Genomic DNA, 56498 nt, shown 5'->3' on the forward strand with positions numbered 1-56498 from the left:
GACCGGCCAACCCGGAACAGACAAGAGGGACTAAGAGGTCAATTCACCTCCCTCTCTGTCGATTTGAGCAAATCGCCTAAATGGAAAGTCAGTTGTCCACAGTGAGGTCAAAATACCTGTGGATAACTTGACTTCACTGTGGAACAAACCCAACTACCCTTGTCCGAACGGGTGATTGACGTCACTCTTTAGCGATCCGCGAGCCAGTTGCCGTGGAACCCGAAGGGCACGCGCTGGGGAAGGTGGACCGTCGCGACCGGCGGAGCGGCAAGGTTGTCCGCATCGATGACGACGAGATCGCTCGCGTCCCTGGCGGCGTCGTACACATAGGTGAGCAGCCAGCCCGGCCCACCCGGCCGGTCGTCCGCCGGGGCGAACGCCGCCTCGGCCGGGGTCCGCCCCGCTCCGAAGTCGTGCCGCGCCACCGATCCCGTCCGCAGGTCGTACCGGAGCAGCGCCCCCGGTATGGGCCCCGAGGACGGCGACTGCGCCACCGCGACGTGCCCGAACCGGGCTTCAAGGCCGGCGAGCCGGTCGTCGATACGGGGAAACTCGCAGGCCTGGTCGTCGATCTGCTCCTCGTGGGCCACGCGGGTCTCCAGCTCCAGCGTCCACTTCCACAGCGAAGGCCGCTCGACCCCCAGTCGCTCGTACCGGACCACGTGCAGCACGATCCGGTCCCCGCGCCCGGCGCCGTCGCCCGGCTCGTCGTACGCGTTCAGCGCGTGGAAGACGTAGCAGGGGTCGATCGTCAGCCACCGCACCTCACCGTGGGGATCGTCTCTGCGCAGCACGCCCAGCCGTGCCCCGTGCTCCGCGTCCCACCGATAGGGCATGCCGCCGCCGGGTCGCATCGCCGTCCCCAGATCGAAGACCGCGGGGAGATCCATGAACACCACGTGGGAGGCCGTGAGGTGGAAGTCGTGCATCATCGTCGCCGCCGGCACCTCCACCGGGCGGCTCACCACCAACTCGCCCTTCGCGTCGGCACGGTGGTACGTGAGATATGGCTCGCGGACCGTGCCGTACCCGAAGAAATGCAGCTCCCCCGTGACGGGGCAGGTCTTGGGGTGAGCGGTCATGGCAGTGGTGAGGCGCCCGCCGAAGTCGTACGGCCCCAGCGTCTCCAGTTCGTACCCGGGCCGGCAGTCCAGCTCGTACGGGAAGGACGACTCGACCAGGGCCAGGGTGCGGCCCGCGTGGCGCACCACGTGGGTGTTGGCGACTCCGGCGGTGTAGTCGGTGTTGCCCTCACGATCGTGGGTCCGCGCCCCGTCGGTGAACGTGGAGGTGCGCACCCAGCGATTGCGGTAGGACCGGGCCCTGCCACCTTCGAGCCGGACTCCGTGCACCATCCCGTCCCCGAAGAACCAGTGCGGGGACGCGGCGTCCTGCGGGTTGGGGCCGTTGCGGACGTACCAGCCGGACAGCTCCGACGGTATGGCGCCGGTGACCGGCAGCTCGTATGTGGTCAGCTCTTGCGGGACCGGTGCGAAATTGCCCGCGAGGTGTGCGGCCGGCAGCGCGGCGGCGCCGCGTGTCGCTGTCATGGTCAGGCCCCCTTGTGGACGGCGGCGCGGCGGGCGCGCTCCGGGTACTGGGCGGTGATGACGGCCGGGATGGCGAAGCCCGCGACCTGGGCGACGATCGAGGCGGTGCTGCCCAGGGACTGAGCGTCGATGACCGCGAGCGCCAGGGCGGTCAGCGTGAAGGCGAGCGCCCAGACGGAGGTCAGCACCACGTTGATCCGGAGGAACACCGGGTTGGTCCACACCTCGCGCGGCGCCTGCCGCTTGGCGATGCCCGTGGTGAAGGGCTTGCGGACGGCGAGCGTGGCCCAGGCGGTCAGCGCCAGCCATCCGGTGGCCAGCGCGCCACCGTACTCACGCAGCCCGCTGTCCGTGGCGGCGAAGGCTATGACGCTCAGGACGGCGAAGAAGGCGATCGTGGACTGCTCCAGGATCAGGGAGTCGGCGCTCACGCCTCGCCTGCGGTCCATGGCGAAGAGGTAGGCGCCCGTGACGAGGGCGGCGAGCGCGCCCCACTGCCAGTGCGCGCTGCCGACGGCGGCGAACACGATCCACGGGATGAAACCGCGCAGGTAGTTCATGGATCCCCCTTTGTCCCGGGCGTCTCCACCCGGCTCCACATTCCAACTTCGACATGTCGAATGTAGAGGTTCCTCAATTGACGTGTCAAGAGTGGAATGTAGAGTGAGTGCATGAGTCTCCGTCATGCAGTCCTGGGCCTGCTGTCCGACCGTCCGGCCAGCGGCTACGACCTGATGAAGCTGTTCGAGACCTCACTCGCCCACGTCTGGTCGGCGACGCAGAGCCAGGTCTACGGAGAGCTGGGCAAACTCGCCGATGCCGCGCTCGTCGAGGTCTCGGCCGAGGGCCCCCGCGGGCGCAAGGAGTACGCGATCACCGCCGCGGGCCGAGCCGAGCTGCGCCACTGGCTCACCGAGGTCGAGCCGGTCCGCACCCGCCGGAGCGACTCCTTGCTCCGGGTCTTCTTCCTCGGCGAACTCACCCGCATCGAGGCGCAGACCTATCTGCTCAACGAAGCCGAACGCTCGGCCCGCCAACTCACCGGCCTCCAGCACGCGGAGGCATCCATCGACTGGGGAGACGACCGGATTTCGGTGCACGGCCGCCTCGCCCTCGAATACGGCAAACGCCTGAGCGCCATGCACGAGGAATGGGCACGGTGGGCGGCACAGGAGCTCGCGCCCTGACCGAGCACGAGCTTCCGGGCCGCCCAAGGAAATTGGGATGCCGGGCCCCTGTGCCGCCCGGCACCCTGGCGCCATGACATTCCCCCCTCAGGAGCCCGCGCGTGACGGCGCGCGACCGCTCCCGGACGACAGACGCACCGTCAAGGTGTCCAAGTACCTGTCGAAACACCTGCGCCACCAGCCCGAACGGATCGGTGTCGCACTCGACCCGAACGGCTGGGTGGAGATCGACGTGCTGCTGCGGGCCGCGGCCGCGCACCACTTCCCCATCACCCGCACCGAGTTCGACCATGTGGTGGCCACCAACGACAAGCGGCGTTTCGCCGTGGAGGGCGACCGGATCAGGGCCAGCCAGGGCCACACCGTCGCCGTCGACCTGGACCTGCCGGCCGCCGAACCACCCGCGTACCTCTACCACGGCACCGTGGCCCGCACCCTCGACGCGATCCGAGCCGAAGGCCTGCGCCCGATGGACCGCCACCACGTCCACCTCTCACCCGACCGGGAGACCGCCGGCCGGGTCGGAGCCCGCCGTGGCCGTCCCGTCGTGCTGAGCGTGGACGCCGGCGCCATGCACCGGGCCGGCCATGTCTTCCACGTCAGCGCCAACGGGGTCTGGCTCACCGACGCGGTGCCGCCGGAGTACGTGCGGCTACCGGGCTGAGTGCGCGCTTGGCATGATCGACGGCATGGTTCATCCGCATCTGCCCACCACCGAGTCCGTCGTCGGCGCGATCCGCGTGGTCGCCGACGAGCACCGGCTCGACGTCGAGGTCACCGACGACATCGGCGCCGACCGCACCTCACGCCGCACCTCCGCCGGCGCGTTCACGGTCCTCGACCCCGACGGATCGCTGCCCCACGAGGCATTCGTCGAACTGGGCGGCTCCCCGTCCGTGACCGTACGGGTGTATCCGGAGGACGACGCCCAGATCACCGTCGACGGCGTGCAGTTCGACGACGTTCCGCGCGACCACGTGCCGGCCTTCCTGCGCTCCCTCTACGGCGGTCTCGCCCACATCAAGGGCCGCGTCTTCCCACCGGGCTGGTGGCTGGTCGTGCCCCTTCCCGGCGACGAGACCTACAGGGAGCTGGTCCTGCTCGGCGCACTCACCCCCTGGATGAGCGCACACGTGCGGGGCAGGAAGGGCTGAACACCCCCCTGCCGTTCGGACCGGTCCGAACGGCAGGGGCTAGGACCGGCCCTGACCGCCCAGCTGCGCGAGCCCCTCGGTCGCGATCCTCTCGAAGACCCGCGGATCGGCGGCGAAGTCGGAGTCCGGGATCGGTGTGTGCAGAACGATCTCGGTGATGCCGAGCTCGAAGTGCCGACCCGCGAAGTCCACGAACGCGTCGAGGGATTCCAACACCCGCCCGGCCTCAGGAGTGAAGCCGGTGAGCAGGACCTTGTCCAGCTCGTCCACGTCCCGCCCGATCTCCTCGCAGGCCGCGCCCAGCTTCTTGAGCTGGCCGCCGATCGCGTCGAGGGACTGCTCGGGCGTGCCGGTCTCGAACAGCTTCGGATCGCCCGTGGTCACCCACGCCTGCCCGTGGCGCGCGGCCAGCCTCAGCCCGCGCGGGCCGGTCGCGGCCACCGCGAAGGGGATCCTGGGCCGCTGTACGCATCCGGGGATGTTGCGCGCCTCGACGGCCGAGTAGAAGGTGCCGTCGTACGTCACCGACTCCTCGGTGAGCAGCCGGTCGAGCAGCGGCACGAACTCGCCGAAGCGGTCCGCACGTTCCCGTGGCGTCCACGCCTCCTGCCCCAGCACGGTGGCGTCGAAGCCGTTGCCGCCCGCGCCGATCCCGAGGGTGAGCCGGCCCTCGGACACGTCGTCGAGAGTGAGCAGATCCTTGGCGAGCGTCACCGGGTGCCGGAAGTTGGGCGAGGTGACGAGCGTGCCCAGCCTCATCCGGGTGGTGGCGGCAGCGGCGGCGGTGAGCGTGGGGACCGCGCCGAACCACGGTCCGTCCCGGAAGGTCCGCCACGACAGATGGTCATAGGTGTACGCGGTGTGGAAGCCGAGTTCCTCGGCGCGCAGCCAGGTGTCGCGACCGCCGTCGTGCCAGCGGTCGATCGGCAGAATCACAGTGCTCAGTCGCATGGGTCGACCCTACGAGAGCCGAGCAGGTCCCGCATCGACCGGGCGGCCCGCACGGCGGCGTCCCCACAACAGTTGTTGAACAGGACGTGCACCTCCCGGGCCCGCTCGGCCATCGCGTGGACGCGCGGAACCCATTCGGCGAGCTCCTCGGGCGCGTATCCGTGGCGGAACCGCTCTTCCTTGGTGCCGGTTCCCCATGCGGTGCTGCGGCCGTGGAAGCGCACCAGGGCGAGTTCCGGCGAGGTGACGCGTACGACCGGTGGGACGGAGGCGGGGAGTGTCTGAACCATGTCCACGGCCACGGCGGCCGTGCCCAGCTCCGTCAGCAGGGCGCTCGTCGCATCGATGTGCTCGGCGCGCCACCAGTCGGGGTGCCGGAACTCCACGGCCATCGGCCACCCCGCGGCCCGCTCACGGCACCGGCGAAGGAACGCGACGGCGGCCTTCCCCGGTGCGAGCTGCGGCGGAAACTGGAAGAGGACCGTGCCCAGGCGGCCGGACGCGCGAAGCGGTCCGAGGGCTGCGCCGAACCGGTTCCACACCTCGTCGAGCAGTCCCTCATCACGGGCCGCCCGTTGCCGCGCTAGGGCCGGACGCAGGTCGGCGGGCAACGCTTCAGGCCGAGTCGGGTGCCCGGTGAGCAGGGAGAACGCCTTCACATCGAATCGGAAGCCCTCCGGGGTGCGGTCGGCCCACAGCAGACTGTTGCGGATGCTGGGCAGCCCGTAATACGTGGAGTCCACCTCGGCCACGGGGAACTGCTCGGCGTAGTGCCGCAATCTGCCCTCCGCGTCACGACGGCCCTTGGGATACCAGCCGCTGGACACCAGCGCCTTGTCCGTCCACGAGCAGGTTCCGACCCGGATCCGTCCCATCGCGCGAGCCTTCCCCGGACCACGTGACGGATTCGTCCCGAGCCAGCTGGGTGGCCGCCGCGTCCGGCCGGCCCGGAGCACCACCACCGTCGCGTACGCCCCCCTGTGCCCCGGGCGCACCGGTCAGCGCTCTCATCTGTGCGCCCACTCGCACGCACGTGCACTCACATACGGGACAATGAGCCGGTGACCTCTGCTACGGATCCCGCCCCGGCCATTCGCCCCGTCCCCACCGCGCCGCGGCTCATCGCGACGGACCTGGACGGCACCCTGCTGCGTGACGACAAGTCCGTGTCGGACCGTACGGTCGCGGCCCTGGCCGCCGCAGAGGAGGCGGGCATCGAGGTCTTCTTCGTTACGGGCCGCCCGGCCCGGTGGATGGGTGTCGTCAGCGCCCATGTCCACGGCCACGGTCTGGCCATCTGCGGCAACGGCGCGGCCGTCGTCGATCTGCACGGCGACGGCGACGGACCCCGGTTCGTGAAGGTACGGCCCCTGGAGGGGCCCGCCGCCCGCGATGTCGTCGCGCTGCTGCGTGCGGCCGTGCCCGGCACGTCCTTCGCGGTCGAGCGCACCACTGGCTTCCACCACGAACTCGCCTACCCGCCGCTGCACATGGACCCGGCGGCAAGCATCGCTCCCGCCGAGAAGTTGCTGGCCGAGGACGCCGACACGGGCGGCCATCCGGTGCTCAAGGTGCTCGCCTTCCACCCCGAGCTGGCCCCCGACGACTTCCTCGCCCTGGCCCGCACCGCGGTCGGAGCACGCGCCGAGGTCACCCGGTCCAGCCCGACCGCGCTCCTGGAGATCAGCGGCGCGGGCGTCTCCAAGGCTTCCACCCTGGCTCTGTGCTGCACCGAGCGGGGCATCTCTCCCACCGAGGTGGTGGCCTTCGGCGACATGCCGAACGACATGGAGATGCTGAGCTGGGCGGGCATGTCCTACGCGATGGGCAACGCCCATCCCGATGTCCTCGCCGCCGCTTCCGGGCGCACCACCGCCAACAACGAGGACGGCGTCGCGGTCGTGATCGAGCAGATCCTCAAGGCTCTCTGACCCCTGGATCGGCGCGCGGACGGCCGGTGTTTCACGTGAAACGGGCCGACGCTTGTTTCACGTGAAACAGGCATCGGACGCCCGTCACGGCGGGCGCCCCGGCGGGCGTCAGAGCGGTGCCTCCCACAGGACCGTCGTGCCACCCCCGCCATCCCCGATGCCGGGGCCGTAGGAACTCGATCCGCCGAGCGCCTCGGCCCGCCGCTGAAGGTTGCGCAGTCCGCTGCGGCGGCCGCCGGGCGGGATCCCGACCCCGTTGTCCGCGACCGTGAGCCGCACACCGGGGGTGCCGTCCGGCAGCTGGGCCGTGGCGTCGACGGCGACCTCGATCCGGGACGCCTCTGCGTGCCGGAAGGCGTTCGAGAGTGCTTCCCGCAGCGCGGCGATCAGGTTCTTGCCGGTCAGTTCGCCGACCAGGGTGTCGACGGCGCCGAGGAAGCGGTGGGCCGGCTTGAAGCCGAGCGGAACGGCCGCCATGTTGATCTCCCGCAGCACGCGGGTGCGCAGCCCGGAGGGCGCCTCCGCCGGGCCCTGTTGGAGCGCGAAGATCGCGGTGCGGATCTCCTGGATGGTGACGTCGAGTTCGTCGACCGCCTTGCCGATGCCGCCCTGCACCTCGGGCACGATGGACTTGCGCTGCGCACCCTCCAGCATCATTCCGGTGGCGAACAGGCGTTGGATGACCAGGTCGTGCAGGTCACGGGCGATGCGGTCACGGTCCTCGTACACCGCGAGCCGCTCGCGGTCCCGCTGAGCCTCCGCCATCATCAGGGCGAGTGCGGCCTGTGAGGCGAATTGGCTGGCGAGCGTCCGCTCGGCCTCGGTGAAGGGGCGCGCGCCCAGCACGCGGGGCGTGGCGAGAGCGCCCAGGACCCTGCCGCCGCTCTGCAACGGCAGCAGCATGCTCGGTCCGTAGCGCTCCGACAGCTTGGTGATCATGCGAGGGTCGGATGCCGCCTCATCGACGAAGACCGCCTCGCCGTCGAGCAGCGTGGACACGACCGGACTTTCCGGCGGCACCACCATGCCGAGCGAGACACGCGGATTGTCGGCGGAGACCGCGACGATCTCCAGACCGCCCTCCTCGGCCGGCAGCAGCACGATGCCGGCGTCGGAATCGGCCAGATGGCGGGCCTGTTCGGCGACGACCTCCAGGGCGTCGTCCGCGTCACCGCCCGAGAGCAGGGCCGTGGTGACGGCGACCGACCCGTCGATCCACCGCTCGCGCTGGCGTGCCGCCTCGTAGAGCCGGGCGTTGCCGATGGCGATCCCGGCCTCGGTGGCGAGGACCCGCACCATGTGCAGGTCGTAGTCGTTGAATTCGCCTCCGCTGTGCTTCTCGGTCAGATAGAGATTGCCGAAGATCTCGCCCTGCACGCGGATCGGGACACCGAGAAAGGTGCGCATCGGCGGATGATGCGGAGGGAGCCCCGCCGAGCGGGGATCGGCGGAGATCTCGGCAAGTCGCAGGGGTTCGGGGTGATGGATCAACCAGCCGAGCAGCCCGCGGTGCCCGTCGGGCCGGTGTCCGATCGCCCGTGCCTCGGCGTCGTTGACGCCGTACGTCACGAAGTCCGAGAGCCCCCTGCCCTCCTCGTCGACGACCCCGATCGCCGCGTACCGCGCGCCGGCGAGTTCGGCCGCCGTCTCGCAGATCCGGTCGAGGGTGGAGTGCAGCTCAAGGCCCGTCCCCACCGAGCGCATCGCCTCAAGGAGCTGGGGCACCCGCGCGGTGAGCTCGGTGGACAGCCCCTGCAGGCTGCGGGTGGCCCGGGTCGCCGCTTCGAGCGGATCCTGCTCCCCGCCGGCCAGGCCCTGGACGTCCTGGTGGCCCGGCGGTCTCTTCGGGTCTCGCGGCACTGACATGCCTTGAGAGTAGTTAGTCCTATTTGGCGAGGAAAGTCGGGTCCTGTCGTGCCTCGGTCTCGCGCTCTCGTTCCAGCATGTGCCGCAGCGGCCCGTCGACCAGTGCGAGGTCCTCGTACGCGCCGCGCTGCACGGTCCTTCCCTCGTCGAGTACGAGCACTTCGTCTACGGCTTCCAGTCCGCGCAGCCGGTGCGTGATCAGCACGGACGTGCGGCCTTCGGTGATGTCGAGCAGGTCCCGGGTGAGGGCGTCCGCGGTCGCGAGGTCCAGGTGTTCCGCGGGCTCGTCCAGGACGAGCACGGGGAAGTCGGCGAGGAGGGCACGGGCCAGGGCGAGCCGCTGGCGCTGCCCGCCGGACAGCCGGGCGCCGTGTTCGCCGACGAGGGTGTCGAGACCGTCGGGCAGGGCGTCGACCCAGTCGAGGAGCCGGGCCCGGTCCAGGGCACCCCGCAGCTCGTCGTCGGTGGCGTCGGTGCGGGCGAGCCGGAGGTTCTCCCGCACCGAGCTGTCGAACAGGTGCGCGTCCTGGGCGCAGAGCCCGACGAGCCGCCGCACGTCATCGCCGTCCAGGCGCGTCGCGTCGCTCCGGCCGACCGCGTAGGTGCCCTGCGTGGGGTCGAGGAAGCGCAGCAGCACTTGGGCGAGGGTGGTCTTGCCGGATCCCGAGGTACCGACGACCGCCACCCGCTTGCCCCGGGTGAGGCGCAGCCCGAAATCGTGCAGTGCGTCCCGCTCCTGCCCGACGTACCGCGCGTGAATGCCGCGCAGCTCCAGCGGAAACGGTGTGGCGGGCGCGGCGGAAGGCGCTTCCGGGTCCCGTACGGGGGCGGGCGCGTCGAGCACCTCGTAGACGCGCTCGGCGCTGCGGCGGACCCGCTGGCGCGACTGCACGGCGGCGGGCAGCCCCGTCACGCCCTCGAAGGCGGCGAGCGGAACCAGCACCACCACGGCGAGCAGCACCCCGTCGAGCCGTCCGGCCGCGACCGCCTGCACCCCGGCCAGCGCGGCAACGGCCACGGTGACGCCGCAGACCAGCGCGGAGAGCCCGGCGCCGAACGCGGTGGCGGCAGAACCCCGTGAGGCGATCCGGGTCAGCGTCGCGTCGGCGTCCTTCACCTCGCGGGCGCGCCGGTCGATGGCCCCCGCCACCGTCAGCTCGCCGGTTCCGGTGAGCAGATCGGCCACTCGGGTGGCGAGCAGTCCGCGTGCCGGTGCCAGGTGCCGCTCGGCCCGCCGGGCCAGAGCCCCGCTGACGCACGGCACCACGACCCCCGCCAGGAGCAGGCCCGCGGCCAGCACGGCACCGGCCTCGGGCAGCAGCCACGCGGTGAAGCCGGCACTCACGACCGACACGATGACGGCGACCCCGGCCGGAAGCGCCCAGCGCAGCCAGTAGTCCTGGAGTTCGTCCACGTCGGCGACCAGCCGCGCGAGCAGGTCCCCTCGGCGGGTCTCGCGCAGTCCCGCGGGTGCGATGCGCTCAAGGCGCCGGTACACCGCGACCCGCAGCTCGGCGAGCATCCGCAGAACGGCGTCGTGCGAGACGAGACGCTCGGCGTAGCGGAACGCGGCGCGCCCGATCCCGAAGGCTCGGGTCGCGGTGACGGCCACCATCAGATAGAGCACCGGTGGCTGTTGTGCGGCGCGCGAGATGAGCCAGCCGGACGTGGCCATGAGGCCGACGGCCGAGCCCAGCGCCAACGCACCGAGGATCAGCGCGAGCGTGATGCGGCCGCGTACTCCGCGCGATGCGGCACGCACCCGGGCCAACGGGTTGTGGCCGGCCACCGGCTCCGACGTGACGGCGTCCGGTCCGGGGATGGGCTCAACCGGAGTCTTACGAAGGGGAGTTGATGCCGGTCGGGATGTCCCCTGCACCGGGGCGCACGACGGTGCCTCGGTGGCCCGCAGCTCGACCACGCGGTCCGCGACGGCGAGCAGGGCCGGGCGGTGCACGACGAGCAGGACCGTACGGCCCACCGCGAGCCTGCGTACCGCGTCGACGATGCCGGCCTCGGTCTCGCCGTCCAGCGCGGCCGTCGGCTCGTCGAGCAGCAGAACCGGCCGGTCGGCGAGGAAGGCGCGGGCGAGGGCGAGGCGTTGACGCTGCCCCGCCGAAAGCCCCGCGCCGCCCTCACCCAGGACCGTGGCCACGCCATCCGGCAACGCGGCCACGAAGTCATGCGCGCCCGCGTCGCGCAGCGCGTCTCGCACGGCCGCGTCGTCGGCGTCGGGCCGGGCCAGACGCACGTTCTCGGCGATCGTCCCCGCGAACAGGTGCGGCCGCTGCGGCACCCAGGCGATCCGCTCGCGCCACCGCGCGAGGGAGAGCGTCGCGAGATCGGTGCCGGACACGAGGATCCGTCCACCGTCCTGCGGCGTCACGAAGCCGAGCAGCGCGTTGAGGAGCGTGGACTTGCCGACACCGCTCGGGCCGGTCAGGGCAACCGTCTCGCCCGGCGCGACGACCAAGGAGGCATCCGCCAGGGAGGGTTGCGTACGCCCGGCATGCCGCACAGTGACGGCGTCCACCTCGATGCGGACCGGTCCCGCCGGCACCTGCGCGCTCCCGCCCTGGGGCAGCGGGGTCTCCAGGACTTCGAAGATCTCCTCCGCGGCCGAGAGTCCCTCGGCCGCGGCGTGGTACTGCGCCCCGACCTGACGCAGCGGCAGGTAGGCCTCCGGGGCCAGGATCAGGATCACCAGGCCGGTGGAGAGATCGAGGTCGCCGTGGACCAGACGCATACCGATGCCCACCGCGACCAGCGCCACCGAGATCGTCGCGAGGAGTTCGAGGGCGAAGGAGGAAATGAAGGCGATCCGCAGCGTCTTCAGGGTCGCCCTGCGGTAGTCGGAGGTGATCGTCCTGATCGACTCGGCCTGCGCCTTGGCCCGGCCGAACACCTTGAGCGTCGGCAGCCCGGCCACCACGTCCAGGAAGTGCCCCGACAGGCGGGACAGCAGCCGCCACTGCCGGTCCATCTGCGACTGCGTGGCCCACCCGATGAGCATCATGAACAACGGGATGAGCGGCAAGGTGACGACGATGGTGGCCGCGGACACCCAGTCCTCGGTGACGATCCGCGCCAGTACCGCCACCGGCACCACGACCGCGAGGCCCAACTGCGGGAGATAGCGCGCGAAGTAGTCGTCGAGCGCGTCGACACCGCGTGTGGCGAGCGCCACCAGGGAGCCCGTGCGCTGACCGCTCAGCCACTCCGGTCCGAGCCCCGCCGCCCGTTCCAGGAGGCGGCCCCGCAGCTCCGACTTGACCGCGGCGCTCGCCCGGTGGGCGGCGAGCTCCGTGAGCCAGGAGACCACCCCGCGCCCGGCCGCGACGGCCACGAGGAGCAGCAGCGGCGTCCTCAGTGCGGCGACATCATCACCGTGCTGGAACGCCCCCACGACGATGTCCGCGATGAGCATGGCCTGGGAGACGATCAGCCCGGCCCCGACCAGCCCGAGGCCCACCACCGCGGCGAGGAAGAAGCGCGTGGCTCGGGCGTAGCGCAGCAGGCGCGGGTCGATCGGTTTCACGTGAAACATCCCCCAACGGAAAGGGTCGGAGCGGGGTGGGCCCGGGAGGGGTGTGTTTCACGTGAAACACACCCGTGGACCGTGAGAGCCTCCGGCGAACCGTGCGGCCCCGGGGTCAGTGCGCTTCGGCGATGTTCTTCGTGCCGATCCGCTTGCGGAACACCCAGTACGTCCAGCCCTGGTAGAGCAGTACGACCGGGGTCGCGACCCCCGCACACCACGTCATGATCTTGAGGGTGTACGGGCTGGACGAGGCGTTGGAGACCGTGAGGTTCCAGGCGTCGTTCAGCGAGGACGGCATGACGTTCGGGAAGAGCGTCAGGAAGAGCATCGCCACCGCGGCGGCGATCGTGATGCCCGACAGCGCGAACGACCAGCCCTCTCGCCCCGCCTTGATGGCCGCGATCGCCCCGATCAGTGCGAGGACAGCGACGACCATCGCAACGAGGCTCTTCGTGCCCCCGTCCGAGACCTGGGTCCAGATCAGGAATCCGAGGGCGAGTACGGCCGCCACCAGGCCCAGCTTGAGCGCCAGCGCGCGGGCCCGCCCGCGGATGTCGCCGAGCGTCTTGAGCGAGGCGAAGACCGCACCGTGGAAGGTGAAGAGGGACAGCGTGACGAGCCCGCCCAGGATCGCGTACGGGTTGAGCAGGTCCCAGAAGCCGCCCACGTACTCCATGTGCGCGTCGATCTTCACGCCGTGCACGATGTTGGCGAACGCGACGCCCCAGAGGAACGCCGGGATGAGCGAGGTCCAGAAGATGGCCTGCTCCCAGTTGCGCTGCCACTTCTCCTCGGGCCGCTTGGCCCGGTATTCGAAGGCGACACCTCGGACGATCAGGCAGACGAGGATGATCAGCAGCGGCAGATAGAAGCCGGAGAAGAGCGTCGCGTACCACTCGGGGAAGGCGGCGAAGGTCGCGCCGCCGGCCGTGAGCAGCCACACCTCGTTGCCGTCCCACACGGGGCCGATGGTGTTGATCAGGACGCGCTTCTCGGTCCGGTCCCTGGCCAGCAGCTTCGTCAGGATGCCGATCCCGAAGTCGAATCCCTCCAGGAAGAAGTAGCCGATCCACAGGACGGCGATGAGTACGAACCAGACGTCGTGGAGTTCCATGCCTCGATCTCCTCAGCCTCAGTACGAGAAGGCCATCGGCCGGTCGGGGTCGCGGTCGTCCCCGCCGATCTTGGTGGGCGGATTGAGGTCGGCCTCGGTGAGCTCGGGCGGGCCGGCCTTCACGTACTTCACGAGCAGCCTGACCTCGACCACCGCGAGCACGGCGTAGAGCAGCGTGAAGACGATCATCGACGTGAGGACCTCGCCCTGCGAGACGCTGGGGGAGACCGCGTCCCGGGTGCGCAGTACGCCGTAGACGACCCAGGGCTGGCGGCCCATCTCGGTGAAGATCCAGCCCCACGAGTTGGCGATCAGCGGGAAGCCGAGCGTCCAGACCGCGAAGAACCAGTACCACTTGGTCAGGCGAGTCCCGAGCGCCGTGTTCTTGAAGAGCACCAGGTTGGGCACTTCGTCCTCACCGGTCCTCAGCCCCGGAGCCAGCATGAACTTCTTACGGGTGAGCCAGAGCCCGGCCAGGCCGATGACGAAGGACGTCATGCCGAAGCCGATCATCCAGCGGAAGCCCCAGAAGGTGACCGGAATGTTGGGCCGGTAGTCGCCGGGCCCGAACTTCTGCTGCTCGGCCTTGTTGACGTCGTTGATGCCGGGGACGTACGAGGAGAAGTTGTTGTCGGCGAGGAAGGACAGGACGCCGGGCACCGAGATCTCGACGTCGTTGTGGCCCTTGGCCACGTCACCCACGGCGAAGATCGAGAACGGCGCGGGCTTCTCGCCGTCCCACAGGGCCTCGGCGGCGGCCATCTTCATCGGCTGCTGCTTGAACATGACCTTGCCGAGCGAGTCGCCGCTGACGGCCGTGAGCAGCCCTCCGATCACCAGGGTGACCAGGCCCAGCCGCAGCGACATGCGCATCACGGGGATGTGCTTCTTGCGGCGCAGGTGGAGGGCGGCGACGCCGACCATGAACGCGCCACCGGTGAGGAAGGCCGCGGTCAGGGTGTGGAAGACGACGACCAGGGTGGTGTCCTGGGTCAGGACCTTCCAGAAGTCGGTGAGTTCCGCGCGTCCGGTGACCTTGTTGAGCTTGAAGCCGACCGGGTGCTGCATCCAGGAGTTGGCCGCCAGGATGAAGTAGGCGGACAGGATGGTCCCGATGGAGACCATCCAGATGCAGGCGCAGTGGATCTTCTTCGGCAGCTTGTCCCAGCCGAAGATCCACAGCCCGATGAAGGTCGACTCGAAGAAGAAGGCGATGAGCGCCTCGAAGGCGAGCGGGGCACCGAAGATGTCGCCGACGAAGCGCGAGTAGTCGGACCAGTTCATGCCGAACTGGAATTCCTGGACAATGCCCGTGACCACACCCATCGCGATGTTGATCAGAAAGAGCTTGCCCCAGAACTTGGTCGCCTTGAGGTACTTGTCCTTGCCGGTTCGCACCCAGGCGGTCTCCAGGCCGGCGACGAGCGCGGCGAGCGAGATCGTCAAGGGGACGAAGAGGAAGTGGTAGACGGTGGTGATGCCGAACTGCCATCGCGCCAGGGTCTCCGGCGCCAGAGCCAGGTCCACGTCGGCACTCTCCTTACATCGCCGTGGTCACAGCCGCAGGCTTGCCCCTTTAATCCGCCCGATCACGGGAGGAAGCGGGACACGCTTGTGAACGCGTTCACATTCACAAGCATTATGTCGTACGCACTGTCGAGCCCCCCAGGGGGGTCCCCTAGGGCGTGCGCCACATCTGCGCCACCGGGCGGAGACGGGAAAGAACGGGCGCGGGGGCGGGAAAGATGCGGGCACAGAGAAGGGGAAAGCGCGGGCGCAGGAGCGGGAGAGGTGTGGGCACAGGGGGCGGGAAGGCGCAGACGCAGGGGCGGGCGTGGACACCCTCTTCCCATCGCTTTCAACATCTTGTTGAATGCGGCGCCATGGAGAACCAGCTACGGATACGCATCTCATGGCCCGCGGGCAGCCTCACCGCGACCCTTGAGGAAACCCCCACGAGCACGGCGCTCGCGGGGGCACTCCCGATCACGTCCACCGCCCACACCTGGGGCGAGGAGGTCTACTTCGACACCCCGGTCTCCCTGGCCCAGGAACCGGACGCGCGCCAAGTGGTGGAGCCGGGCACGGTGGCGTTCTGGACCGACGGCGACGCGCTCGCGCTGCCGTACGGCCCCACCCCGATCTCGCGCGGTGACGAATGCCGGCTCGCCAGCCCCTGCAACATCCTCGGCCGGATCGACGGCGACCCCCGGCAGCTCGCCACGGTCCGCTCCGGCGACCCGATCCGGGTCGACGCCATCTGACCGAGCGGGCGCCGCGTACGTCAGACCTGCTTGCGGAAGCCCTCCGCGACCTTGAGGAACAGGTCGTTGGCCTCGCTCTCACCGATCGTGACGCGCACGCCCTCACCGGCGAACGGCCGGACCACGACACCAGCGGCCTCGCACGCCGCGGCGAAGTCGACCGTCCGCTCCCCGAGGCGCAGCCAGACGAAGTTCGCCTGCGTCTCGGGCACGGTCCAGCCCTGCTGCACCAGACCCTCGTACACCCGGTCCCGCTCGCACACCAACGAGCCGACGCGGCCCATCAGTTCGTCCTCGGCACGCAGCGAGGCGACCGCCGCGTCCTGGGCGAGCTGGCTGACCCCGAAGGGCACGGCCGTCTTGCGCAGCGCCGCGGCGACCGGCTCGTGAGCCACCGCGAACCCGACCCGCAGCCCCGCGAGCCCGTACGCCTTGGAGAAGGTGCGCAGGACGGCCACGTTCGGACGGTCCCGGTAGATCTCGATGCCGTCCGGCACCTCGGCGTCGCGGATGAACTCCCGGTACGCCTCGTCGAGGACCACCAGGACATCGGAGGGCACCCGGTCGAGGAACCGTTCCAGCTCGGCCCTGCGCACCACGGTGCCCGTCGGGTTGTTCGGGTTGCAGACGAAGATCAGCCGGGTCCGGTCGGTGATCGCGTCCGCCATCGCGTCCAGGTCGTGCACATCGCCCGGGGTCAGCGGCACCCGGACCGACTTCGCTCCACTGATCTGGGTGATGATCGGGTACGCCTCGAAGGAGCGCCAGGCGTAGATGACCTCGTCGCCGGGGCCCGACGTGGACTGCACCAGCGACTGCGCCACCCCCACCGAGCCGGTGCCCGTGGCCAGGTGCGCGTGCGGCACCCCGAAGCGCTCGGCCAGCTCGTTCATGAGCCCGGTGCACGCCATGTCCGGGTAGCGGTTGAAGGCGCCCGCGGCCGCGACGGCGCTCTCCATCACGCCGGGGAGCGGCGGGTAGGGGTTCTCGTTCGAGGACAGCTTGTAGGCGACCGGCCCCTCGGACGCGGCCGCGGGCTTACCGGGCTTGTAGGTGGGGATGCCGTCCAGCTCGGCGCGCAGCTTGGGGCTCGTCTCGCTCACCGCAGGTCCTCCTCGACCGTCGCGTACAGATGCTGTGCACGCCGCCGCGGACAGCTCCGTACACATCCAATACTCCTCACCTTATGAGGATTCGGCTTCCCTGCGAATAGCGGACGGGACGCCGGTTCCGGCGGGCCGACGAGCAGGGGGGGAGCGCTCGCCGCCCTGGCGCGCGCCGGTGGCCCGCGCCCTGGCGCGCATCACCCGTGAAGGTGAGTTGAGACCTCTTCGAGACCTCGGACAGGTGGCAGCCGCCCAGGGATCGACAAGCGCCACCACAACGTCCGACCCATGAACTCCCTTGCAAGGCAAGGTCATTGACTGTTTTTGATCATGCAGAAACGTGCCTGTCAACGCGTGCATATGCACCCGGGCCAACCGCGCGTCATCGCCCTACTATCGGCACGCCATGACAGCAGCAGGGAAGCACCAGGTGAGCCGGTCGACCGGTCGCCGGCTGGGGCGGGCGGGCATTCGGGACGTGGCCGCCGCCGCCGGTGTCTCCATCACGACCGTCTCAGACGCGCTCAACGGCAAGGGCCGGCTCCCCGACGCCACCCGCCGCCACGTCCGCGAGGTCGCAGACCGGCTGGGCTACCGCCCATCCGCAGCGGCCCGCACGCTCCGTACCGGCAAGTCCGGCCTCATCGGCCTGACCGTGACGACCTACGGGGATGAACCTTTCACCTTCACCGAATTCGCCTACTTCGCCGAGATGGCGAGAGCCGCGACCTCCGCGGCGCTGGCCCGCGGCTACGCCCTCGTCATCCTTCCCGCCACCTCACGCCGCAGCCCGGCGGACGTCTGGTCGAACGTCGCCCTCGACGGCACCGTCGTCATCGACCCCTCCGACCAGGACCCCGTCGTCACCGAACTCGTACGCCAGGGCCTTCCCGTCGTCTCCGACGGCCGCCCGGCGGGCAGCCTGCCCGTCACGGCGTGGGTGGACAACGACCACGAGGCCGCCGTGCTCGACCTGCTCGACCATCTCGCCGCAGCCGGCGCCCGCCGGATCGGACTGCTCACCGGAACCACCACCGACACCTACACCCGCCTGTCCACCGAGGCCTATCTGACCTGGTGCGGACGGGTCGGCCAGGACCCGGTGTACGAGTCCTACCCGGCCCACGACCCCTGTGCGGGCGCCGTCGCAGCCGACCGGCTGCTCGCCCGCCCGGACCGGCCGGACGCCGTCTACGGACTCTTCGACCCCAACGGCACCGACCTGCTCGCGGCCGCCCGGCGCTACGGGCTGCGCGTACCGGAGGACCTGCTCCTGGTGTGCTGCAGCGAATCCACCGTGTACGCCACGACCGAACCGCCCATCACCACCCTCTCGCTGAAACCACGGCGCATCGGCACGGCCGTCGTCCAGCTGCTCATCGACGCGATCGAAGGGATCGACAACGGCCACCCCATCGAGCAGGTGATACCGACGGAACTGATCGTGCGGACGTCGTCCCAACGCCGTCCGCCGCGCACCACGGTCAGCCCGCCGCGCTCACCGGCGCAGGGCCAGTCCGGTCCGTCCGGCCAACCGGGTCAGCCCGGACAGAACTGAGGGGGCGTCCGGCCGGGTGACACCACCCGGCCGGACGATGGGGGCCCCGGGCCGTCAGAACGGCGAAGATCAGCCGGGATCGGACCGCCACATTGAGGACATAACCACCCGCTAACCCTGCTCGCACCCGGATTGACCACCCCTGGTGCGTCACACAGCATGAGGCGCATTCCTATGATGGGCGCACGACACCACGGATCGCTGCCCGACCTGGCGGATCCCACGGTGTACGGCTGCGCGACGGTGGTGGAGGGGTCGATGACTCAGGGGGCCGGTCAGGGACCCGTGCGGACGGAGACGTTGCGTGACTTCCGGGTGCCGCCGTACGCGCAACAGACCCCCGTGCCACCACCCGGGGAACAGGGCTCGTGGCCGCCGCCGCCCGCTCCGGAACTCCACCAGGAGCCGGCGGCCCCGGGGTTCCACCCGGCGCCCGGGTCCGTGGAACCTCGCCCGATGACGGCGACTCCGGAATTCCGTCAAGAGCAGCCGGCCCCGGAGTTCCGTCCGGAGCCCCCGGCCGCCCCGCCCGGGGCGCCCGCGCCCCAGGAGCCCGCGGCGGTACCCGGCGCAAGCGCCTATCCAGGTGACGAGCCGCCCGAGGGGTACACCCCGACCGCCCGCGACCTCCCGATCATCAACCGGGGGGACACCGTCCAGGTGCCCGTGGTCGAGCCCGCCCCCGTGCAGACGCCCGACGGCCCCGGCCCGCTGTACGTCGTCGGAGATGTCCACGGCTACCTCGACGAACTCCTGGCCGCCCTGCGCCGGCAGGGACTCATCGACGAATCCGGCAACTGGGCCGCCGGCACCGCCCGCCTGTGGTTCCTCGGCGACTTCACCGACCGCGGCCCCGACGGCATCGGCGTCATCGACCTGGTCATGCGTCTCTCCGCCGAGGCCGCGGCCGCCGGCGGCTACTGCAAGGCCCTCATGGGCAACCACGAACTGCTGCTCATCGGCGCCAAGCGGTTCGCCGACACCCCGGTCAACTCCGGCGCGGGCACGGCCACTTTCCAGGCTGCCTGGCTGCTCAACGGCGGCCAGAAGTCCGACATGGACCGGCTCCAGGACGTACACCTGCAGTGGATGTCCCGTCTCGACGCGATCGAGCAGGAGGACGACCACCTGCTGATGCACTCCGACACGACCGCCTATCTGGACTACGGCGACTCCATCGAGGCGGTCAACGACACCGTCCACGCGATCCTCAACCGCAACGACGCCGACGAGTGCTGGGACCTGTTCCGCAAACTCACCAAGCGGTTCGCGTTCCGCGACGGCCCCGACGCCGCCCGCGAGCTGCTCGCGGCGTACGGCGGGCGGCGCGTGGTGCACGGCCACAGCCCGATCCCGTATCTGCTCGGCGAGGTCGGCACCGAGGACGGCGAGGAGGACTCGCGCCCCGTGGTCGAGGGGCCGCACCTGTATGCCGACGGTCTTGCCATCGCCATGGACGGCGGCGTGACCATGGCCGGAAAGCTGCTGGTCCAGCAACTCCCGCTGCATGACTGACGGGTGACCGGGAAGGCGTTCAGCAAAGCGCCGGGTATGCCATTTCCGGAAACACCCTGTCTCCCGGTGCCGTAGCGGCTCTACCATCGGGTTATCCGTAGCAGGCTCTCCTCCGTTTCCGCCCAACTGCCCGTTCACCAGGCGGGCTTCCCGGCCCTACGGAGCATCGGGGGATGCACATGAACAGCGCTCCGCACCTGCTTCCCGAGGACCGCCAGGAGTTCGAGCGGATCCTCGACGAGGCGCTGCGCACCGCGCACGAACGGCCCGGTCTTTCCGGTATCGGCGAACGCCTCAACGCCGTGCAGCTGCGCACCATGGTGCTGGCCGCCGGCACGTTCATCACCGAGCGGGCGGGGCCCGAGTACGACAACTACGTCAAGGCGCGCCAGGCGTTGAGGGCATCCGGCGACGCCACCACCCACGACTCGGCCCTGCTGCTCACCGACGGCACACCGCTGGAGCCCTCGGGCGCGGGCGTCGGCGCCGTCGTCACCGTGCTGGCCCCCGTGCTGGCAGGCACCGCTGCCGCGATCTTCCTGCTGGTCGGCTACATCCTGAAGATGCTCAACCCGGTGCCCACGTTCGCCGGCACCATGGTGACGGCCGGCTGGTTCTTCGGCGCGCTGACCGCCGCCGCGATCCTCGCCGCCGCCGTCGGGCTGCTGATCACGGCGGTGCGCAACGGCGCGACGCAGGTGGTGGCCGTCGACGAGGCCCACGAGGCGGACGCGCCGGACGAACACGTCCAGGAACTCTCCCGCGCCCGCGAGGCATGGCGCCACGCCCTCCTGGAGCGCGGCATCTACCCCTTCCTGCGCGACGCGCTCGCCGACCCGAGCGTCGACCCCGCCGCCCCGGCACGCCGCCGCCCGACCGGCCGGATCCCCTCCCTCGGCTACGACCGCCCGGGTTTCGACAGCCCCGACCAGGGCGACTCCCCCTCCGGCCACCCCAGCTTCACCAGCCCGGACTTCACAAGCCCCGACTTCGGGGGCCCGGAACGCCAGCCGGACTGATCCGCCCGCGCTCGGCGGCCGCTCCCGGAAGCCATCGGCTCCCGGGGCAGCGCGCCGCTCTTCGCCTCAGTCGGCGATCGGCAGATAGACCCGGTTGCCCGCGTCCGCGAACTCCTTGGACTTCTCCGCCATCCCGGCCTCGATCTCGTCCGACTTCAGGTCGCCGCCGTGCTCGCGCCGGATGTCCTGGGAGATCTTCATCGAGCAGAACTTCGGGCCGCACATCGAGCAGAAATGCGCGGTCTTGGCCGGCTCCGCGGGCAGCGTCTCGTCGTGGAACTCCCGGGCGGTGTCCGGGTCGAGGGCCAGGTTGAACTGGTCCTCCCAGCGGAACTCGAACCGGGCGTCCGAGAGCGCGTCGTCCCACTCCTGTGCGCCCGGGTGCCCCTTGGCCAGGTCCGCGGCGTGGGCGGCGATCTTGTACGTGATGACGCCGGTCTTCACGTCGTCACGGTTGGGCAGGCCGAGGTGCTCCTTGGGCGTGACGTAGCAGAGCATCGCGGTGCCCCACCAGGCGATCATCGCCGCACCGATGCCGGAGGTGATGTGGTCGTAGGCGGGCGCCACATCGGTGGTCAGCGGCCCCAGGGTGTAGAACGGGGCCTCTTCGCAGATCTCCTGCTGGAGGTCGATGTTCTCCTTGATCTTGTGCATCGGGACGTGTCCCGGGCCCTCGATCATCGTCTGTACGTTGTGACGCTTGGCGATCGTGTTGAGTTCCCCGAGCGTGCGGAGCTCCGCGAACTGCGCCTCGTCGTTGGCGTCCGCGATGGATCCGGGACGCAGGCCGTCGCCCAGCGAGTACGTCACGTCGTAGGCCGCGAGGATCTCGCAGAGCTCCTCGAAGTTCTCGTACAGGAACGACTCCTTGTGGTGCGCCAGGCACCAGGCCGCCATGATCGACCCGCCGCGCGAGACGATGCCGGTCTTGCGGCGGGCGGTCAGCGGCACGTAGCGCAGCAGGACACCGGCGTGGACCGTCATGTAGTCGACGCCCTGCTCGGCCTGCTCGATGACGGTGTCCTTGTAGATGTCCCAGGTCAGGTCCTCGGCGCGGCCGTCGACCTTCTCCAGGGCCTGGTACAGCGGCACCGTGCCGATCGGGACGGGCGAGTTGCGCAGCACCCACTCGCGGGTGGTGTGAATGTTGCGCCCCGTGGAGAGGTCCATGACCGTGTCGGCGCCCCACTTGGTGGCCCAGGTCATCTTGTCGACCTCCTCCTCAATGGAGGAGGTGACCGCGGAGTTCCCGATGTTGGCGTTGACCTTCACCAGGAACCGCTTGCCGATGATCATCGGCTCGATCTCGGGGTGGTTGATGTTGGCCGGCAGCACGGCCCGGCCCGCCGCGATCTCCTCGCGGACGACCTCGGGGGAGACGTTCTCGCGGATCGCGACGTACTCCATCTCCGGGGTGATCTCGCCGCGCCGGGCGTACGCGAGCTGGCTGACGGCCTGGCCGCCTCGGCCGCGGCGGGGCTGGCGCGGGCGGCCGGGGAAGACCGCGTCGAGGTTCTTCAGGCCCCCACGCGGCGAGGTGTGCTTGATGCCGTCGTCCTCGGGCCGGACCGGACGCCCGGCGTACTCCTCGGTGTCGCCGCGCCCGATGATCCAGTTCTCCCGGAGCGGGGCGAGACCGCGGCGCACATCGGTGTCGACGGCGGGATCGGTGTACGGCCCCGACGTGTCGTACAGCGTCACGGCCTTGCCGTTGGTGAGGTGCACCTGGCGGACCGGCACCTTGAGGTCGGGGCGCGATCCCTCGACGTACCCCTTGTGCCAGCCGATGGACTTCCCGCTCTCCTCAGTGCTGGAGGCAGGCGTGCGTGTGTCCTGAACGGTCATGAGACCTACTCCCTACGCCGGCATTACCCGGTAACAGGTTCGGCGGTCGGCGCAGCCTCTTCCGTACGGTTCGTACGGTATTCAGCGCCCTCTCAGCCCGGTGCTCCGAGCTCCCGCGTGTGCAAAGGTGCCACCACGCTAGCGCCCTCACTGGCGCGCTGAACAGAGGGCCCCCTCTGTTCTTGCGATGATCGGGCGGTGACCTCACCAGAACCGCACCCTCCGCACCCTCCCGGCGGATCCGGCCACGGACACGGCCACTCGCACAGCCACGGGCCCGCCGCACCCGTGTCGAAGCACCTGCGCAAAGTCATCGCCGCGGTGCTGATTCCCTTCTCCACGGCGGTACTTGTGGGGCTCGTGGTGCTCTGGCCCGGTGGCGCTCCACCGCATCAGCGGACCGGGGTCGGCTTCGACCGCCAGACCCAGCAGGCCAAGGTCATTAAAGTGGACAAAGTGGACTGCGCATCGGTCAACGCCGGTCAAGCTCCATCGAACGGCGACACCTCCACCGCCGAGAGCCGGCAGGCAAGGGAGGAGGCTCCGAGGAAGTGGTGCGGGAAGGCCACCGTCGAGGTCACCTCGGGCAAGGAGAAGGGCCGCACCTTCACCGAGATCGTCCAGCCCGACTCGCCCCGCCAACTGCGCGCCAGCCAGGGCGTGATCGTCTCGTACGCGCCCGACGCGCCGCATGACCTGCAGTATTCGGTGACCGATGTGAACCGGCGGTTCCCGATGGCCCTGCTCGCGGGGATCTTCGCCCTCGCGGTCGTGCTCGTCGGCCGGCTGCGCGGGGTGATGGCGCTGGTGGCACTGGTGGTCTCGTTCGCCGTCCTGACCCTGTTCATCCTTCCGGCGGTGTTGCAGGGTTCCAATCCGCTGCTTGTGGCGGTGGTCGGCGCAAGCGCCATCATGCTGATCGCGCTCTACATGTGCCACGGCCTGTCCGCACGCACCTCCGTCGCCGTCCTCGGCACCCTCGTCTCACTGATGCTGATCGGCGTGCTCGGCTCGCTCTTCATCGGCTGGGCCGCGCTCACCGGCAACACCGACGACAACACCGGCCTCATCCACGGCCTCTACCCGAACATCGACATGTCCGGCCTGCTGCTCGCCGGCGTCATCATCGGCTCCCTCGGCGTGCTCGACGATGTGACGGTCACCCAGACCTCCGCCGTCTGGGAACTGCACGAGGCGAATCCGACGATGGGCCCGCGGGGGCTGTACCGGGCGGGCATCCGGATCGGCCGGGACCACATCGCGTCGGTGGTCAACACGCTGGTACTCGCCTATGCGGGCGCCGCGCTGCCCCTTTTGCTGCTGTTCTCGATCGCGCAGAGCAGTGTGGGCACCGTGGCCAACAGCGAGCTCGTGGCGGAGGAGGTCGTGCGCACCCTCGTCGGATCGATCGGGCTTGTCGCCTCGGTGCCGCTGACCACGGCGCTGGCCGCCCTGGTGGTCTCCGCAGACCGTGCGGCCCCCGACGGCCGCACGGCGCCGCGGCTGGTCGCGAAGCGCGGCGCGGGCGGCCACCGCCGCAGGAAGTAGCGGGTCAGCCCGCCAAGTAGCGGGTCAGCCCGCGTTCTCCTCCGCCAGAATGCGTCCGAGCGCGTCCTCCAGGTGCTCGTCGAACTCCCCGAGCGTCCACTCCTGCCCCAGGGGGACGAGCTTGTCGGTGCGGTCGAGGAAGGCGACGAGCGGTGCCGCGCCGGCCCGGAACAGGGCCCGGTCGGCGCCCACTTGCAGCCGGATGTGCACGTCGGAGAGCTCGTCGGGCTCGCTGGGCTCGATGCGCACATCGCCGTCGCCGGTCGGCCCGTTGATGCCGTCGAGCAGCAGCTCCCGCCCGAAGGCCCAGGTGACGGGCGCGTCGCCGGGAAGGTGGAAGGTCATGCGCACCGCGTAGGGGTCCGTCGCCTCGTACGTCAGCTCCACCGGGATCCGGAAGGAAAGCTCCTCGGAGACGAGGAAGCTCATCATCACTTCTGCCTGAACCGACTCACGCATTCGTCACGTACCCCGCTTTAGCTGAAACCGGCCAGGAATGATCCCTCGGAGACTTCTTCACGCCATCGTGCTGTAAGTGCCAACAGATCACAAGGAGTGATATTTCAGATACTGATAGAGAGCACCAGGGAGCTGAGGAGGACGCCCACTTCGCCGCGGAGCTGCTCGATGGCCGGAAGCAGACGTTCCTCCTGGTGAAGGGGTACGGAAATGGCCATCGTCGCGGCGCTGGAACCGGCCGTGATCGGGATCGCGGCGCAGACGGTACCCAGGGCGTACTCCTGCCGCTCGACCACCGGTTGCATACGCTCCGTAGCCGCCAACCGCTCCGACAGGGCCCAACGGTCCCGCACGGTATAGGGCGTGATCGCCTCTACCGGGTGCCGGTCCAGGTAGTCCTCGCGGGCCCGGTCGTCGAGCTGGCTGAGCAGGCACTGGCCGATCGCGTGGGCGTGCCCGGTCTCGCGGAAGTCGGCCCACTCCTCGACGGCGGGCGCGGCGGGGGTGTCGGCAACCCCGGCGATCTCGATCTCACCCTCGCGGTAGACCGCGAAGTAGACGGGCACCCCGATGGAGTCCCGCCAGCGCGCCAGCGACCCGGCGATCTTGCTGCGACGATTCTGCAGTGCCCCGCCATGGGCCAGACGCTCGGCCGCGGGGCCGAAGACGAACACCCCGCTCTCGCGCCGCAGATAGCCCTCGTGCGTCAGGGTCCGCAGCAGGTGGTACGCGGTGGGGAGCGGCAGACCCGCCTCTCGCGCCAACTGCTTGGCGGGAGCGCCGTCGGTGTGCGACCCGACTGCTTCAAGCAGCCGCAGGGCTCGCTGGACCGAGCCGATCAGGGTAGGGACGGCGGCGTTCGAAGCCGTGGCCACAGGTCACCCCCAGGCGTACCGACGGGCGTCGCGCCCGCCCGCGGGGGCCGCCCCCGCGCGGCCGCCGCGCCTCGGGGTGCGGCGGCACGGGGTGCGTCGGCACGGGCCGGTTCGGGCCGGTGGTCTGGCGCGGCTGGAACCCGTGGTTCCCAGGGGGCGGCGGAGACTCGCCACTCTAATGGCCGACGCCGCGACGGAAGGAGGTTTGTCCAGGTCAATCCCCCGCTCGGGCTAATCCGCCGCACGCACTGACGGGGTTCGCCGCGCGGGCGGGCGCGGAAGGCGGCCGTGCGACCCGTGCACGACCCGCCCGGATTCCGCTACCAGCCGCCGCGCGAGGAGGACGAGGACGACATGAACCTCCGCACCACGTAGATCAGACCGCCGACCAGGGCCACGAAGACCAGGAGCTTGAACAGCACTTCGAACAGGAAGCCGACCACGCTCACGATCAGACCGCCGAACACGACCAGGGCGATGACGGGCACGGCGACCCACTTCACCCACCAGGGCATCCCCGCGAATATCTCCCGTGCGGCCATCGTCCCTACCTCTTTCTGTCAGTTTTCTGTCCGTGCACGCATTCCGTGCTTTCGACACTCTCGATGCTAGGGGCGACCCGGTGCCGCACGGGGAGCCCGCAGCCCTTGAAGTCCCCTGACCGAACCCTTAGGGAGAGTCAGGGACGGCCCTCAGCTCTCAGGCGGAGAGAAGACGACCAGAACCCTCAGGTCCTCGGTGATGTGGTGGAACTTGTGGGCCACCCCGGCCGGCACGTAGACCACGCTGCCGCGCGAGACCTGCGTCGTCTCCAGGCCCACGGTGATCGAGGCCCGCCCGCTCGCCACGAAGTAGATCTCGTCCTGGGCATGCGGGGACTGCGGATCGTGCGCGCCGGCATCGAGGGCGTACAGCCCCGCCGACATGTTCCGCTCCCGCAGGAACTGCAGATACGCCCCGTCGTTGGCGGCGCGCTCCGCCTCCAACTCGTCGAGCCGGAAATCTTTCATCGCCATCCGCCCCTGCCCTTGTGCCGATCACGTCTGCCACGATCGGACCCATGAAGAATTTTGTACTCAAGACGATCGCCAACGCGGCTGCCCTGGCGGTGGCCATCTGGTTGGTGAAGAACATCACGCTGACCGGCGACAACACCGGCAAGAAGGCCTTGACGCTGATTCTGGTGGCGCTGGTCTTCGGCGTGGTGAATTTCGTCGTGAAACCGGTCGTGAAGCTGCTGTCCTTCCCCCTGTTCATCCTCACGCTCGGCCTGATCACACTGGTGATCAACGCATTGATGCTGTTGTTGACCTCCTGGCTCGCCGACAAGCTGAACCTCAGCTTCCACGTCGAGGGGTTCTGGACCGCCGTGCTCGGCGCCCTGATCATCTCCATCGTGTCCTGGGCGATGCACATCGTCCTCCCCGACGACAAGGACTGAGCGGTTGGCCACCCCCTGTGGGGCAGGCACCGGAAGCCGGCACAAGGGCGGGCCCGCAGGCCCCCCTGCCGTGCCGGTGCCCGACGAACACAGCTGTGGAACGCCCCGCGCGGCCCGGCAGTTCCACGGATCCCGGTTCTCCCGGCCCGCCTCCGTCCCCCCGGAACTTTGGACGTCGGTCCTGGTGAACTCGGCGTCTTCCCCAGCGAAATGGAGTGTGCGACATGACAGGTGACGGCACGCGGTCCGTACGCGCCGGCCTTCCCGAGCCGGTCGCCTACGAACCCACCCTTCCCGGGCCGGTGTTCGCCGCTCACTTCCATCTGCCCGGCGAGGCGACCGGGCCCTACACCTACGGCCGCGACACCAACCCGACGTGGACCCACCTGGAACGGGCCATCGCCGACCTCGAATCGCCCGACGAAAGCTCCGAGGCGATCGTCTTCGCCTCCGGAATGGCGGCCGTCTCGGCCGTGCTGCTCTCCCAGGCGCGCTCGGGCGACACCGTGGTCCTGCCGGACGACGGCTACCAGGCCCTGCCCCTGGTCCGTGAGCAGTTGGAGGCGTACGGCATCGAGGTGCGCACCGCGCCGACCGCCGGGGACGCCCAACTGGCCCACCTGAGCGGCGCGAAGCTGCTGTGGATCGAAACGCCCTCCAATCCGGGTCTCGACGTGTGCGACGTACGCCGGCTCGCGCGGGCCGCTCACGAGGCCGGCGCCCTGGTGGCGGTGGACAACACCCTGGCCACGCCGCTGGGCCAGCGCCCTCTCGACCTCGGCGCGGACTTCGCGGTCGCCAGCGGCACCAAGGGCCTGACCGGGCACGGCGATGTCCTGCTCGGCTATGTGGTGTGCCGCGATCCACACCTGGCCGCGCGCGTACGCAAGTGGCGCAAGGTCGTCGGTGCGATCCCGGGGCCGATGGAGGCGTGGCTTGCCCACCGCTCCCTCGCGACGCTGCACCTGCGCGCCGACCGGCAGGCCGCGAACGCCCTGCTCCTCGCCGAGGCGCTGGCCGAACGCGCCGAGGTGACGGGCCTGCGCTACCCGGGCCTGCCCTCGGATCCTTCGTACCGTCTGGCCGCCGCGCAGATGCGCCGCTTCGGCTGCGTGGTCTCCTTCGACCTGCCCGACCGCGGCTTCGCCGAGCGTTTCCTCGAAGCGCTGCGCCTGGTCGACGACGCCACCAGCTTCGGCAGCGTGCGCTCCACGGCGGAACGGCGCGGCCGCTGGGGCGGCGACGCGGTGGGGGAGGGCTTCATCCGCTTCTCGGTCGGCGCCGAGGACGCCCCGGACTTGATCGCGGACGTCGAGCGCGCCCTGGACGAGGCGGGCAAGCGGCGTCCGTAGGGGCCGGGGCGCGGCGCCGCGCCCGCGACGGAAGGCGGACGGTCCGAGCCTCCCCCCTCGTGGCTCGGACCGTCCCGGTTCTCGCGCGCTGAGAACCACCTGGACAAGGCTAGTTGACTCTGCGTCAGTGTCCAATCACCCTAGCGACAGGGGCCTATCGACATATTTATAGTGGTGCCCGGCCGGGGGCGTCGTGAGGCAGTGCGGGACGGGAGGCGCGGCATGGACCTTGCCCTGCTGCGTACGTTCGTCACCGTGCACCGGGCCGGCTCGTTCACCCGGGCCGCGGCCCTGCTCGGGCTCTCGCAGCCCGCGGTGACCGGTCAGATCCGCACACTGGAGCGGCAGTTGGGGCGCCCCCTCTTCCTGCGCCAGGCGCGTGGTGTGACCCCGACGACGATCGGTGACGAGCTGGCCCAGCGGGCGGCACCGCACTTGGACGCCCTGGTCGAGCTCACCGAGCCGGCCCTCGGTGAGGAGTCGGGCTCGCGGACCGTGCATCTGGCCGGCCCACCCGAGTTCACCGCCCTGCGCGCGCTGCCCGCCCTCACCCCGCTCATCCCCCAGGGCCTGGCGCTGCGTGCTTCCTTCGGCAGCGCCGAGGAGACCCTGGAAGGGCTGGCCGCCGGCCACCACGACCTGGCCATCTCCACGGCCCGGCCCCGCGGCGGACTGCTGACCGCGACCCCACTGTGCGACGAGGAGCACGTCCTCGTCGCCGGGGTGCGCTGGGCGGCGCGGCTCGGGCCGGGCGCGGTGCGCCATGGTGGGCCGTGCGTACTGGAGCCCATCCCGGTGGTGGAGGTTCATGAATCTCTGCCGCTGGTGACGCGGTACTGGGCGTCCGTCTTCGACGCCAAGCCCGCCGCCGCCGGCACCGTGGTCGCTCCGGACCTGCGGGCGGTCCTCGCCGCGGTGACGGCCGGAGCGGGGCTCGCCGTGCTGCCGCGCTACCTGTGCGAAACGGCTCTGGAACAAGGTGAAGTGGTGGCGCTCCACGACCCTCCGGTGCCACCGCTGCGCACCTATTTCCTCGCGGCGCGCACCGGCACACTCGGCCTCGCGCACATCGCGCGGGCGCAGGACTGGCTACTGCGTGCCGCGGTGGACTGGGGCTGAGCGGCGGCGGTACGGGCCCGAAGAGTTTCGCAGGCGTCTCGCCGGGCCACATTTCTCCCATGACCGTACGTCCAGTGGTCAAGCGCACCGCACGAGCCGTTCTGCTCGATGGCGACGACCTCATTCTGATCAAGCGCACCAAGCCCGGCATGGATCCGTATTGGCTCACCCCTGGCGGCGGAGTCGAGCCCGAGGACTCCACCGTCGTCGAGGCCCTCCACCGCGAGGTGCACGAGGAACTCGGCGCGAAGATCGTCGATGTGGTGCCGTGCTTCGTCGACACCGTCGAACACATCGGCGCCGACGGGGGCGCGACCGGGGTGAAGGTGCAGCACTTCTTCGTCTGCCGCCTCGATTCCATGGACCCTTCGCTGCGCCACGGCCCCGAGATCGACGAGCCGTGCGGGGAGTACGAGATCGTGCGCATCCCGTTCACACGAGTCGGGATCGCCTCGGTGCACCTCGTTCCGCTCTCCCTGCGGCACTACCTGGACGGCAACATCGAGGGCGTGCGCGCCATGCACGCGCCGGATCTCGGCTGACGCCCGCCCTCACCGCACGGATCGGACCAGCGCGTAGGCCTCCCGCAGGTCTCCGCCCGTGTACGTGTGCGTGGCGAGGCCTGCCAGGTGATGATCGGCGTTCACCGCGACCGACACGGGCACAGCCGCGAAGAGGTCGACGTCCGACATGGAGTCCCCGTACGCCACACAGCTGCTGGGGCCGACACGGAACTCGGCGCACAGCCGGGTCATGACGGCCACCTTGGCGGCGGGGCTGAGGATCCCGGCCGGGTCCACGGGTCGGGTGAAGGGCACCTCGGGGAAGAGCGAGCCATGGGCTGCGTGGGCGCCCCAGCCGAGCAATCGCTCCACGAAGAAGGACGGCGAGAGCGAGATGACGGCGCAGTAGTCGCCTTCTTCGCGGATCTCCTGCCAGACCTCCTGGATCCCGGTGATCCAGGGCGCGCTCTCGAAGGCGCTCGCCACATGGACCTCGGTGAGCCCGCACCACAGGGCGTGCACACGCACCGCGTACTCGTACGGTGTGATGAGCCCCGCCGACAGCTCCCGCTCCAGCTCGCCGACCTCCTCGAGCAGCCCCAGCTGTCGCGATATTTCGACCGGCGCGGCCGAGCCCCGTATGAGGGTGCCATCGAGATCGAAGAGATGAAGTCTTGCCATGTACGCCGAGGCTAGTACGTGGGCTTACTCCCCCTGTCGGACGCCCTGCATGCCCTCTCGGCAGCACCCTGTTTCACGTGAAACAGCCATCTCTCCACGTGTCTCGCCCCGCCCGCCGCGCGCCGTTTCACGTGAAACATCTCCGCCGGCCCACGCGCAGGGGCTGGCTGGTCGCCCACGTCGCCGTCTCGGTGAGCTGGCTGGGCCTCACCATCGGCCTGCTCGCCCTCGGCATCACGGCGTACACGACGGACTCATCTGCCATGACCGAAGCCGCGTACCGCGCCATGAAGGTGTTCGGAGACTGGCTGGTGGTGCCCATCGCGCTGGCGACGCTGGCCACCGGAGTGGTCCTGTCCCTGGGCACCCGGTGGGGTCTGGCTCGTCATCACTGGGTCTGGGTCAAGTTCTGGCTGACCCTGATCACGCTCTGTCTGTCTGCCTTCTCGCTGCGGCCCGAGATCAACAGCGCGGTCGCTGCCGGCGTTCCCGACATCAGCCTGGTGGCCGCGCCGGTCGTCTCCTCCAGCGCCTACTTCTTCATGACGGCGGTCTCCGTGCTCAAGCCATGGGGACTGACCAGGCGTGGCAGGAAGCACCGGGCGGAGGCACGGAAAGTGGTGGACGCGGCGCCGCCGCGTCCGACAACCTGACCCTCATGCCCTCACCGCTCACCGAGTTCCCTCTGCGCCGCCTCACCATCGGAGATCTCGTCGCCTGCGCCGACCTCTCCGAGGACCGGGGCTGGCCACGCGAAGAGCACAAATGGGGGCTGCTCCTCACGGCGGGAACCGGGTACGGCGTCGACGCCCCGGACGGTAAAGGGCTCCTGACCGCCTGTGTCGTCACCTCGTACGGTCCGGGTCTGGCCGCCATCGGCATGGTCCTGGTGGCCGGTCGCTTCGCCCGGCAGGGCGTCGGACGTCGCTTGATGAAGGACGTCCTGCGGGAGCTGCGGGGCACACCGCTCACCCTGCACGCCACTCCGTACGGCCGCCCGTTGTACGAGGAGCTGGGGTTCGAGACAGTCGGCCGTGCCGAGATGGTCTCGGGTCATTTCCGGGCGTCCGGTCCGGCTCCGACGGTGGCCACCCGGCCCGCGGCCGCCGACGATCTGCCCGCGATCCTCCGGCTCGACGCGGAGGTCTTCGGCGAGGACCGCACCCACATGATCGCCCGGCTGCCGGCCTTCAGCGACCAGTTGCGGGTGGCGGAGGACTCGACCGGAGTGACCGGTTTCGCGGCCGTCTGGCCCAACACGAACACGCACGTGGTGGGCCCGTTGATCGCCCGTGACACGGAGACGGCGAAGGCTCTCGTCGCCTCGCTCGCAGCCGGCACGGACCGCCCCCTGCGCACGGATGTGGACGTACGCCACGAGGAGCTGCTCGACTGGCTGAAGAGGTCGGGCTTGGAGTCGGTCGCCTTCAACACGGTGATGGCATCCGGCATCCCGGCTCTGCCCGGTGACTGGACGCGGCGCTTCGCTCCTCTCACCGTGGCGGCGGGTTAGCTCGCACCGAGCCCGCGTACCGGTGCCCGACGGACCCCATGTGCCGTCCTTCAGGCGGCATTTGAGGGCAGACACCATGAGGTGATCAACCTCGGGCCAGGGCCTGCACGGCCACGTTCGCGAACCCGTTGTCCTGGTCGGGAGCTCCGCCGCCCACGCCGACGGCCCCGATCAGCCGTCCGTCGCGGTGGACGGGCACACCTCCCGCGATGAAGAGGAGCGGGCGGTCGAGAGCGGTCGGCAGCGTGTGGAAGAGGCCGCCCGGCTGGACCGCGTCCACCAGATCGGCGGTGGGGGCGTTCAGCTGGAGCGCCGTATACGCCTTACGGGTGCTGGTCTCCCCGGCGATGAGGACGGCCCGGTCGTCCCGGCGGAAGGCGAGCAGATGACCGCCCGCATCCAGAACGGTGACCGCGACGGTGACTCCGGCTGCCTCGGCGGCGGAGCGGGCCGCTTCGACGAGGGTTTCCGCATCCTGGATGGTGAGCGGGGCTACGGCGATGGTGGAGGTGCTCATGGGGGTAACTCCTTGATTCTATGGTGCAGTTGGTTCAGTGACGGGCGGCGGTGACCCGGGCAGGTTCGGGCACGGATCCCGCTGTGACTCGGCCGCCCGTACCCGTACGCCGCTCCAAGGCGCTGGAGACAAACGCGAGGGCGAGGGCGGATGCGGCGAGTGCGGCGCCGACCCAGTTGGGGGCGGTGTATCCGAGGCCCGCCGCGATGACGATGCCGCCGAGCCACGCGGAGAGCGCGTTGCCGAGGTTGAAGGCGCCGATGTTCACGGCGGACGCCAGGGTGGGAGCGCCGGCGGCCTGGTCGAGCACCCGCTTCTGCAGCGGGGGGACGGTGGCGAAGCCCAGCGCGCCGATGAGGAACACCACGACGGCGGACGCGACCTTGTCGTGGGCGGCCACGGTGAACAGCGCGAGCACCACGGCAAGGCCGGACAGGGACACGTAGAGCATCGGCATGAGAGCGCGGTCGGCGAACCGGCCGCCGATGAGGTTGCCGGCAACCATGCCGAGCCCGAAGAGAACGAGCAGCCAGGTGACGGAGGTGTCGGCGTAGCCGGCGACGCCGGTCATCATCGGAGTGATGTAGGTGATCGCCGCGAACACTCCGCCGAACCCGAGCACGGTCATCGCCATGGCGAGCAGTACCTGGACGTTCCGGAAGGCGGCGAGCTCGTGACGCAGCCGCACGCCCTCGGCTTTCGGCAGGTCGGGGACCAGCTTGGCCACCCCGACCAGGCCCAGCACGCCGAGCGCCGCGACGGCGAAGAAGGTCGCACGCCACCCGGCCTGCTGGCCGATGAGGGTGCCGGCCGGTACGCCGACGACATTGGCGACGGTCAGACCCGTGAACATCATGGCGATCGCTCCCGCCTTCTTCTCCGGAGCGACGAGTTCGGCCGCGACGACCGAGCCGATCCCGAAGAAGGCTCCGTGCGCGAGGGAGGCGACGATCCGTCCGGCCAGCATCAGCCCGAAGACGGGCGCGATCGCCGAGAGCACGTTGCCCACGACGAAGAGGCCCATCAGCAGCATCAGCATGCGCTTACGGGAGATCTTGGTACCCAGGACGGTCATCAGCGGAGCGCCGAGCGTGACGCCGACCGCATAACCGCTCACCAGGAAGCCGGCGGTGGGGATGGAGACGCCGAAGGTTCCGGCGACCTCGGGGAGCAGCCCCATGATCACGAATTCTGTGGTGCCGATACCGAACGCCCCGATGGCGAGGGCTAGGAGGGCGAGTGGCATGGGATGACCTTCCAAGAGATTGCGTAAGCCCCTTACGGGCGTCCACAATAATTGCAGACGCCTGTTAATTGCAAACGCGGGCTATTGCGCTAGTGGACTATCCTGAGGAGAAGCCGCTCCGGACGGAGGACACACGCATGACCGCGACGGATCCCGCACTCACCGCCCTTTCCCAGGGCTGGTGCGCACTGTCCCTGCTGCACGGCAGGATCGACGCCCACATCGAACGCGCCCTGCAAGCGGGGCACGACCTCAGCGTGCGCGAGTACTCGCTGCTCGATGTCCTCAGCCGCCAGCACAGCGGACCGGGCGGCCACCTCCAGATGAAGCAGGTGGCCGACGCCGTCGTCCTCAGCCAGTCGGCTACGACCCGGCTCGTCACCCGTCTCGAAGACCGAGGCCTGCTGACCCGCTACCTCTGCGACACCGACCGGCGCGGCATCTACACCGACGTCACGGAGCCCGGCCTTGCCCTGCTCGCCGCGGCACGCCCCACGAACGACAGGGCGCTGCGCGAAGCACTGGACGAAGCGGCGGCGAATACGGAACTGGCCCCTCTGGTCCGTGCGGTGGAGGAGCTCCACGTCGCCGCCTGAACCACCCGGAGTATCGTCCGGGGAATGAGCGATCTTGAAATCAGGCCCGCGACGCCCGAGGACATCCCGGCGATCGTGGCGATGCTCGCGGACGACCCGCTGGGTGCACAGCGCGAGTCTCCCGACGACCTGACGCCCTACCACGCCGCGTTCGACCGGCTCGCGGGCGATCCGAACCAACATGTGGTGGTGGCGGACCGAGGCGGGGAAATCGTCGGAACGCTGCAGCTGACCGTCATCCCCGGCCTCTCCCGGCGAGGCGCCACGCGCTCGGTCATCGAGGGAGTGCGGGTGCACGGCGCGGAGCGCGGCAGCGGCCTCGGCACCCAGCTCATCGAATGGGCCGTGGACGAGTCGAAGCGTCAGGGGTGCCAGCTGGTCCAGCTGACCTCGGATGCCACCCGCACCGACGCCCACCGCTTCTATGAGCGACTCGGGTTCGAGGCCTCCCACGTGGGGTTCAAGAAGACCCTGTAGTCCGACCGTCCCCGTGTTTCACGTGAAACACGGGGACCCGCGGGGCTTCCGCTGGGCGTTTCACGTGAAATGCCCGGCGGTCCTGTTTCACGTGAAACGTCAGACGCCCTGCCAGCCCTCGGGGTGCACTCCGCCCGGCACGGCTGACGCGTCGGGCCCGTAAGGCTCGCGGGTGAAGACGAACGACCCCAGGTCGAGATGGCTCACCGAACCGTCGGGCCGCAGCACCACACGGAGCGTCTCCCCCCGGTGGTAGCCGTCGAGACCGGTCCACGTGCCGTCAGCGGCAGCCTTGAACCGGGAAGGGCGGCCCGCGCCGCGCAGCGGTTCCAGGGCCACGCCCCGATCCGCGAGGAGCCGGAGCCCGTAGACATGGGTGCCCCAGTACCAGGGCCCGGTGAGCCCGAGGAGCCTCTCGTCCACCTCGAGGAGAGGGCGCCAGGGCTCCGGGAGGCGCGGCTCGGCCTCCGCCACGATCTCTACGAGATCGGCCGCCAGAGAGCCGCACAAGGGACCGGAGGTCGCATTGGCCAGCGCGACGGCCGCCACCCCATCGGTCACACTCACCCAGAGCCCCGCGACGAACCCGGGCAACGAGCCGGTATGCCCGGCGAGTTCACGCCCTTTCACGTGCGACAGCTGTACGCCGAGCCCATAACCGCTCTCCCAGCCACCCGGCTCCGCCCCCACGGAAGGCATACGCATCTCCGCGACGGACCCGGCGCCCAATACCCGCTCGTCTCCCTCGGCGAGGAATACAGCGAAGCGGCAGAGGTCTCTCGCCGTCGACCACAGCTGGCCGGCGGGTGCCATCAGCCCCAGGTCCTCGGACGGCTCGGGCAGCAGCACATCGGCCCACGGATGCACGGCCCAGCCTCCCGCGTGAGGGTGGATCGGCTGCGCGCTCGTGCGGTCCAGGCCCAGCGGCTCCAGGATCTCGGTGCCCAGCGCCTCCGCCCATGGCACGCCGCGGACCGCCTCGACCAGGGAACCGAGCAGCGTGTAGCCCGGGTTGGAGTAATGGTGCAGCCGGCCGGCGGGATGCAAGTGCGGCCGCTCGCCCAGCACGTCGGTGAGCTCGGGCCGCAGACCGCCGGGTGTCCGTTCCCACCAGGGCGCGGGCGTTTCGGCCGGCAACCCCGCTGTGTGAGCGAGGAGTTGGGCGATCGTCGCTCCGCCGGCCCGGGTGCCGGTGAGGTGCTTCTCCAGCGGATCAGCCAGGTCGAGCAGCCCCTCGTCGCGAAGCCTCATCACCAGCACGGCGGTGAACGTCTTGGTGATGGAGCCGATGCGGTACTGGACGTCCGCATGCGAGCCGTGCCCATCGACGGACGTACGCGACCCGGACCAGACCATCCGCCCGTCCCTCGCCACGGCCGCGACGAGCGAAGGTGCCCGGCCCTCGGACTGGGCGACAGCGATGCGGTGAAGCAGAGCGCGCCGCGTAGCGGGCAGCAGCTCTTCGAGCGGGGACCGTGCTGCGGAGGAACTGGATGTCGTCATGGAGCCAGGTCTAGCGGCGCATCCCGCTTTCCGTCGAACCCATTTCGCCGACACACCCAGCGCGCGCCCTTCCGAGCGCCTGGCCGCCTTGGAACCGGCCGAGGCATCGGCAGTCCCGTCGCCCCCGGGTCAGTGGTCGACGGGGAGGCCCGGCGGTCGACGACCGTTCCCGGCTGCCGGGTAGGACATCTGGAAGGCGAGGCGTTCGTCGGCCTGGTCCCCGATGCGCGTGAGCACGCCGTCCAGGTCGAGGAACTCCTCCCAGACTGGCCGTCCGCCCGCCGACGCGAGTCTGGCGACGACAAGGTCTTCGAGCTCGGGGATCCGCTTGTTCTTCCAGATCTTGTCGGCCAGGCTGACCAGAAGGTCCTCCATCCCGGCCCCTTCGGCGGTCCAGGCGGCGTGTGTCCCGGCGAAGCGTGCCCTTGCGGGGTCGACGCCTCGGGCCAACAACAGTTCCCGGCCTGCTTCTTCGTGCTGTGCACCAGGGACGGACAACTCGGCGGGGTGCAGGGTCTTGCCGATGTCGTGAGTGGCGGCTCCGAAGAGGACGGCCTGCGGGTCGATGCCCAGATCGGGCTTGCGCGCGGCGATCCATTCGAGGAGCTGTCCCGCGACGTCGTGGACCGCCCGCAGGTGGGCGACCAAACGCGGCGGCGCGTCGACGTCGTGAAGCAACTGGGCCGCTTCGACGGGCAATGGCCGCAGCGGGGGCCGGTCGTTTTCCCGAAGGACGATCGACAGTACTCGCGAGGTCGTCACCGCGACAGGGTAGTCGTTGACGTCGCAGTCGACCTTGGTCGCCGGACGGCCTGGATGGATGCCGAGCTCGGCCTCAGGTCTGGGCCATGTCCACGAAGCGCGAGTAGTGGCCCTGGAAGGCGACGGTGATGGTGGCCGTCGGGCCGTTACGGTGCTTGGCCACGATCAGGTCCGCCTCGCCCGCGCGGGGCGACTCCTTCTCGTACGCGTCCTCACGGTGCAGCAGGATGACCATGTCCGCGTCCTGCTCGATGGAGCCGGATTCACGGAGGTCGGAGACCATCGGCTTCTTGTCCGTGCGCTGTTCGGGACCACGGTTCAGCTGCGAGAGCGCGATGACCGGCAGCTGGAGCTCCTTGGCCAGGAGCTTCAGGTTTCGCGACATGTCCGAGACTTCCTGTTGCCGGCTCTCGGCGCGCTTCGAACCGCCGGACTGCATCAGCTGCAGATAGTCGATGACGACGAGGCGGAGGTCGTTGCGCTGCTTCAGGCGGCGGCACTTCGCCCGGATTTCCATCATCGACAGGTTTGGTGAGTCGTCGATGTAGAGCGGCGCCTGGGAGACATCCGGCATGCGGCGGGCCAGGCGGGTCCAGTCCTCGTCAGTCATGGTGCCGGAGCGCATGTGGTGAAGAGCGACGCGGGCCTCTGCCGACAGCAGACGCATCGCGATCTCGTTGCGTCCCATTTCGAGCGAGAAGATCACACTCGGGAGGTTGTGCTTGATGGAACAGGCACGTGCGAAATCCAGCGCCAGCGTCGACTTACCCATGGCGGGACGAGCGGCGATGACGACCATCTGGCCGGGGTGCAGCCCGTTGGTGAGCGAGTCGAAGTCGGTGAATCCGGTGGGCACTCCGGTCATCTCGCCACTGCGGGAACCGATCGCCTCGATCTCGTCGAGCGCGCCCTCCATGATGTCACCGAGCGGCAGGTAGTCCTCGCTGGTGCGCTGTTCGGTGACCGCGTAGATCTCCGCCTGGGCGGAGTTGACGATGTCGTCGACATCGCCGTCCGCCGCGTATCCCATCTGCGTGATCTTGGTGCCCGCCTCGACGAGACGGCGCAGCACCGCCCTCTCGTGGACGATCTCCGCGTAGTAGGAGGCGTTGGCCGCCGTCGGCACCGACTGGACCAGCGTGTGCAGGTACGAGGCGCCGCCGACCCGGGTGATCTCGCCCCGCTTGACCAGTTCCGCGGCGACCGTGATGGGGTCGGCGGGCTCGCCTTTGGCGTAGAGGTCGAGAATCGCCGTGTAGACGGTCTCGTGAGCGGGCTTGTAGAAGTCGTGGCCCTTGATGATCTCCACGACGTCCGCGATGGCGTCCTTGGAGAGCAGCATGCCGCCGAGGACGGACTGTTCGGCGTCGATGTCCTGCGGGGGCACACGCTCGAACCCGGAGGAACCGCCGTCCCAGTCGTCCTGACCTCGGTCGTGCTGATCGTCACGGCCCCTGCCGCGCCCTCGGCCGCGGCCCTCGCTGTCGCCTCGCTGGCGGGAAACAGGCAGCCGGTCGCTCGGACCGGTATCGGCCCAGGGCTCGTCCAACGGCTCGGGAATGCTCACCGGGCCACCTCCTCCCGTCCGCTCCGCGGACCTAGCCGTGCCACTCTTTCTACGGCACGACACTGACAAAACGAGATGCCCGACTCCGGTTCCGGCGCGTCGGGCGCCGGACCACGGTAGGCCCGCGAGCGGCGTCAGCCAATCTGGTTATCCACAGGGCATGTGGACGAACGACCAGATGCTGTGGAGAAGTCTCCGGAACCTGTGCACGGACCGGGGGACAGCACTGTGGACAAAGTCATAGCGCCTCCACCATCACCGTGCTGACCTGCATGTTCTCCGTCCACTGGCTGTGGGGGAGAAAAACTTTCCCGACTGGCTCAAGATCAGGGCAGATGCCCTGTGCACGAACCGGGAAAGGACCTAAAAGTAAGGACCATAGAAGCATTGCGTCTATTACCTGTGGAAGATTAGATTGACCCCATGACTCAGGCCCCCGCGGCACCGGAGAACGACCGGCGCGCCTCCCGACGACGACACGACCGCGAGATCGTGGCCCTTGCCGTTCCCGCCTTCGGCGCCCTCGTGGCCGAGCCGCTCTTCGTGATGGCCGACAGCGCGATCGTGGGCCACCTCGGCACTCCGCAACTGGCCGGTTTGGGTATTGCCGCACCCCTGCTCACCACCGCCGTGAGCGTCTTCATCTTCCTCGCCTACGCCACCACCGCCGCCGTCTCACGACGCGTCGGCGCCGGCGACCTGCGGTCCGCGATACGCCAGGGAATGGACGGCATCTGGCTCGCCCTGCTCCTGGGCGCCGCGGTCGTCGCCACGGTCCTTCCCACCGCTCCCTGGCTGGTCGGCCTCTTCGGGGCTTCGGACACCGCGGCCCCCTATGCCGTCACCTACCTCCGCATATCCGCCCTTGGCATCCCCGCCATGCTCGTCGTGCTCGCTTCGACGGGCGTCCTGCGCGGCCTGCAGAACACCAGGACACCGCTGTACGTCGCCATCGGCGGCTTCGCCGTCAATGGCGGGCTCAACCTGGGGCTCGTCTATGGAGCGGGTCTCGGTATCGCCGGGTCGGCATGGGGCACGGTCATCGCCCAGTTCGGCATGGCCGCCGTCTACCTCACCGTGGTCGTGCGCGGAGCGCGGCGGCACGGGGCCTCCCTCCGCCCGGACTCCGCGGGCATCAAGAACAGCGCGCAGGCAGGTGTGCCACTGCTGGTCCGCACGCTCTCGCTGCGGGCCGTCCTGATGATCGCCACCGCCGTCGCCGCCCACTTGGGCGACGTCGACATCGCCGCTCACCAGATCATCCTGTCCCTCTGGAGCCTGATGGCCTTCGCCCTCGACGCGATCGCCATCGCCGGGCAGGCGATCATCGGCCGCTGTCTGGGGGCGGATGACGTCAAGGGCGCCCGCCAGGCCTGTCGCCGTATGGTCGAGTGGGGAATCGCCTTCGGGGTGCTGCTCGGTCTGCTCGTAGTGGCCGCCCGGCCCCTGTTCATCCCGCTCTTCACCAGCGACCACACCGTCCAGGACACCCTGCTTCCCGCTCTCTTGGTGGTCGCCGTCATCCAGCCGGTGGCCGGCGTCGTCTTCGTGCTCGACGGCGTCCTGATGGGCGCGGGCGATGGCCCGTATCTGGCCTGGGCCATGCTGGTGACCCTGGCCGCCTTCGCCCCGGTCGCCCTGCTCGTACCGACGCTGGGCGGCGGACTCACCGCCCTGTGGTGGGCGATGGGCCTGATGATGGTGGTCCGGATGCTGACCCTTGCCTGGCGCGCTCGCTCCGGTCGCTGGTTGGTCACCGGCGCGGCGCGCTGACCGCGACTCGGCGCGAGCGGAGGAAGCGCCCCCGCACGATGTTTCACGTGGAACAACGCTTCGCCCGCGCGGGCTGGTGCCGCCTCAGGCCGTCACTTCTCTGTTTCACGTGAAACAGAGAACGGGCCGCACCCAAGGGGTACGGCCCGTTCTGCTGTGCTGTGCTGTGCTTAGGCGGCGATGACCTCGACGCCAAGCTTCGCGACAACGTCGGCGTGCAGACGCACGGACACCTGGTGGGCACCAAGGGTCTTGATCGGCGCACCGAGCTCGACGCGGCGCTTGTCCACGTCCGGGCCACCCGCGGCCTTGATCGCCGAAGCGACGTCAGCCTGGGTGACGGAGCCGAAGAGACGGCCGGCGTCGCCGGAGCGAACAGCCAGACGCACCTTCACGCCTTCGAGACGGGCCTTGACCTCATTGGCCTGCTCGATGGTCGCGATCTCGTGGATCTTGCGCGCACGACGGATCTGCGCGACATCCTTCTCGCCACCCTTGGTCCAGCGGATCGCGAAACCACGCGGGACCAAGTAGTTGCGAGCGTAGCCGTCCTTGACGTCAACGACGTCGCCGGCCGTGCCGAGGCCAGAGACCTCGTGGGTGAGGATGATCTTCATTTTTCGGTCACCCTTCCCTTATCGCGCGGTGGACGTGTAGGGCAGCAGCGCCATCTCACGGCTGTTCTTGACGGCCGTGGCGACGTCACGCTGGTGCTGCGTGCAGTTGCCGGTCACGCGGCGGGCACGGATCTTGCCGCGGTCGGAAATGAACTTCCGCAGCATGTTCGTGTCCTTGTAGTCCACGTAGACGGTCTTGTCCTTGCAGAAAGCGCAGACCTTCTTCTTAGGCTTGCGCACAGGCGGCTTCGCCATGGTGTTTCTCCTGTGTGATCAAGAAGTGGGGGTACGAGCTGCCCTAGAAGGGCGGCTCGTCCGAGTAGCCGCCGCCGGAGCTTCCGCCCCAGCCACCGCCGCCGCTGCCACCCTGCTGCGGCTGTCCGCCGCCGGCCGGCGCGCTGGAGGCCCACGGGTCGTCGGCGGGAGCGCCGCCGCCGGCCTGCTGGCCACCGCTGGGGGCTCCGCCCCAGCTGCCGCCGCCCTGCTGCTGACCGCCGCCGCCGTATCCACCCTGGCCGCCGCGACCAGTGGTCTTGGTGACCTTGGCCGTGGCGCTCTTGAGGCTGGGGCCGACTTCCTCGACGTCCAGCTCGTAGACCGTGCGCTTGACACCCTCGCGGTCCTCGTAGGACCGCTGCCTCAGCCGGCCCTGCACGACTACGCGCATGCCTCGCTGAAGCGACTCCGCGACGTTCTCCGCCGCCTGACGCCAGACCGAGCAGGTCAGGAACAGGCTCTCGCCGTCCTTCCACTCATTGGTCTGACGGTCGAAGGTGCGGGGAGTGGACGCGACACGGAACTTCGCGACGGCCGCACCGGAGGGGGTGAAGCGCAGCTCGGGGTCGTCGACGAGATTGCCGACGACCGTGATGACGGTCTCGCCTGCCATGGGTGAACCTCTCGGCGGGGATTGCTGCTGGCTGCTGTGTTGCTACTCGGACCCGATTACCTCTGAGCGGAAGCTCAGTGGGTCTCGGGGCGGAGGATCTTGGTCCGGAGGACCGACTCGTTCAGGTTCATCTGACGGTCGAGCTCCTTGACGACCGCAGGCTCGGCCTGAAGGTCGATGACCGTGTAGATGCCCTCGGGCTTCTTCTTGATCTCGTAGGAGAGACGACGACGGCCCCAGGTGTCGACCTTCTCAACCTTTCCGTTGCCCTCGCGGACGACGGAGAGGAAGTTCTCGATCAGGGGAGAGACAGCGCGCTCCTCCAGATCGGGGTCGAGGATGACCATCACCTCGTAGTGACGCATGTGGAACCCACCTCCTTTGGACTCAGCGGCCACGGTCGTTCCGTGGCAGGAGGGTCGTGATGCGTTAGCAACGGTATCCGCCCCCACTGACAACCCCCCTCCGCGAGGAGCGGGACGGCATGCGGGCACGGCTGACACCGGTGCAGACCGTCCAGAGTACCCGGTGACCTGCTTCCGGTTGAAATCCTGTGGGCAGGGGACGCAATCTGTACACATCGGGTGTGTGCGGCGTCACTCGTCGCCGCCTTTCGCCAGGAGGTGCCTCATGGCACAAGCAGTGCGACCGAATTCCCCTGTTTCCCTCTTCGCCACCGACGGCAAGCCCCATCCGCTCCAGGACACGCTGATGGCCGTCACGGTCGTCCTGGGCGTGCTGGCCTTCACCACGGCGTGGTTCTACAACCTCCACCTGGTCAGCTCGTGGGCCGGTCTGGCCGGGATCATCACGGGCGCGTACGGCCAGTTCATCTCGGTGACGACACGCGAGCGGTTCCTGTTGATCCTCGGCCTCGGAGCCTCGGCCGTCGGCTTCTTTCTCGGCATGGCCCACGGCGGGCTCTTCGGCGGCGTCGTCGGCTGACGGCCACACGGCGGCCAAACACCACGGATGGCCGTACGGCGCTGTGCCGTGCGGCCATCCAGGGCGCTCCTGTGGCCCAGTAGGCTTCGGCACGAGAGCCGGAGCCCCTGACCCCATGGGGACACACCTGCCGAGGAGCGCCCCGCATGAGCCTGACCCTGAGGACCATCAGCCGTGAGCAGCATCTGGCGTACATCCAGAGCCTGCCCGCGGCGAGCCACTGCCAGGTCCCGGCGTGGGCTGACGTCAAGACGGAGTGGCGCTCGGAGAGCCTCGGCTGGTTCGACAAGAGCGGCCAGCTCGTGGGCGCCGGCCTCGTCCTCTACCGTCAGCTCCCCAAGGTCAAGCGCTACTTGGCGTATCTGCCCGAGGGCCCGGTCATCAACTGGTACGCGCCCAACCTGGACGAGTGGCTGAAGCCGATGCTCGCCCACCTCAAGCAGCAGGGCGCGTTCTCGGTGAAGATGGGCCCGCCGGTCGTCATCCGCCGCTGGGACTCCGCGGCCATCAAGTCCGGTATCCAGGACCCCGATGTGAAGCGTCTGCGCGACGTCGAGGCCACCCACATCGAGGCGCGCGCCTTCGAAGTCGCCGACCGGCTGCGCAAGATGGGCTGGCAGCAGGGCGAGGACGGCGGTGCCGGATTCGGCGACGTCCAGCCGCGCTACGTCTTCCAGGTGCCGCTGGCCAACCGCTCCCTCGACGACGTCCTCAAGGGCTTCAACCAGCTGTGGCGCCGCAACATCAAGAAGGCCGAGAAGGCCGGCGTCGAGGTCGTGCAGGGCGGCTACGAAGACCTCGCCGAGTGGCAGCGCCTGTACGAGATCACCGCGGTGCGCGACCACTTCCGGCCGCGCCCCCTGTCGTACTTCCAGCGCATGTGGACGGTCCTCAACTCCGAGGACCCCAACCGGATGCGGCTCTACTTCGCGCGCCACAACGGAGTGAACCTCTCCGCCGCGACGATGCTCGTCGTCGGTGGGCACGTCTGGTACTCCTACGGCGCCTCCGACAACATCGGCCGCGAGGTGCGCCCCTCCAACGCGATGCAGTGGCGCATGCTCCGTGACGCCTACGCGATGGGCGCGACCGTCTACGATCTGCGCGGCATTTCCGACTCCCTGGACGAGACCGACCACCTCTTCGGTCTGATCCAGTTCAAGGTGGGCACTGGTGGTGAGGCGGCCGAGTACCTCGGCGAGTGGGACTTCCCGCTCAACAAGCTGCTCCACAAGGCGCTGGACATGTATATGTCGCGCCGCTGACCGGTTGCGTAACCTCGTTCCTCGTACCTGCGACACATCGCAGCCATCAGAAAGGTCCGGACGGCCATGGCGCTCACCCTCTATGTCGACTCCGCTCGCTGGCGGGCGCACCAGAAGTCCGTGATCGACCAGTTCCCGGGCATCGTCCCGGTCTGCAAGGGCAATGGCTACGGCTTCGGCCATGAGCGGCTCGCGGACGAGGTGTCACGCTCCGGCTCGGACATCCTGGCGGTCGGCACGACGTACGAAGCCGCCAAGATCAAGGACTGGTTCAGCGGCGATCTGCTCGTCCTGACGCCGTTCCGGCGCGGCGAGGAGCCGGTGCCGCTGCCCGACCGGGTCATCCGCTCGGTCTCGTCGGTGGACGGGGTCCACGCCCTGGTGGGCGCCCGCGTGGTCATCGAGTGCATGAGCTCGATGAAGCGCCACGGCGTGAAGGAGGAGGAGCTCGGCATGCTCCGCTCCGCCATCGAAGACGTACGGCTCGAAGGCTTCGCGCTGCACCTCCCGCTCGACCGGACCGACGGCTCGGACGCCGTCGAGGAGGTCATCGCGTGGATGGATCGGCTGCGCGCGGCCCGTCTTCCGCTGCACACCATGTTCGTCAGCCATCTGCGGGCCGAGGAGCAGGCCCGGCTGCAGCAGCAGTTCCCGCAGACCCGGTTCCGCGCCCGCATCGGCACGCGGCTGTGGCTCGGCGACCACGAGGCGACCGAGTACCGGGGCTCCGTCCTCGATGTCACCCGGGTCACCAAGGGCGACCGGTTCGGCTACCGCCAGCAGAAGGTCGCTTCGGACGGCTGGCTCGTCGTGGTCGCGGGCGGCACCTCTCACGGCGTGGGCCTTGAGGCCCCGAAGGCCCTGCACGGTGTGATGCCGCGGGCCAAGGGCGTCGCACGGGCCGGCCTCGCCACCGTCAACCGCAATCTGTCGCCCTTCGTCTGGGCGGGCAAGCAGCGTTGGTTCGCGGAGCCGCCGCACATGCAGGTGTCCATCCTGTTCGTGCCGTCGGATGCGCAGGAGCCTCACGTGGGCGACGAGTTGGTGGCTCACCTGCGCCACACGACCACGCAGTTCGACCGCCTCATCGAGCGCTAGGCGGGACAGCTCGCCCGCCTTTCGAACTTCGGGCCCCTGACCGACGACAGCCGCCGTCGGTCAGGGGCCCGAGTCCGTCCAACGACCGTCTAGGAGGCGGGGGTTCGCGTTCCCCATTCGACCCGGGGGCCTTCGTCGAGCATGGCCGCGTGGCGCGGGGGATGCGCCGCGTGGCCCACCACGAAGACGTCCTCGGCCCGGTCGAGTACGCCACCGGACGGATCGTCCGAGCCGTCGCGGCGCACGACGTCCCGGTCCGGCATCAGGATGTCGCGCACCACCACGGCGCACAGATACAGCGTGGTCAACAGGTGTACCGCGATGGCAAGTTGGTAGCCCTCGGGCGGCAGTCCCTGGTGCTTCTCGCCGCTCATCGTGTACGCGAGATACAGCCAGATCCCCAGGAAGTACATGACTTCGCCGGCCTGCCAGATGAGGAAGTCCCGCCAGCGCGGCCTGGCGAGCGCGGCCAGCGGGATCAGCCACAGAACGTACTGGGGCGAGTAGACCTTGTTGGTGAGGATGAACGCGGCGACGACCAGGAAGGCGAGCTGTGCGAGGCGCGGCCGGCGCGGCGCGGTGAGCGTGAGCACCGTGATTCCGGCGCAGGCGAGCACCATGAGGAGCATGGCCAGGGTGTTCACCATGTCGGTGTCCAGACCCTTGCCCGTACGCTGCGAAATGATCAGCCAGAACGACCCGAAGTCGACGGACCGCTCCTGGCTGAAGGTGTAGAACTTCTTCCACCCCTCGGGCGCGAGCATCATCACCGGCAGGTTCACGACCAGCCAGGCACCTCCGGCGCCCAACGCCGCGGCCCCGAACTCGCGCCATTTCCCGGCGCGCCAGCACAGGACGAGCAGCGGCCCAAGGATCAGCACGGGGTAGAGCTTCGCGGCGGTCGCCAGGCCGATCAGGATGCCGAACGCGAGCGGCCGGCTGCGCGACCACATCAGCAGGGCGGCCGCGGTGAGCGCGACGGCGAAGAGGTCCCAGTTGATGGTGGCCGTGAGCGCGAACGCGGGGGCCAGGGCGACCAGGAGGGCGTCCCAGGGGCGACGGCGGTGGGTGCGGGCGACACAGACGGCGATGACGGCCGTGCAGACCATCAGCATCCCCGCGTTGGCCATCCAGTACATCTGCTCGCGATGCTGCATGTCGCCGCTGCCCGGCGTCAGCCAGGAGGCGACCTCCATGAACAGGCCCGTCAGCACCGGGTACTCGAGGTAGTTCATGTCGCCGTTGAGCCGGTCGAAGTACGGCACCAGGTTGTCGGCGAACCCGCGAAGCGAGTACAGGTGCGGGATGTCCGAATAGCAGGCGTGCGTGTACTGCGAATTGGCGCCCCGGAACCAGGCCCAGTCGTAGCAGGGCAGTTTCTGTGCCATCCCGAGGGCGAACATCCCGATCGCGACGAGCACCACGACTCTCACGGGGGTGAGCCAATGGCGGCCGGGCCTGGCCCATCGGCCGAGCGGGCCACCGATCAGCTGACTGCCCGCGGCCGCGACCTCGTCCTGTTCCGTGGGATGCACGACGGGTTCGGCGGAGTCTCCGCGCCGGTCCTCGTACGCACGGGGGCTCGTCTCGCTCGTCATGCCCGACATCCTGCCGTACACCGCTGTGGATACGGGGAGCGGCCGTGTTTCACGTGAAACACGGCCGGCGTTTCACGTGAAACGGGGGGTGGTGTTTCACGTGAAACACCACCCCCCGTTCCTCAGCCGGCCGGCCTACCCGCCGTTGGTTCCTCCGAACCAGCCGCCGGGTCCGGCTCCGCCGGGCCCGCCACCGGGCTTGGTTCTGCTGGGCGTCGGACTGGGGGTCGGCCCTCCGTTCGTCCCACCATTCGTCGGGCCCGTATCGGCACCGCCCGTGGGGTCGCTACAGGTCCAGTCCCACCGACTGCACGAGCTGCTGGGGCTCGGGGAGGGGGACATCGACGGCGGGGTGTGGGACGGCTTGATGGACGGGGACGGCGAGGGCGGGGTGCTCGGGGTCGCTACCGGGGTGGGGCTGGGCGACATGCCGCCGCCGTAGACCTTGTCGCCGATCTTCTCGGGGGCCGGGAAGGGGACGGCGGGGGAGCCGCCGAGGGCTTGTTGCATGTAGTCGTGCCAGATGGTCGACGGGAAGGACGCGCCATGGATCTTCTCCTGGCCGCCCGTCCCGAACATCTTCAGGAACTCGCGCTTCTTGCTGGTCTCGTTGTCGTCGAGGCGGTACATGCCGACGGCGGTCGAGTACTGCGGGGTGTAGCCGACGAACCACGCCGACCGGTTGCCGTCGGTGGTACCGGTCTTGCCCGCCACCTGGCGCCCGCTGAGCTTGGCGTTGGTTCCCGTTCCCTTGTCGACCACGGTCTTCAGGACATCCGTGACGTTGTTGGCCACGGCGGCCGGGAAGGCGCTCTTCGCCTGGTCCTCGTGCTTGTAGATGACGTTCCCGTTCTTCAGCACCTTGGTCACGGAGAACGGGTCGCGCTGGGTACCGCTGGCGGCGAAGGTGGCGTACGCGCCGGCCATGCGGATCGCACTGGGCGACGACGTGCCGATCGAGAACGACGGCACGCTGGAGGAGGCCATGCTGGTCTTGCTGTCACGCAGCCCCGCCGCCATGGCGGCCTGCTTGACCTTGTCGGTGCCGACATCCATACCGAGCTGGACATACGGGGTGTTCACCGATTCCTGCATCGCGTAGCGCAGGTCGATGGCGTAGCTCGGCGGGTTGTACGACTCGTTACCGTCGTTGGTCTGCAGCCATTCGTTGCCGTTCTCGTCCTTCCAGACGGTCCCGTCATAGTTCTTGATCTTCAGCTTGTTCTTGCCGCTGTAGATGCTGTCCGGCGAGACGGGCGTCCGGGACGAGTCGCTCTGTGAGGCGGGCTTGTTCGGATCGCGCTTTCCGTACTCCATGCCGGCCGCCAGGACGAACGGCTTGAAGGTCGAGCCGACCTGGGCGCCGGTTTCGTCGGCGTTGTTGGTGAAGTGCTTGGTCGCGTCGTCACCGCCGTAGATGGCCACGATCGCCCCGGTCTTCACCTCAACCGAAGCGGCGCCGAACTGGACGAACGTGTCCACGTCCGGCCGCTTCTTGGGGTCGATGTTCTTGTCCCGGACCTTCTTGACCACGCCCTCCATCTCCTGGACCTTCTTCTTGTCGAAGGTCGTGTAGATCTGGTAGCCGCCCTGGGCCAGGTTCATGTCCGGGTTGCTGTTCTTCGCGGACGCCTGGGCGAGGGAGACCAGATAGCCGATCTGCCCGCTCAGGTTGGCGCCCTTCTTCGGCTTGTCGGGCATCGGGAAGAGGCGGTACTTGTCGCGTTCGGCCTGGGTCATGTGCTTGTCCTTGACCTCTTGGTCGAGGATCCAGGTCCAGCGCTCGGTGGCGTTCTTGGTGTTCTGCTCCGCGGTGGCCGCCGGGTCGATCTCGGGGGCGCCGGCCGGGTCGAAGTAGGTCGCGCCCTTGAGGAGCGAGGCGAGGAAGGCGCACTGGCTCGGGTCGAGGTTCTTGGCGTCCTTGCCGTAGTACGTGCGGGCCGCGGCCTGCAGACCGTAGGCACCACGCCCGTAGTAGGCGGTGTTCAGATACCCGGCCATGATTTCGCTCTTCTGCTTGGTCGCACCGACCTTGATGGAGATGAAGAGCTCTTTGAACTTGCGGGTGATGGTCTGCGACTGGTCGTTGAGCTGGGCGTTCTTCACGTACTGCTGCGTGATGGTCGAACCGCCCTGCGTCTGGCCGCCCTTGGCCATGTTCAGCAGGGCGCGGGCGATGCCCTGGGGGTCGACACCGCTGTCCGTCTCGAAGGTCTTGTTCTCCGCGGAGATGACGGCGTACCGCATCGCCGACGGGATCTGCTCGTACGGGATGATCTGGCGGTTGACCTCGCCGCCGGTGGCGACCATCTGCGACCCGTCGGCCCAGTAGTAGACGTTGTTCTGTGCCTTCGCCGCCTGAGCGACGTCGGGGATGGCCACCATGTAGTAGGCCGCCCCGACGAAGGCGATCAGCAGGCCGAAGCAGCCCAGGCAGCAGGCGCTGACGAGCTTCCAGGAGGGCACCCAGCGGCGCCACCCCTGCCTGCCGAAGCGCGGGTAGTCGACGAACCGCTTCTTTCCCGGCCGGCCGGGAGAGGCCGTCCGGCGTCCCGGGCCTCGGGGAGGGCCTGCCACGTCCGGGGCCCGTCGGCGGCCGCCGCCCCGCTGGGCCCTGCGGGCCTCGGCCCGGCCGCTGTAGGCCGGCTCCTCCTCTTCACGAGGGGTGGACGTCGACCCGTACGATCCGGACAGTGAGTGGGCCGATGGGCCCGGGGAACCGGCCGCCGGCCTGGCCCCCCTGCGGCCGGAGGGCTGCTGCGCGGCGCGCCGGGCCGCGGCACGCCCACCGCCTTGAGGCTGCGGCGGTTTGCGACGGTGCTCGCTCATCGAACGACTACTCCTCGGGCAGGCGAGAGCGCCTGGAAACGGCAGCTGAGTTCCTGTCCCCCCGGTGCGCCCGGCCGCCCCGCGAGGGACGACGCCGCGCTGCAGCCCGTGTGCCGATGACGCTGAACACGCCGACGCCCCCTGACGTCACTCGGCACACAGTGATCTGCATGGCGCACAGACTACGCACGGTCAAAACCTCCTTAGGGCCGAAGTTCACCCCAAATCAGGCAACTTGCTGCCTGTGAATCCAGGATGTGACGCCGTTCACCATGGCCCCCCTTGCCGCAACCGCCGCACCGCCCTATCGTGCTGATGTATCGAGTCGATACATCAGCACGGCATAAAGGTCCCCGACAGCCGAGGAGGCGAAGGATGAGCAGGCGCTCCGGCATCCTCGAATTCGCCGTACTCGGCCTGCTCCGCGAGGCCCCGATGCACGGTTACGAGCTGCGCAAGCGGCTCAACACCTCGCTGGGGATCTTCCGGGCCTTCAGTTACGGGACCCTCTACCCCTGCCTCAAGACGCTGGTCACCAATGGCTGGTTGATCGAGGAGCCGGGCAGCGCGCCCGAGGAAGCGCTCGCCGCTTCACTCGCAGGGCGCCGCGCCAAGATCGTCTACCGGTTGACGGCGGAAGGTAAGGAGCACTTCGAGGAGCTGCTCTCCCACACCGGCCCCGACACCTGGGAGGACGAGCACTTCGCCGCCCGTTTCGCCTTCTTCGGCCAGACGGAGCGAGAGGTGCGGATGCGCGTGCTGGAAGGGCGCCGTAGCCGGCTGGAGGAGCGTCTCGAGAAGATGCGCGCCTCCCTGGCCCGTACGCGCGAGCGCCTGGACGACTACACGCTTGAGCTGCAGCGCCACGGCATGGAGTCCGTGGAGCGCGAAGTGCGCTGGCTGAACGAGCTCATCGAGAGCGAGCGGGCGGGACGGGATCAGCGATCCGGCCCCGCCACCGGCTCCGCTCAGCAGGACCACACATCAGGAGAGACGGGCGGCCTGCCCCGGCACCGGGACAGCACCCGGCCGGATCCGTCCGAGGACACCGCCAACTGAAGGCCCTGCGCACGCAGGACTTCGAAAAGATCGAACAGGGAGCAACCGGAATGGGTTCGGTTCGCGTAGCCATCGTCGGCGTGGGCAACTGCGCCGCCTCGCTGGTGCAGGGCGTCGAGTACTACAAGGACGCCGATCCGGCCGCCAAGGTCCCGGGTCTCATGCACGTCCAGTTCGGCGAGTACCACGTCGGTGACGTGGAGTTCGTCGCCGCGTTCGACGTCGACGCCAAGAAGGTCGGCCTCGACCTCTCGGACGCCATCGGCGCCAGCGAGAACAACACCATCAAGATCTGCGACGTCCCGAACAAGGGCGTCACGGTCCAGCGCGGCCACACCCTGGACGGTCTCGGCAAGTACTACCGCATGACCATCGAGGAGTCCCCCGAGGCCCCCGTCGATGTGGTCCAGATCCTCAAGGACAAGCAGGTCGACGTTCTCGTCTGCTACCTGCCGGTCGGCTCCGAGGACGCTGCGAAGTTCTACGCGCAGTGCGCCATCGACGCCAAGGTCGCGTTCGTCAACGCTCTCCCGGTCTTCATCGCCGGCACCAAGGAGTGGGCGGACAAGTTCACCGAGGCGGGCGTCCCGATCGTCGGCGACGACATCAAGTCGCAGGTCGGCGCCACCATCACGCACCGCGTGATGGCCAAGCTGTTCGAGGACCGCGGTGTCCGTCTTGAGCGCACCATGCAGCTCAACGTCGGCGGCAACATGGACTTCAAGAACATGCTGGAGCGCGACCGCCTGGAGTCCAAGAAGATCTCCAAGACCCAGGCCGTCACCTCGCAGATCCCCGACCGCGACCTGGGCGAGAAGAACGTCCACATCGGCCCGTCGGACTACGTGGCATGGCTGGACGACCGCAAGTGGGCGTACGTGCGCCTCGAGGGCCGCGCCTTCGGCGACGTTCCGCTGAACCTCGAGTACAAGCTCGAGGTCTGGGACTCCCCGAACTCCGCGGGTGTCATCATCGACGCCCTGCGTGCCGCGAAGATCGCCAAGGACCGCGGTATCGGCGGCCCGATCCTGTCGGCGTCGAGCTACTTCATGAAGTCCCCGCCGGTGCAGTACTTCGACGACGAGGCCTACGCCAACGTCGAGAAGTTCATCAAGGGCGAGGTCGAGCGCTAGAGCTCGCGCTTCTGAGGACTGCCGAAGGGTCCCTGTGCGCCAGGTGCGCACAGGGACCCTTCGGGTATGTGACGCTTGCTTCCATGCCCGTCGTACGTGATCTACGCGTGCTCCTGCGCCTGAAGCACTTCCGGCACCTGCTGGCGGTGCGGCTGCTGTCCCAGGCAGCGGACGGCGTCTACCAGGTAGCCCTCGCCACGTACGTCGTCTTCTCCCCCGAGAAACAGGCCTCGCCCGGCGCGATCGCCTCCGCCATGGCGGTTCTGCTTCTTCCGTACTCACTCGTCGGGCCCTTCGCGGGCGTCCTGCTCGACCGCTGGCGCCGACGGCAGGTCTTCCTCTACGGGAACCTGCTGCGCACCGCTCTGGCAGGTTGCACGGCACTGCTCGTCCTCGGGCACGTTCCCGACTGGCTCTTCTACGCCTCCGCGCTCGCCGTGACGGCCGTCAACCGCTTCGTCCTCGCCGGCCTCTCGGCGTCCTTGCCCCGGGTGGTCGACGACGAGCGGCTCGTGATGGCCAACTCTCTCTCCCCGACCGCAGGAACGCTGGCCGCCACGGCGGGTGGCGGGCTGGCCTTCGCCCTGCGTCTCGTGATCGACGCGGATGCCGCGACCGTCCTCCTGGGCGCGGTCCTCTATCTCTGCGCGTCCCTGGCCTCCCTGCGCCTGCCGGCCGGGCTGCTCGGACCCGACCCCACGACGGTCCGGCCGGGCCTCGCGGCCGTGCTCCGCTCCACGGCACGCGGACTCACCGACGGCGTGCGGCACCTGAACGAGCGCAGGTCCGCCGCGCGGGTTCTCACCGCGATGACGCTGATGCGGTTCTGCTACGGCGCGCTGACGGTGATGCTGCTGATGCTCTGCCGGTACGCCTGGGCCAAGGGGCCGGGCGGGGGGACCGATGGGCTCGCCCTGCTCGGGCTCGCCGTGGGCGTCTCGGGATCGGGCTTCTTCGTAGCGGCCCTGGTCACCCCGTGGGCGGTGACCCGGCTCGGCCAGTACCAGTGGATCTTGGTGTGCGCCGCGGCCGCCGCGGTACTCGAACCGGCACTCGGCCTGCCGTTCTCCCCTGCCCCCATGATCGCCGCAGCCTTCGTCCTGGGCCTCGTCACGCAGGGCGCGAAGATCACCACGGACACGGTGATCCAGTCGACGGTGGACGACGCGTTCCGGGGCCGGATCTTCTCGCTCTACGACGTGCTGTTCAACATCGCGTTCGTCGGTGCGGCCGCGGTCGCCGCTCTGATGCTCCCCGCGGACGGCCGCTCGGCGTCCCTCGTCCTCACGGTGTCCCTCATCTATGCGGGGGTGGCCGTACTCATGAGCCGCTTTTCGCTCGCGCGCGTGCCTTGAGGCGCGGGCGGCGATCCAGCCAGGAGTGGACGGAGGGCGGTGTTTCACGTGAAACACCGCCCTCCGTCATGGCCCCGGGGCCGTCGTGTTTCACGTGAAACACCGTTTCACGTGAAACACGGCCTCAGTCCTGCGCCGCCCACCACTCCTTCAGTGCCGCGACCGCCGCGTCGTGCTCCATGGGGCCGTTCTCCAGACGCAGTTCCAGCAGGTGCTTGTAGGCCTGCCCGATCGCGGGGCCCGGCCCGACGCCCAGGATCTCCATGATCTGGTTGCCGTCCAGATCGGGTCGGATCGAATCCAGCTCCTCCTGCTGCTGAAGCTCCGCGATCCGGTCCTCAAGGCCGTCGTAGGCCCGTGACAGCGCATTCGCCTTGCGCTTGTTACGTGTGGTGCAGTCCGAGCGGGTGAGCTTGTGCAGCCGGTCGAGGAGCGGTCCCGCGTCGCGCACGTACCGCCGCACCGCGGAGTCGGTCCACTCGCCCGTGCCGTAGCCGTGGAAGCGCAGATGCAGCTCCACGAGCTGTGACACGTCCTTGACCATGTCGTTCGAGTACTTCAGCGCGCTCATCCGCTTCTTGGTCATCTTCGCGCCGACCACCTCGTGGTGGTGGAAGGAGACCCGGCCGTCCGACTCGAACCGCCGCGTCCTCGGCTTGCCGATGTCGTGCAGCAGCGCGGCCAGCCGCAGCACCAGATCCGGGCCGTCCTGCTCCAGGTCGATCGCCTGGTCGAGGACGATCAGCGAGTGCTCGTAGACGTCCTTGTGCCGGTGGTGTTCGTCACTCTCCAGCCGGAGGGCCGGCAGCTCCGGCAGGACGTGGTCGGCGAGCCCGGTGTCGACGAGGAGCCGCAGCCCCTTCTTCGGGTGCGCCGCGAGCAGCAGTTTGTTCAGCTCGTCCCGCACCCGCTCCGCGGAGACGATCTCGATGCGTCCCGACATGTCCGTCATGGCCGCGACGACCTCGGGAGCCACCTCGAAGTCCAGCTGGGCGGCGAAACGCGCCGCGCGCATCATCCGGAGCGGGTCGTCGGAGAAGGACTCCTCGGGCGTCCCAGGCGTGCGCAGGACCCGCGCGGCCAGGTCTTCGAGACCGCCGTACGGGTCGACGAACTCCTTCTGCGGCAGCGCCACCGCCATGGCGTTGACGGTGAAGTCACGGCGCACCAGGTCCTGCTCGATGGAGTCGCCGTAGGACACCTCGGGCTTGCGCGAGGTCCGGTCGTACGCCTCGGAGCGGTACGTCGTCACCTCGATGAGATAGCCGTCCTTCTGGCAGCCGACCGTGCCGAAGGCGATCCCGACCTCCCAGACCGCGTCCGCCCAGGGCCGCACGATCTTCAGTACGTCCTCGGGGCGGGCATCGGTGGTGAAGTCCAGGTCGTTGCCGAGCCGCCCGAGCAGCGCGTCCCGGACCGAGCCGCCGACCAGGGCGAGCGAGAAGCCCGCCTCCTCGAATCGGACGGCGAGATCGTCCGCGACTGGGGAGACTCGAAGCAGTTCGCTCACCGCGCGGCGCTGCACCTGGCTCAGTGCACTGGGATTGTCTTCGTTGGCGTTCGGCACAACAGAAAAGGGTACGTGGCCCGGCCGACCGGGTCGTCCCCCTTTATCGGGGGCCCGGTGAGCACACGGGGGACGGACCCCGGTAGTCGTGCCCGCCCGTCGGTACGGCACTCTTCCGATCATGTGGAGCAGACCGCGGCACTTCGCCACAGTCCGCATCGTTACCATGCGTGGACGCAGCAACCGAAAGCGACGACATCGAGGGACGGGCGAGCGCGTGGCCGAGGCGGCAGTTTCCCAGGGGATGTCCCCCTCTCCTGCCCGCCGGTGGCTGCGCCGCACGGCGGCGCTGCTCGTCGGCGCCCCGCTGCTCGCCGGCCTGCTGTCCGCCACGGCCGTCTCGCCGGCGCACGCGGCCGGAGAGCCCGCTGCGGGGCAGGGTGTGCAAGTGTCGCTCGACTCGATGACCCCACAGGCCCCCGTCAAGAGCGACACGCTGACGATCTCCGGAACGGTGACCAACACGGGCAAGCAGGCCGTCACCGGCGCCCATGTGGGGCTCCGGGTGGGGTCCAAGCTCTCCGGGCGCAGCGCGATCGACGAGACGGCAGGCCACAAGGGCTACGTGCCGGGTGTCGACGCGGCGGAGCTCGGTGACGGCCCCACGGCCAAGTTCGCAAGGCTGGACGCCGGGATCAGCCAGGACTTCACGCTCTCCGTGCCGGTCTCCAAGCTGGGCCTCGGCGAGGACGGCGTCTACCCGCTCGGTGTCTCCGTGTCCGGCCAGACCTCCGGCCGCCAGGTCGAACGGGTGCTCGGTATCCAGCGCACCTTCCTGCCGTGGCAGCCGGAGGCCACCGAGGGCAAGAAGAGCCAGCTCACTTTCCTGTGGCCGCTGATCTCGTCGACCCACCTCACCGCCCAGACGGGTTCGGACGCCCAGCAGACGCCCGTCTTCGCCGACGACTCCCTGGCGAGGGACATCGGCCCCGGCGGCAGGCTCAACCAGATGGTCTCGCTCGGCAAGCAGCTGCCCGTGACCTGGGTCATCGACCCCGACCTGCTGGCCACCGTCGACGCGATGACCCGCAACTACAAGATCAAGGTCGGGGACAACCTGGTCAACGGGACCGGCCAGGACGTGGCCAAGGCGTGGCTGAGCGCTCTCGAGGCCGCCGTCCAGGGCGAGAAGGTCGTCGCGCTGCCCTTCGCCGATCCCGATCTCGCCTCGCTCGCCCACCACGGCAGGGACGTTCCCGGCTCCCTCGGCCACCTCCAGAGCGCCACCGAGGTCGCGCAGAAGACCATCGACACGATCCTGCACGTGACCCCGTCGGTCGACTACGCGTGGCCCGTGGACGGCGCCGTCGACCCGTCGATCGTCGACGTGGCCACATCGGCCGGCGCCCACAACGTGATCGCACGCAGCGACAGTCTGCGGGACTCCCTGCCGTACGCGCCCACAGCGGTCAGACCGATCGGCGGCGGCGCCGGCGCCATCGTGGCCGACGCCGGACTCTCCACGGCGTTCCAGGGCGATCTGTCCATGGCCGATGCCTCGACCCTCTCCGTGCAGGACTTCCTCGCACAGACCCTCGCGATCACGCAGCAGGACCCCGACAAGCAGCGCAGCATCGTGGTCGCCCCCCAGCGCATGCCGTCCGTCAGCC

The 56498-nt window shown here is 69.3% G+C and carries 53 protein-coding genes (2 of these 53 running past the window's edge); 26 read left to right on the top strand and 27 right to left on the bottom strand.

Going from position 1 to position 56498, the window contains the following annotated elements; genetic code table 11:
* Positions 1-34, top strand: the 3' portion of a protein-coding gene (locus tag OG432_RS16500) for a MerR family transcriptional regulator (RefSeq protein ID WP_328311690.1). It extends 929 nt beyond the left edge of the window; only the last 34 of its 963 coding nucleotides appear in the window; the start codon falls outside the window, past its left edge; it ends in the stop codon at positions 32-34.
* A gap of 154 nt (positions 35-188) precedes the next feature.
* On the opposite strand, the gene OG432_RS16505 is transcribed toward OG432_RS16500, so the two are convergent.
* Together OG432_RS16505 and OG432_RS16510 are read right to left on the bottom strand one after the other, a co-directional pair.
* Positions 189-1550, bottom strand: coding sequence for a carotenoid oxygenase family protein (locus OG432_RS16505; protein ID WP_328311691.1), 1362 nt, complete (start codon positions 1548-1550; stop codon positions 189-191).
* A 2-nt stretch (positions 1551-1552) separates the two neighbouring features.
* Positions 1553-2110 carry a hypothetical protein gene (locus tag OG432_RS16510; protein ID WP_328311692.1) on the bottom strand — a complete coding sequence of 186 codons (558 nt, stop codon included), beginning with the start codon at positions 2108-2110 and terminating at the stop codon, positions 1553-1555.
* Between the two features lie 111 nt (positions 2111-2221).
* Between OG432_RS16510 and OG432_RS16515 the strand changes: the two genes are divergently transcribed.
* The 3 genes from OG432_RS16515 to OG432_RS16525 all read left to right on the top strand — a co-directional run bounded on the left by OG432_RS16515 (position 2222) and on the right by OG432_RS16525 (position 3891).
* Complete coding sequence (locus tag OG432_RS16515; RefSeq protein ID WP_328311693.1) at positions 2222-2737, top strand: PadR family transcriptional regulator; 516 nt, start codon at positions 2222-2224, stop codon at positions 2735-2737.
* Positions 2738-2810: 73 nt separating this feature from the next.
* Complete coding sequence (locus OG432_RS16520; RefSeq protein WP_328311694.1) at positions 2811-3401, top strand: RNA 2'-phosphotransferase; 591 nt, start codon at positions 2811-2813, stop codon at positions 3399-3401.
* 25 nt (positions 3402-3426) lie between these two features.
* Positions 3427-3891: a hypothetical protein gene (locus OG432_RS16525; RefSeq protein WP_328311695.1), complete on the top strand. Its 465-nt coding sequence runs from the start codon at positions 3427-3429 to the stop codon at positions 3889-3891.
* A gap of 39 nt (positions 3892-3930) precedes the next feature.
* Here the strand turns inward: OG432_RS16525 and OG432_RS16530 are convergent, their stop codons facing one another.
* Entirely contained in the window at positions 3931-4842 is a 912-nt protein-coding gene (locus tag OG432_RS16530; RefSeq protein ID WP_328311696.1) for an LLM class flavin-dependent oxidoreductase, read from the bottom strand.
* Positions 4833-5717, bottom strand: a complete 885-nt coding sequence (locus OG432_RS16535; protein WP_328311698.1) for a DUF72 domain-containing protein — start codon at positions 5715-5717, stop codon at positions 4833-4835. The genes OG432_RS16530 and OG432_RS16535 overlap by 10 nt, the downstream gene beginning before the upstream one ends.
* A 186-nt stretch (positions 5718-5903) precedes the next feature.
* Between OG432_RS16535 and OG432_RS16540 the strand changes: the two genes are divergently transcribed.
* Positions 5904-6773 (top strand): HAD hydrolase family protein, encoded by an 870-nt coding sequence (locus OG432_RS16540; protein ID WP_328311699.1) that lies wholly within the window; start codon positions 5904-5906, stop codon positions 6771-6773.
* Positions 6774-6881: 108 nt separating this feature from the next.
* Here OG432_RS16540 and OG432_RS16545 read toward each other — a convergent pair whose 3' ends face one another.
* From OG432_RS16545 to OG432_RS16560, 4 genes are all read right to left on the bottom strand, one after another.
* Complete coding sequence (locus OG432_RS16545; RefSeq protein WP_443058399.1) at positions 6882-8639, bottom strand: GAF domain-containing sensor histidine kinase; 1758 nt, start codon at positions 8637-8639, stop codon at positions 6882-6884.
* Between the two features lie 19 nt (positions 8640-8658).
* Complete coding sequence (gene cydD / locus OG432_RS16550; RefSeq protein ID WP_328311700.1) at positions 8659-12177, bottom strand: thiol reductant ABC exporter subunit CydD; 3519 nt, start codon at positions 12175-12177, stop codon at positions 8659-8661.
* 115 nt (positions 12178-12292) lie between these two features.
* Positions 12293-13294, bottom strand: a complete 1002-nt coding sequence (gene cydB, locus OG432_RS16555) for a cytochrome d ubiquinol oxidase subunit II (RefSeq protein ID WP_328311701.1) — start codon at positions 13292-13294, stop codon at positions 12293-12295.
* Positions 13295-13312: 18 nt separating this feature from the next.
* Positions 13313-14821: a cytochrome ubiquinol oxidase subunit I gene (locus OG432_RS16560; protein WP_328311702.1), complete on the bottom strand. Its 1509-nt coding sequence runs from the start codon at positions 14819-14821 to the stop codon at positions 13313-13315.
* 356 nt (positions 14822-15177) lie between these two features.
* Here OG432_RS16560 and OG432_RS16565 point away from each other — a divergent pair, with 356 nt between their 5' ends.
* Positions 15178-15558, top strand: a complete 381-nt coding sequence (locus OG432_RS16565) for a cyclophilin-like fold protein (RefSeq protein WP_328311703.1) — start codon at positions 15178-15180, stop codon at positions 15556-15558.
* Between the two features lie 20 nt (positions 15559-15578).
* Here the strand turns inward: OG432_RS16565 and hisC are convergent, their stop codons facing one another.
* Positions 15579-16661, bottom strand: a complete 1083-nt coding sequence (gene hisC, locus OG432_RS16570; RefSeq protein WP_328311704.1) for a histidinol-phosphate transaminase — start codon at positions 16659-16661, stop codon at positions 15579-15581.
* A gap of 409 nt (positions 16662-17070) precedes the next feature.
* Here hisC and OG432_RS16575 point away from each other — a divergent pair, with 409 nt between their 5' ends.
* The 3 genes from OG432_RS16575 (at position 17071) to OG432_RS16585 (ending at position 20756) form a co-directional block, all read left to right on the top strand.
* Entirely contained in the window at positions 17071-18222 is a 1152-nt protein-coding gene (locus OG432_RS16575; RefSeq protein WP_328311705.1) for a LacI family DNA-binding transcriptional regulator, read from the top strand.
* A 258-nt stretch (positions 18223-18480) separates the two neighbouring features.
* Positions 18481-19737: a metallophosphoesterase gene (locus OG432_RS16580; protein WP_328315133.1), complete on the top strand. Its 1257-nt coding sequence runs from the start codon at positions 18481-18483 to the stop codon at positions 19735-19737.
* A gap of 173 nt (positions 19738-19910) precedes the next feature.
* On the top strand, positions 19911-20756 hold the full coding sequence (locus tag OG432_RS16585) for a hypothetical protein (protein ID WP_328311706.1): 846 nt from the start codon (positions 19911-19913) through the stop codon (positions 20754-20756).
* Positions 20757-20822: 66 nt separating this feature from the next.
* On the opposite strand, the gene thiC is transcribed toward OG432_RS16585, so the two are convergent.
* Positions 20823-22601 carry a phosphomethylpyrimidine synthase ThiC gene (gene thiC, locus OG432_RS16590; RefSeq protein WP_328311707.1) on the bottom strand — a complete coding sequence of 593 codons (1779 nt, stop codon included), beginning with the start codon at positions 22599-22601 and terminating at the stop codon, positions 20823-20825.
* A gap of 198 nt (positions 22602-22799) precedes the next feature.
* Between thiC and OG432_RS16595 the strand changes: the two genes are divergently transcribed.
* Entirely contained in the window at positions 22800-24149 is a 1350-nt protein-coding gene (locus OG432_RS16595; protein WP_328311708.1) for a YibE/F family protein, read from the top strand.
* A 24-nt stretch (positions 24150-24173) separates the two neighbouring features.
* Here the strand turns inward: OG432_RS16595 and OG432_RS16600 are convergent, their stop codons facing one another.
* The 4 genes from OG432_RS16600 to OG432_RS16615 all read right to left on the bottom strand — a co-directional run bounded on the left by OG432_RS16600 (position 24174) and on the right by OG432_RS16615 (position 26493).
* Positions 24174-24608 carry an SsgA family sporulation/cell division regulator gene (locus OG432_RS16600; RefSeq protein WP_328311709.1) on the bottom strand — a complete coding sequence of 145 codons (435 nt, stop codon included), beginning with the start codon at positions 24606-24608 and terminating at the stop codon, positions 24174-24176.
* Between the two features lie 104 nt (positions 24609-24712).
* Entirely contained in the window at positions 24713-25483 is a 771-nt protein-coding gene (locus tag OG432_RS16605) for an IclR family transcriptional regulator (RefSeq protein ID WP_328311710.1), read from the bottom strand.
* 320 nt (positions 25484-25803) lie between these two features.
* On the bottom strand, positions 25804-26025 hold the full coding sequence (locus OG432_RS16610; RefSeq protein WP_328311711.1) for a DUF5326 family protein: 222 nt from the start codon (positions 26023-26025) through the stop codon (positions 25804-25806).
* A gap of 150 nt (positions 26026-26175) precedes the next feature.
* On the bottom strand, positions 26176-26493 hold the full coding sequence (locus OG432_RS16615; RefSeq protein ID WP_267058717.1) for a cupin domain-containing protein: 318 nt from the start codon (positions 26491-26493) through the stop codon (positions 26176-26178).
* Between the two features lie 50 nt (positions 26494-26543).
* Here OG432_RS16615 and OG432_RS16620 point away from each other — a divergent pair, with 50 nt between their 5' ends.
* From OG432_RS16620 to OG432_RS16635, 4 genes are all read left to right on the top strand, one after another.
* Entirely contained in the window at positions 26544-26924 is a 381-nt protein-coding gene (locus tag OG432_RS16620) for a phage holin family protein (RefSeq protein WP_328311712.1), read from the top strand.
* A 224-nt stretch (positions 26925-27148) separates the two neighbouring features.
* Positions 27149-28276, top strand: coding sequence for a cystathionine gamma-lyase (locus OG432_RS16625; protein ID WP_328311713.1), 1128 nt, complete (start codon positions 27149-27151; stop codon positions 28274-28276).
* Positions 28277-28498: 222 nt separating this feature from the next.
* Positions 28499-29395 (top strand): LysR family transcriptional regulator, encoded by an 897-nt coding sequence (locus tag OG432_RS16630; protein WP_328311714.1) that lies wholly within the window; start codon positions 28499-28501, stop codon positions 29393-29395.
* Between the two features lie 59 nt (positions 29396-29454).
* Complete coding sequence (locus tag OG432_RS16635; RefSeq protein WP_328311715.1) at positions 29455-29937, top strand: NUDIX hydrolase; 483 nt, start codon at positions 29455-29457, stop codon at positions 29935-29937.
* Positions 29938-29946: 9 nt separating this feature from the next.
* Here OG432_RS16635 and OG432_RS16640 read toward each other — a convergent pair whose 3' ends face one another.
* The gene (locus OG432_RS16640) at positions 29947-30579 is read right to left on the bottom strand and encodes an HAD family hydrolase (protein WP_328311716.1); all 633 of its coding nucleotides are present in this window, start codon (positions 30577-30579) and stop codon (positions 29947-29949) included.
* Positions 30580-30710: 131 nt separating this feature from the next.
* On the opposite strand from OG432_RS16640, the gene OG432_RS16645 reads away from it, so the two are divergent.
* Both OG432_RS16645 and OG432_RS16650 read left to right on the top strand, forming a co-directional pair.
* Positions 30711-31232 carry a DUF2269 domain-containing protein gene (locus tag OG432_RS16645; protein ID WP_328311717.1) on the top strand — a complete coding sequence of 174 codons (522 nt, stop codon included), beginning with the start codon at positions 30711-30713 and terminating at the stop codon, positions 31230-31232.
* 5 nt (positions 31233-31237) lie between these two features.
* Positions 31238-32092: a GNAT family N-acetyltransferase gene (locus tag OG432_RS16650; RefSeq protein ID WP_328311718.1), complete on the top strand. Its 855-nt coding sequence runs from the start codon at positions 31238-31240 to the stop codon at positions 32090-32092.
* A gap of 85 nt (positions 32093-32177) precedes the next feature.
* Here the strand turns inward: OG432_RS16650 and OG432_RS16655 are convergent, their stop codons facing one another.
* Positions 32178-32609, bottom strand: coding sequence for a GlcG/HbpS family heme-binding protein (locus OG432_RS16655; protein WP_328311719.1), 432 nt, complete (start codon positions 32607-32609; stop codon positions 32178-32180).
* 34 nt (positions 32610-32643) lie between these two features.
* A complete protein-coding gene (locus tag OG432_RS16660) occupies positions 32644-33855 on the bottom strand; it encodes an MFS transporter (protein WP_328311720.1) in 1212 nt (403 codons plus the stop codon).
* A 137-nt stretch (positions 33856-33992) separates the two neighbouring features.
* On the opposite strand from OG432_RS16660, the gene OG432_RS16665 reads away from it, so the two are divergent.
* Together OG432_RS16665 and OG432_RS16670 are read left to right on the top strand one after the other, a co-directional pair.
* Positions 33993-34451, top strand: a complete 459-nt coding sequence (locus tag OG432_RS16665) for a MarR family winged helix-turn-helix transcriptional regulator (protein WP_328311721.1) — start codon at positions 33993-33995, stop codon at positions 34449-34451.
* A gap of 24 nt (positions 34452-34475) precedes the next feature.
* Entirely contained in the window at positions 34476-34928 is a 453-nt protein-coding gene (locus OG432_RS16670) for a GNAT family N-acetyltransferase (RefSeq protein ID WP_328311722.1), read from the top strand.
* A 99-nt stretch (positions 34929-35027) separates the two neighbouring features.
* On the opposite strand, the gene OG432_RS16675 is transcribed toward OG432_RS16670, so the two are convergent.
* From OG432_RS16675 to dnaB, 3 genes are all read right to left on the bottom strand, one after another.
* Positions 35028-36431, bottom strand: a complete 1404-nt coding sequence (locus tag OG432_RS16675) for a serine hydrolase domain-containing protein (protein WP_328311723.1) — start codon at positions 36429-36431, stop codon at positions 35028-35030.
* Positions 36432-36560: 129 nt separating this feature from the next.
* Positions 36561-37193: an HD domain-containing protein gene (locus tag OG432_RS16680; RefSeq protein ID WP_328311724.1), complete on the bottom strand. Its 633-nt coding sequence runs from the start codon at positions 37191-37193 to the stop codon at positions 36561-36563.
* Between the two features lie 73 nt (positions 37194-37266).
* Positions 37267-38760 (bottom strand): replicative DNA helicase, encoded by a 1494-nt coding sequence (gene dnaB / locus OG432_RS16685; RefSeq protein WP_267058334.1) that lies wholly within the window; start codon positions 38758-38760, stop codon positions 37267-37269.
* Positions 38761-39183: 423 nt separating this feature from the next.
* Between dnaB and OG432_RS16690 the strand changes: the two genes are divergently transcribed.
* Positions 39184-40533, top strand: a complete 1350-nt coding sequence (locus tag OG432_RS16690; protein WP_328311726.1) for an MATE family efflux transporter — start codon at positions 39184-39186, stop codon at positions 40531-40533.
* A 170-nt stretch (positions 40534-40703) separates the two neighbouring features.
* On the opposite strand, the gene rplI is transcribed toward OG432_RS16690, so the two are convergent.
* From rplI to rpsF, 4 genes are all read right to left on the bottom strand, one after another.
* Complete coding sequence (rplI, locus tag OG432_RS16695) at positions 40704-41150, bottom strand: 50S ribosomal protein L9 (RefSeq protein WP_100575643.1); 447 nt, start codon at positions 41148-41150, stop codon at positions 40704-40706.
* 18 nt (positions 41151-41168) lie between these two features.
* Positions 41169-41405: a 30S ribosomal protein S18 gene (rpsR, locus tag OG432_RS16700; RefSeq protein WP_003956534.1), complete on the bottom strand. Its 237-nt coding sequence runs from the start codon at positions 41403-41405 to the stop codon at positions 41169-41171.
* 43 nt (positions 41406-41448) lie between these two features.
* Positions 41449-42039 (bottom strand): single-stranded DNA-binding protein, encoded by a 591-nt coding sequence (locus OG432_RS16705; RefSeq protein WP_328311727.1) that lies wholly within the window; start codon positions 42037-42039, stop codon positions 41449-41451.
* Positions 42040-42113: 74 nt separating this feature from the next.
* Positions 42114-42404: a 30S ribosomal protein S6 gene (rpsF, locus tag OG432_RS16710; RefSeq protein WP_328311728.1), complete on the bottom strand. Its 291-nt coding sequence runs from the start codon at positions 42402-42404 to the stop codon at positions 42114-42116.
* A 265-nt stretch (positions 42405-42669) separates the two neighbouring features.
* On the opposite strand from rpsF, the gene OG432_RS16715 reads away from it, so the two are divergent.
* The 3 genes from OG432_RS16715 (at position 42670) to OG432_RS16725 (ending at position 45347) form a co-directional block, all read left to right on the top strand.
* Positions 42670-42984, top strand: coding sequence for a hypothetical protein (locus tag OG432_RS16715; protein WP_328311729.1), 315 nt, complete (start codon positions 42670-42672; stop codon positions 42982-42984).
* Positions 42985-43130: 146 nt separating this feature from the next.
* On the top strand, positions 43131-44249 hold the full coding sequence (locus OG432_RS16720) for a lipid II:glycine glycyltransferase FemX (RefSeq protein ID WP_328311730.1): 1119 nt from the start codon (positions 43131-43133) through the stop codon (positions 44247-44249).
* A 66-nt stretch (positions 44250-44315) separates the two neighbouring features.
* Entirely contained in the window at positions 44316-45347 is a 1032-nt protein-coding gene (locus OG432_RS16725; RefSeq protein WP_328311731.1) for an alanine racemase, read from the top strand.
* A gap of 89 nt (positions 45348-45436) precedes the next feature.
* Here OG432_RS16725 and OG432_RS16730 read toward each other — a convergent pair whose 3' ends face one another.
* Positions 45437-46945, bottom strand: coding sequence for a glycosyltransferase family 87 protein (locus OG432_RS16730; protein WP_328311732.1), 1509 nt, complete (start codon positions 46943-46945; stop codon positions 45437-45439).
* Between the two features lie 135 nt (positions 46946-47080).
* The gene (locus OG432_RS16735; RefSeq protein ID WP_328311733.1) at positions 47081-49774 is read right to left on the bottom strand and encodes a transglycosylase domain-containing protein; all 2694 of its coding nucleotides are present in this window, start codon (positions 49772-49774) and stop codon (positions 47081-47083) included.
* Between the two features lie 375 nt (positions 49775-50149).
* On the opposite strand from OG432_RS16735, the gene OG432_RS16740 reads away from it, so the two are divergent.
* The 3 genes from OG432_RS16740 (at position 50150) to OG432_RS16750 (ending at position 53321) form a co-directional block, all read left to right on the top strand.
* On the top strand, positions 50150-50833 hold the full coding sequence (locus tag OG432_RS16740; RefSeq protein WP_328311734.1) for a PadR family transcriptional regulator: 684 nt from the start codon (positions 50150-50152) through the stop codon (positions 50831-50833).
* A 50-nt stretch (positions 50834-50883) separates the two neighbouring features.
* Positions 50884-51966 carry an inositol-3-phosphate synthase gene (locus tag OG432_RS16745; protein WP_328311735.1) on the top strand — a complete coding sequence of 361 codons (1083 nt, stop codon included), beginning with the start codon at positions 50884-50886 and terminating at the stop codon, positions 51964-51966.
* A gap of 83 nt (positions 51967-52049) precedes the next feature.
* Positions 52050-53321, top strand: a complete 1272-nt coding sequence (locus tag OG432_RS16750) for an MFS transporter (protein ID WP_328311736.1) — start codon at positions 52050-52052, stop codon at positions 53319-53321.
* 124 nt (positions 53322-53445) lie between these two features.
* Here the strand turns inward: OG432_RS16750 and OG432_RS16755 are convergent, their stop codons facing one another.
* Positions 53446-54888, bottom strand: a complete 1443-nt coding sequence (locus tag OG432_RS16755; protein WP_328311737.1) for a CCA tRNA nucleotidyltransferase — start codon at positions 54886-54888, stop codon at positions 53446-53448.
* A gap of 217 nt (positions 54889-55105) precedes the next feature.
* Between OG432_RS16755 and OG432_RS16760 the strand changes: the two genes are divergently transcribed.
* Positions 55106-56498, top strand: partial view of a DUF6049 family protein gene (locus tag OG432_RS16760; protein ID WP_328311738.1) — the 5' portion only. The gene runs 926 nt beyond the window's last position; the window shows 1393 of its 2319 coding nt (coding positions 1-1393); its start codon is at positions 55106-55108; the stop codon falls past the right edge of the window.

The sequence above is a fragment of the Streptomyces sp. NBC_00442 genome, assembly GCF_036014195.1.
Taxonomy (GTDB): Bacteria; Actinomycetota; Actinomycetes; order Streptomycetales; family Streptomycetaceae; genus Streptomyces.

Bases quoted from the DNA above. Each gene is read 5' to 3' on its own strand.
- OG432_RS16505 (WP_328311691.1), bottom strand. From the start codon at position 1,550: ATGACAGCGACACGCGGCGCCGCCGCGCTGCCGGCCGCACACCTCGCG.
- OG432_RS16510 (WP_328311692.1), bottom strand. From the start codon at position 2,110: ATGAACTACCTGCGCGGTTTCATCCCGTGGATCGTGTTCGCCGCCGTC.
- OG432_RS16515 (WP_328311693.1), top strand. From the start codon at position 2,222: ATGAGTCTCCGTCATGCAGTCCTGGGCCTGCTGTCCGACCGTCCGGCC.
- OG432_RS16520 (WP_328311694.1), top strand. From the start codon at position 2,811: ATGACATTCCCCCCTCAGGAGCCCGCGCGTGACGGCGCGCGACCGCTC.
- OG432_RS16525 (WP_328311695.1), top strand. From the start codon at position 3,427: ATGGTTCATCCGCATCTGCCCACCACCGAGTCCGTCGTCGGCGCGATC.
- OG432_RS16530 (WP_328311696.1), bottom strand. From the start codon at position 4,842: ATGCGACTGAGCACTGTGATTCTGCCGATCGACCGCTGGCACGACGGC.
- OG432_RS16535 (WP_328311698.1), bottom strand. From the start codon at position 5,717: ATGGGACGGATCCGGGTCGGAACCTGCTCGTGGACGGACAAGGCGCTG.
- OG432_RS16545 (WP_443058399.1), bottom strand. From the start codon at position 8,639: ATGTCAGTGCCGCGAGACCCGAAGAGACCGCCGGGCCACCAGGACGTC.
- cydB (WP_328311701.1), bottom strand. From the start codon at position 13,294: ATGGAACTCCACGACGTCTGGTTCGTACTCATCGCCGTCCTGTGGATC.
- OG432_RS16565 (WP_328311703.1), top strand. From the start codon at position 15,178: ATGGAGAACCAGCTACGGATACGCATCTCATGGCCCGCGGGCAGCCTC.
- OG432_RS16575 (WP_328311705.1), top strand. From the start codon at position 17,071: ATGACAGCAGCAGGGAAGCACCAGGTGAGCCGGTCGACCGGTCGCCGG.
- OG432_RS16580 (WP_328315133.1), top strand. From the start codon at position 18,481: ATGACTCAGGGGGCCGGTCAGGGACCCGTGCGGACGGAGACGTTGCGT.
- OG432_RS16585 (WP_328311706.1), top strand. From the start codon at position 19,911: ATGCACATGAACAGCGCTCCGCACCTGCTTCCCGAGGACCGCCAGGAG.
- thiC (WP_328311707.1), bottom strand. From the start codon at position 22,601: ATGACCGTTCAGGACACACGCACGCCTGCCTCCAGCACTGAGGAGAGC.
- OG432_RS16600 (WP_328311709.1), bottom strand. From the start codon at position 24,608: ATGCGTGAGTCGGTTCAGGCAGAAGTGATGATGAGCTTCCTCGTCTCC.
- OG432_RS16610 (WP_328311711.1), bottom strand. From the start codon at position 26,025: ATGGCCGCACGGGAGATATTCGCGGGGATGCCCTGGTGGGTGAAGTGG.
- OG432_RS16615 (WP_267058717.1), bottom strand. From the start codon at position 26,493: ATGAAAGATTTCCGGCTCGACGAGTTGGAGGCGGAGCGCGCCGCCAAC.
- OG432_RS16620 (WP_328311712.1), top strand. From the start codon at position 26,544: ATGAAGAATTTTGTACTCAAGACGATCGCCAACGCGGCTGCCCTGGCG.
- OG432_RS16625 (WP_328311713.1), top strand. From the start codon at position 27,149: ATGACAGGTGACGGCACGCGGTCCGTACGCGCCGGCCTTCCCGAGCCG.
- OG432_RS16630 (WP_328311714.1), top strand. From the start codon at position 28,499: ATGGACCTTGCCCTGCTGCGTACGTTCGTCACCGTGCACCGGGCCGGC.
- OG432_RS16635 (WP_328311715.1), top strand. From the start codon at position 29,455: ATGACCGTACGTCCAGTGGTCAAGCGCACCGCACGAGCCGTTCTGCTC.
- OG432_RS16640 (WP_328311716.1), bottom strand. From the start codon at position 30,579: ATGGCAAGACTTCATCTCTTCGATCTCGATGGCACCCTCATACGGGGC.
- OG432_RS16650 (WP_328311718.1), top strand. From the start codon at position 31,238: ATGCCCTCACCGCTCACCGAGTTCCCTCTGCGCCGCCTCACCATCGGA.
- OG432_RS16655 (WP_328311719.1), bottom strand. From the start codon at position 32,609: ATGAGCACCTCCACCATCGCCGTAGCCCCGCTCACCATCCAGGATGCG.
- OG432_RS16660 (WP_328311720.1), bottom strand. From the start codon at position 33,855: ATGCCACTCGCCCTCCTAGCCCTCGCCATCGGGGCGTTCGGTATCGGC.
- OG432_RS16665 (WP_328311721.1), top strand. From the start codon at position 33,993: ATGACCGCGACGGATCCCGCACTCACCGCCCTTTCCCAGGGCTGGTGC.
- OG432_RS16670 (WP_328311722.1), top strand. From the start codon at position 34,476: ATGAGCGATCTTGAAATCAGGCCCGCGACGCCCGAGGACATCCCGGCG.
- OG432_RS16675 (WP_328311723.1), bottom strand. From the start codon at position 36,431: ATGACGACATCCAGTTCCTCCGCAGCACGGTCCCCGCTCGAAGAGCTG.
- OG432_RS16690 (WP_328311726.1), top strand. From the start codon at position 39,184: ATGACTCAGGCCCCCGCGGCACCGGAGAACGACCGGCGCGCCTCCCGA.
- rplI (WP_100575643.1), bottom strand. From the start codon at position 41,150: ATGAAGATCATCCTCACCCACGAGGTCTCTGGCCTCGGCACGGCCGGC.
- rpsR (WP_003956534.1), bottom strand. From the start codon at position 41,405: ATGGCGAAGCCGCCTGTGCGCAAGCCTAAGAAGAAGGTCTGCGCTTTC.
- OG432_RS16705 (WP_328311727.1), bottom strand. From the start codon at position 42,039: ATGGCAGGCGAGACCGTCATCACGGTCGTCGGCAATCTCGTCGACGAC.
- rpsF (WP_328311728.1), bottom strand. From the start codon at position 42,404: ATGCGTCACTACGAGGTGATGGTCATCCTCGACCCCGATCTGGAGGAG.
- OG432_RS16715 (WP_328311729.1), top strand. From the start codon at position 42,670: ATGGCACAAGCAGTGCGACCGAATTCCCCTGTTTCCCTCTTCGCCACC.
- OG432_RS16720 (WP_328311730.1), top strand. From the start codon at position 43,131: ATGAGCCTGACCCTGAGGACCATCAGCCGTGAGCAGCATCTGGCGTAC.
- OG432_RS16725 (WP_328311731.1), top strand. From the start codon at position 44,316: ATGGCGCTCACCCTCTATGTCGACTCCGCTCGCTGGCGGGCGCACCAG.
- OG432_RS16730 (WP_328311732.1), bottom strand. From the start codon at position 46,945: ATGACGAGCGAGACGAGCCCCCGTGCGTACGAGGACCGGCGCGGAGAC.
- OG432_RS16735 (WP_328311733.1), bottom strand. From the start codon at position 49,774: ATGAGCGAGCACCGTCGCAAACCGCCGCAGCCTCAAGGCGGTGGGCGT.
- OG432_RS16740 (WP_328311734.1), top strand. From the start codon at position 50,150: ATGAGCAGGCGCTCCGGCATCCTCGAATTCGCCGTACTCGGCCTGCTC.
- OG432_RS16745 (WP_328311735.1), top strand. From the start codon at position 50,884: ATGGGTTCGGTTCGCGTAGCCATCGTCGGCGTGGGCAACTGCGCCGCC.
- OG432_RS16750 (WP_328311736.1), top strand. From the start codon at position 52,050: ATGCCCGTCGTACGTGATCTACGCGTGCTCCTGCGCCTGAAGCACTTC.